Source organism: Mycolicibacter sinensis, assembly GCF_001673565.1.
In the GTDB taxonomy this organism is placed as follows: Bacteria; Actinomycetota; Actinomycetes; order Mycobacteriales; family Mycobacteriaceae; genus Mycobacterium; species Mycobacterium sinense_C.
In genome coordinates, this window is record NZ_LZMF01000136.1 from 1 (window position 1) to 56,391 (window position 56,391).

Consider the following 56,391-nt stretch of genomic DNA (forward strand, 5'->3'; position numbering starts at 1 on the left):
CGCGGCGGTGGCCGCCACCTCCGGCATGGTGCGCTACGCCGGAAGTGCTGCCGCGCAAGTGGTTTCGCACTGGCCCGAGGTGGTGGCCGCGCCCAGCCCGGCGGCGGCCGGCCGGGTGCAGGCCTGGGCCGTCGGGCCGGGGTTGGGCACCGACGAGGCCGGGGCGGCCGCACTGTGGTTCGCGCTCGGCACCGACCTGCCGGTGATCGTCGATGCCGACGCGCTGACCATCCTGGCCGCCCACCCCTCGCTGGTGGCCGATCGACAGGCCCCGACGGTGCTCACCCCGCACGCCGGCGAGTTCGCCCGGCTGGCCGGCCACCCGCCCGGGCCGGACCGGGTGGGTGCGGCCCGCGCCCTTGCCGAGAAGTTCGGGGCCACCGTGCTGCTCAAGGGCAACGTCACCGTCGTCGCCGACCCGTCCGGCCCGGTTTATCTCAACCCCGCCGGCGGGTCCTGGGCGGCCACCGCCGGCTCCGGCGACGTGCTGTCCGGGATGATCGCCGCCCTGCTGGCCTCCGGGCTGCCCGCCGGGAAAGCCGCTGCCGCAGCCGCGTTCGTGCATACCCGCGCTGCCGCGGCTTCGGCCGCCGATCCCGGACCCGGCGACACCCCGACGTCGGCGTCGCGCATCCTGGCCCACATCCGCACCGCCCTGGCCCAGCTATAGAGGAGATGCCGTGTCCCATTCCCACCCGTCGGTCCCCGCGCACACCGTCGCCCCCGCCTACACCGGGCGGCTGTTCACCGCCCCGGTCCCGGCGTTGCGGATGCCCGACGACCCGATGGACCCGCAGGCCGCCTACCGCTTCATCCACGACGAGCTGATGCTCGACGGCAGTTCCCGGCTGAATCTGGCCACCTTCGTCACCACTTGGATGGACCCCGAGGCGGCGACGCTGATGGCGGAGTCGTTCGACAAGAACATGATTGACAAGGACGAGTACCCGGCCACCGCGGCCATCGAGCAGCGCTGCGTGTCCATGGTCGCCGACCTGTTCCACGCCGAGAACCTGCGCGACGACGACCCGGCCAGCGCCATCGGGGTCTCCACCGTCGGGTCGTCCGAGGCGGTGATGCTGGGCGGGTTGGCGATGAAGTGGCGCTGGCGGGCCAGGGTCGGCGACTGGCAGGGGCGCACGCCCAATCTGGTGATGGGATCCAACGTCCAGGTGGTGTGGGAGAAGTTCTGCCGCTACTTCGACGTCGAGCCCCGCTACCTGCCGATGGCCGAGGGCCGCTACGTGATCACCCCCGAGCAGGTGATCGACGCCGTCGACGAGAACACCATCGGGGTGGTGGCGATCCTGGGCACCACCTACACCGGCGAGCTCGAGCCCGTCGAGGCGATCTGCGCGGCGCTGGACAAGGTGGCCACCGGGGGCGGCGTGGATGTGCCGGTGCATGTCGACGCGGCCAGTGGTGGGTTCGTGGTGCCTTTCCTGCACCCGGATCTCAAATGGGACTTCCGGCTGCCGCGGGTGGTGTCGATCAACGTCAGCGGCCACAAGTACGGGCTGACCTACCCCGGCATCGGCTTCGTGGTGTGGCGGGCCGCCGACTATCTGCCCGAGGAACTGGTGTTCCGGGTCAACTACCTGGGCGGGGACATGCCCACCTTCACGCTGAACTTCTCCCGGCCGGGCAACCAGGTCGTCGGCCAGTACTACAACTTCCTGCGGCTGGGCCGCAGCGGCTACACCGAGGTGATGCGGACCTTGTCCGACACCGCGCGCTGGCTCGCGCGTCAGCTGGCCGCCAGTGAGCACTTCGAGGTGATCAGCGACGGCTCGGCGATCCCGGTGGTGTCGTGCCGCCTCACCGGGAAGCGCGGCTACACCGAGTTCGACGTCTCCCACGAGCTGCGCACCTTCGGCTGGCAGGTGCCGGCCTACACCATGCCGGAGGGCGCCGAGGACGTCGCGGTGCTGCGGGTGGTGGTGCGCGAGGGCCTGTCCGCGGACCTGGCCCGGGCGTTGTTCGATGACATCGTGAAGTCGGTGACCGCCCTGGACCGGGTCAAGCCCGAGGGGCACTACGACGATGAGCAGCACTTCGCGCATTAGCTTCCTCGGCCTTCGGCCCCCTTCCTCGCCCTTCGGTCACCTCCCTCCGAGCCTTCGGCCCCCTCCCGCCGCCGAGTGTGTAACAGCTGCGATTTTTCGCCCGTTTTTTCGCAGTGGTTGCACACTCGGCGCGGGCGGCGGGGCATACGGGCGGTTCTGGGACAATTGACGGTGACATGACTGCCACATCCCGAACGGCCGGCCTGCTCGGTGAAGCGCTGGTGGACCTGGACGCCATAGCCCACAACGTGCGGGTGCTGTCCGACCAGGCCGGCGCCGCCGAACTGATGGCTGTGGTCAAGGCCGATGGCTACGGTCACGGCGCGGTCCAGGTGGCGCGCGCGGCGCTGGCGGCCGGTGCCGTCGAACTCGGGGTCGCCACCGTCGACGAGGCGCTGGCGTTGCGGGCGGCCGGCATCGCCGCCCCGGTGCTGGCGTGGCTGCATGGGCCCGACACCGACTTTGCGCCCGCCCTGGCCGCCGACGTGCAGATCGCGGTTGCCTCGGTGCGCCAGCTGAACGAGTTGCTCGACGCGGTGCGACGCACCGGCCGCACCGCGACGGTCACGGTCAAGGCCGACACCGGGATGAACCGCAACGGCGTCGGTGCCGCCGGCTACCCGGAGCTGCTGAGCGCGCTGCGCCGCGCCGTCGCCGACGACGCGATCCGGGTGCGGGGTCTGATGTCGCACCTGGCCTGCGCCGACGAGGCCGCCAGCCCGGTCAATGACCTTCAGGCCGGGCGGTTCTCCGACATGCTGAGCCTGGCTCACGATCAGGGCCTGAAATTCGAGGTGGCGCACCTGGCCAACTCGGCCGGGGTGATGAGCCGCCCCGACCTGGCCTTCGACATGGTGCGGCCGGGAATCGCCCTATACGGCCTGAGTCCGATTCCGGAGCGCGGCGACATGGGCCTCATCCCGGCCATGACGCTGAAATCCATTGTGGTATTGGTGCGCTCGTTGAAAGCGGGGGAGGGTGTCTCCTACGGGCACACCTGGATCGCCGAGGCCGACACCACCGTGGCGCTGGTGCCGATGGGGTACGCCGACGGGGTGTTCCGCCCGTTGAGTGGACGCTTCGAGGTGCTGATCAACGGCCGGCGCCGGCGCAGCGTCGGGCGGGTGTGCATGGACCAGTTCGTCGTCGACCTCGGTCCCGGGCCGGTCGACGTCACCGAGGGCGACGAGGTCGTGCTGTTCGGGCCCGGTGCGAGCGGCGAGCCGTTGGCCCAGGACTGGGCCGACGAGCTGGGAACCATCCATTACGAGGTGGTGAACTCACCACGCGGACGGGTGGCCAGGACGTATCGGGGTGCCGATGGCCGCTAGAAGACGAACCTGGCTGGCCGGGGCGGCCGGGCTGTCCGCCGTGGGCACCATTGCCGGGTCCGCCGTCGCGCGCTCGGTAACCCGGCGCACCACTGCCGAAGATCCCTACGCGGCCGAGGATTTCGAAATTCTGGCGCACGACCACAGTTCGGTGGTTGTCACCGACGACGGCGTCGAACTGGCGGTGCGCGACGTGGGACCCCGCAACGCGCCGCTGACCGTGGTGTTCGCGCACGGATTTTGTTTGCGGATGGGCTCTTTTCACTTTCAGCGGGCCCGGCTGACCGCCGAGTGGGGCAGGCAGGTGCGGATGGTCTTCTATGACCAGCGCGGCCACGGCGACTCGACCGTCGGCTCGCCCGCGAGTTACACCGTGCCGCGGCTCGGTCAGGACCTGGAGTTGGTGCTGCAGGTGGCGGCGCCGCGCGGTCCGGTGGTGCTGGTCGGGCATTCGATGGGCGGCATGACCGTGCTGTCGCACGCCCGCCAGTTTCCCCAGCACTACGGCAGCAAGATCGTCGGCGCAGCACTGATCTCCTCGGCGGCCAGAGGGGTTTCCCGATCGCCGCTCGGGGAGATTCTGCGCAACCCGGCCCTGGAGGCCGTCCAGTTCAGCGTGCGCTACGCACCCAAGCTGGTGCACCGCGGACGCGGCGCGGCCCGCCGGGTGATCTCCCCGATCCTGCGAGCGGCCTCCTACGGCACCGACGAGATCAGCCCGAGCGTGGTGGCGTTCTCCGAAGAGATGATGCACACCACCCCGGTCGCCACCATGGTGGGTTTCCTGCACGCGCTGGAGGTGCACGACGAGAGCGCCGCGCTGGCGACACTGGCCAAGATCCCGACCCTGGTCGCTTGCGGTGATCGCGATCTGCTTACCCCAGACGGCTATTCGCGGGCGATGGCGGCCGTGCTGTGGGATTGCGAGCTGGTGATCGTGCCCGGCGCCGGGCACCTGGTGCAGCTGGAGGAACCCGACGTCATCGATGACGCTCTGGTGCGCTTGGTCGAGCGCGCCACACCGCGCCGGGTGGAGCTGACCCGCCGGTTGCGCCGGAAGGCCGGGCGTGGCGGCTGAAACGCAGATCCTGGCGACCGCCGAAGACACCATCGCGCTGGGCGCGCGACTGGGTGCTCAGCTGCGCGCCGGCGACGTGGTGGTGCTGTCCGGTCCGCTCGGAGCCGGAAAAACGGTGCTGGCCAAGGGGATCGCCGCCGCTCTCGACGTCGACGGGCCGGTCACCTCGCCGACGTTCGTGCTGGCCCGTGAACACCGGCCCCGCCGTCCCGGCGCCCCGGCGATGATCCACGTCGATCTGTACCGGCTGCTCGACGAGTCGGGCCTGGACCTGCTGGCCGAGCTGGACTCGCTGGACCTGGACACCGAACTCGACGACGCCGTCGTCGTGGTCGAGTGGGGCGAAGGACTGGCCGAGCGACTCTCCGAGCGGCACCTGGACATTCGGTTGGACCGCGGCGCCGAATCCGAGGCGCGCACCGCGACGTGGCGGTGGCAGACGCCATGACCGGGACGATCCTGACCATTGACACCGCCACGCCTGCGGTTACCGCGGGCGTGGTGGCCCTAGACGAGACCGACCGGCGCACCGTATTGGCCGAGCGGGTGACGCTGGATGCCCGCGCGCACGCGGAGCGACTCACCCCCAATGTGCTTGCCGCCCTGGTCGATGCCGGCTTGAGCATGACCGATCTGGCCGCGGTGGTGGTGGGTTGCGGGCCGGGGCCGTTCACCGGTCTGCGGGTCGGGATGGCCAGTGCGGCCGCCTACGGGCACGCCCTGGGCATACCGGTGCTCGGAGTGTGCAGCCTGGACGCGATCGGGGTGTGCACCACCGGCGCCGCCTTGGTGGTCACCGACGCCCGGCGCCGCGAGGTCTACTGGGCGCGCTACCGGGACGGGATCCGGGTGGCCGGACCGGCGGTGAGCGCCCCGGCCGCAGTCGATCCCGGCGACGCCCTCGCGGTGGCCGGCTCGCAAGCGCACGCCGGACTGTTCGACCTGCCGACGCTCGACGTGTCCTACCCGACGCCGGCGGGACTGGTTGCCGCGGTGCGGGATTGGGACGCCGATCCGGCGCCGCTGGTGCCGCTGTATCTGCGCCGGCCCGACGCCAAGCCGGCGGCGTCCACCACGCCGCTGGTCACCCTCGGCCCGCTGGTCGAATCCGACGCGCCGCGCTGTGCCGAACTGGAGGCGAAGCTGTTCGGCGGCGACGACCCGTGGCCGGCCGCGGCTTTTCGCCGGGCGATCAGTGCCCGCGACCACCACTACGTCGCGGCCCGCATCGGCGACACACTCGTGGGCTACGCCGGGATCTCGCGGCTGGGGCGCACCCCGCCGTTCGAATTCGAGGTGCACACCATCGGAGTGGACCCGGGCCACCAGGGCCGCGGGATCGGCCGCACGCTGCTGGCCGACCTGCTGGCCTACGCCGACGGCGGCGTCGTACACCTGGAGGTCCGCACTGACAACGCCGCGGCGATTGCGCTCTACCGCGACGTCGGCTTCGTCGAGACGGGGCTGCGTCGGCGCTACTACCGCAATGGCGCGGACGCCTACATGATGCGGCGGGAGGCCTGTCCATGACGATCGTGCTTGCCATCGAATCCTCGTGCGACGAAACAGGTGTCGGCATCACCCGTCTGGAAGCCGACGGCACCCTGACGTTGCTGGCCGACGAGGTGGCCTCCAGCGTGGAGGAGCACACCCGGTTCGGTGGGGTGGTGCCCGAGGTCGCGTCGCGGGCGCACCTGGAGGCGCTGGGCCCGACCATGCGCCGGGCCTTGGCGACGGCGGGGGTGGACAAGCCCGACGCCGTGGCGGCCACCATCGGACCGGGTCTGGCCGGGGCGCTGCTGGTGGGCGCGGCCGCGGCCAAGGCCTACGCGGCGGCCTGGGGCGTGCCGTTCTACGCCGTCAACCACCTGGGCGGGCACCTGGCCGCCGACGTCTACGCGCACGGGCCGCTGCCCGAATGCGTGGGGCTGCTGGTCTCCGGCGGCCACACCCACCTGCTGCACGTGCGGTCGCTGGGGGAGCCGATCGTCGAGCTGGGCAGCACTGTCGACGACGCCGCGGGGGAGGCCTACGACAAGGTGGCCCGGCTGCTCGGGCTGGGCTATCCGGGTGGGCGGGTGCTCGACGAGCTGGCCCGCACCGGCGACCGCGAGGCGATCACGTTCCCGCGCGGGATGACCGGCCCGCGCGATGACCCCTATGCGTTCAGCTTCTCCGGCCTGAAGACCGCGGTGGCCCGCTATGTGGAGCGCAACCCCGACTTCGTCCCTGCCGACGTGGCGGCCGGCTTCCAGGAGTCGGTCGCCGACGTGCTGACCGCCAAGGCGGTTCGTGCCGCCACCGACCTCGGGGTCGACACGCTGCTGATCGCCGGCGGGGTGGCCGCTAATTCCCGGTTGCGTGAGCTGGCCGAGCAGCGCTGCCAGGCAGCCGGGTTGACACTGCGGATCCCGCCGCTGCGATTGTGCACCGACAATGGGGCGATGATCGCGTCGTTCGCGGCGCACCTGATCGCCGCCGGGGTGGCACCGTCGCCGCTGGATGTGGCCACCAACCCGGGCCTGCCGGTGGTCCAGTGCCGGGTCGCCTGACCCACCCCGGCGAACGTGCGTGTTTGCACCGCGACACGCCGTTGCGGGCGTACCAATGTGCACCTTCGCGCAGAAGTTGCGGTTCGCACCGGGTCGACCTTGAGTGCTAGCACTCTCATGTATAGAGTGCTAGGTGGCAATCGGACGATTCCTTGCTCGGCACCCGCGACGACGACGCGAGGACGCGCACGAATGCCGAACACCTTAAGTAAGTACGTTCCGATGGGCCCGGTGAGCCGGGTCGCATCCAGACAATGTGGAGGGCTCCAATCGTGGCGAGCGTGAACATCAAGCCACTCGAGGACAAGATCCTCGTTCAGGCCAACGAGGCCGAGACCACGACCGCTTCCGGTCTGGTCATTCCGGACACTGCCAAGGAGAAGCCGCAGGAAGGCACCGTCGTCGCCGTCGGCCCCGGCCGGTGGGACGAGGATGGCGACAAGCGGATCCCGCTGGACGTCAAGGAAGGCGACGTCGTCATCTACAGCAAGTACGGCGGCACCGAGATCAAGTACGCCGGCGAGGAGTACCTGATCCTGTCGGCGCGCGACGTGCTGGCCATCGTCGGCAAGTAGCCACAAGCAACCACCGTGCCCGCCCCGGAGATCCCCGTACCAATCTGGTTTAGGGGGGATCTCCGGGGCGGCACGCGTCAGAGAGAAGAGCCATGAGCAAGCAGATTGAGTTCAACGAGGCTGCCCGCCGGGCCATGGAGACCGGCGTCGACAAACTCGCCGACGCGGTCCGGGTCACCCTGGGCCCGCGCGGCCGCACCGTGGTGCTGGCCAAGTCGTTCGGCGGCCCGACGGTGACCATGGACGGCGTCGCCGTGGCCCGTGAGATCGACCTGGAAGACCCGTTCGAGAACCTCGGCGCCCAGCTGGTGAAGTCGGTGGCCACCAAGACCAACGACGTGGCCGGCGACGGCACCACCACCGCCACCGTGCTGGCCCAGGCCATCATCTCCGGCGGGCTGCGCAACGTCGCGGCCGGCGCCAACCCGATCGCGCTGGGCGCCGGTATCGCCAAGGCGGCCGACGCGGCGTCGGCGGCGTTGCTCGCCGCGGCCACCCCGGTCTCGGGCAAGGAGTCGATCGCGCAGGTGGCCAACGTGTCCTCACGCGACGAGGAGATCGGTGAGCTGGTCGGCGAGGCGATGACCAAGGTCGGCAGCGACGGAGTGGTCAGCGTGGAGGAGTCCTCGACGCTGTCCACCGAGCTGCAGATCACCGACGGTGTCGGCTTCGACAAGGGTTTCCTGTCGGCCTACTTCGTCACCGATTTCGACGCGCAGGAGGCCGTCCTGGAGGACGCGCTGATCCTGCTGCACCGGGACAAGATCAGCTCGCTGCCCGACCTGCTGCCGCTGCTGGAGAAGGTCGTCGAGGCGGGCAAGCCGCTGGTGATCATCGCCGAGGACGTCGAGGGCGAGCCGCTGTCGACGCTGGTGGTCAACGCGATCCGCAAGACCCTCAAGGCCGTCGCGGTCAAGGCGCCGTACTTCGGCGACCGGCGCAAGGCGTTCCTGGAGGATCTCGCGGTGGTCACCGGCGCCCAGGTGATCAACCCCGACGTCGGCCTGACGCTGCGCGAGGCCGGTCTCGACGTGCTCGGCTCCGCCCGCCGGGTGGTGGTGTCCAAGGACGACACCGTCATCGTCGATGGAGCCGGCGGGTCCGACCAGGTGGCCGCTCGGGTCAAGCAGCTGCGCGCCGAGATCGAGGCGACCGACTCCGACTGGGACCGCGAAAAGCTCGAGGAGCGGCTGGCGAAGCTGGCCGGCGGCGTGGCCGTGATCAAGGTCGGTGCGGCCACCGAGACCGCGCTCAAGGAGCGCAAGCACCGGGTCGAGGACGCGGTGGCGGCGGCCAAGGCCGCGGTCGAAGAGGGCATCGTCCCCGGCGGCGGCGCCGCTCTGGTGCAGGCCCGCGCGGCGCTGTCGGAGCTCGCGCTGAGCGGTGACGAGGCGCTGGGCGTCGAGGTGTTCGCCGCCGCGCTGAGTGCACCGCTGTACTGGATCGCCACCAACGCCGGCGTCGACGGTGCCGTGGTGACCAGCAAGGTGGCCGAACTGCCTGCCGGGCAGGGCTTCAACGCTGCGACGCTGACCTACGGTGACCTGGCCGCCGACGGGATCGTCGACCCGGTCAAGGTGACCCGGTCGGCGGTGCTCAACGCCGCCTCGGTGGCGCGGATGGTGCTGACCACCGAGACCGCCGTGGTGGAGAAGCCGGCCGAGGAGGCCGCCGACGCCCACGGGCATCACGGGCACGCGCACTAGCCCGGCGCGACAAGACGCGAAAGCCCCCATTTCGGCAACGGAATGGGGGCTTTCGCGTCTTCTCGGCGGCCTGGATGCGGCGGTTTGTAACCGCGCAAAACGGGTATTGATTCATCGCGTCGTCGATCAGGACGGTGTATTGAAGGCGCTGTAAAGGAGATCACGATGGACCCAGTGGCGGCTACTGAATTCCTGGCCCGCTCTAGCACGTTGACCAGTGTCGGATGGATCGGTTACATCATTATCGGAGCCATTGCCGGCTGGATCGCAGGCATGATCATGAAGACCAAGTACGGCCTGCTTACCGATGTCGTCGTCGGCGTTGTCGGCGCTTTGATCGGCGGTTTTCTGCTCAGCTTCGTCGTCGACACGGCAAGCGGGGGCTGGTGGTTCACCTTGTTCACCGCAATTCTGGGCGCGGTCATCCTGCTCTGGCTGCTGCGTCTGTTCGGGCGCGAGGCGTAAGGGGCGAGCGATGATGATGAAATACGTTGCGGTTGGGGCCATGAGCCTGGGTGTGCTGCTGTCCAGCGGGTGCTCGGCATCGAAGGTGATCAACACCGGTGGCGACACCAGGTGCAAGGACTTCGTCGAACAGGACGAGAAAAAGCAGGACGACGAAATCAGCAAGATGCTCAAAGACAAGAGCGGCGCGGACCCCTCCAATTTGGAGATTTCTGCGACCCGACTGTCAGTGTCGACTTACTGCAAGACGGTGGGAACTCCGGACAGCAAGATATCCGAGGCCCCGCACGGCTGATTGGAATTGCGCTGGCCCCAACACGATTCGTTCCAGGCTGTGCACGGCTCAGAAGAAGTTGCTGAAAAGCAGGTTCATCGAGTCGAACAGGGCCTGGAACGGATCGCTGGTGGCGACCCCGTGCCAGAGTAAGGCGCTGAGCCAGGCGTCGAAGCCGTTGATGTCGCTGTCGTCGATATTGACGTAGGTCAGGGCACCGTCGACCGTGGTGGTGGCGTCGGCGATCTGGTCCGGCGTCAACCCCAGGTACTCGACGTGGGCACCGAAGATGCCCAGCAACGCGCCCCACAGGCCGTCGGCGGCGTAGACGTCGGCGAAGTTGGAGACCGGATCATCGGGCAGGCCGTAGATGGTGGCCGCGTACAGATCGTTGGGCGTCAGGTTCCCGAGGACTTCGGTCATGCCGAGAAGATTCAGCAGATAGTGCGTCAGGCTGGGCCCGATCGTCGCCTCCATCGCCGCTTCCAGGTACTGCCAGACGCCGTCCGGCGCGGAGGGGTTGCCGATGAACACGAAATGCAGCGAGTCCAGCGGGATGCCCGATTCGGCGAGCCGGGTCATGGCGATCGACTCGGCGGTGGCGCTTTGGGAGTAGCCGAAGATCGTCAGCGGGTGTTCGGCATCGTAGGCGCCCGGGTTGGCGGCGAAGGCGTTCTGGACCGCGAGCACGATGAGCCCCGCGCCGGTGAGGCTACTGGGGCCCTGCTGGAACAGTTCCGGGGTGGTCAGCACCTGCAGTGGGGCGCTGCACGGGTCGGTGCCGTCCATGTAGCAGACCGTCGAGTCGGTCGAGCCGCCATTGAAACCGAGCGGGTTGAGGTAGAGATTCTCGGCGGATCGCGCGAATTCGGGTGAAGGCGTCGGCTGGCCGGTTCCGCCGAGGATGAGCGCCGTCTGGCTGCCCGCCAGCGGACCGGTGGACGCCAGCAGCGTGGCCGCGGCGCTGACGGTCTGACTGACCCCCACGCCGGCCGCGGCCGCCAGCATTCCGGCGACCGCGAGTTGGGCGACCGCCTTGTACGCATTCCCAACCTGGACCTGAGTCATCGCACCCTCCCCGCTGTGTGTTGGATGAGATTATCCCGTTCTCATATTTGAGTCTAGGGTTCTCACTGTCGTTCTCGACGGGGCGCAACTCCGCCGACAGCATCGCCACAAGGAGAACCATGGACCAACCGACCTACGAGCGGGGCCGCGAAATCCGCAAGGCCGTGCTGGGCGACGCCTATGTCGCCAAGGCCGAGACCGGTGACGACTTCTCGAAGCCGTTCCAGGACTTGGTCACGGAGTACTGCTGGGGCGCGGTGTGGGGACGCGACGGCCTGTCGCGCAAGACCCGCAGCATGCTCAACCTGGCGATGATCGCGGTGCTCAACCGGCCCCATGAGCTGCGCACTCACGTCAAAGGGGCGCTCACCAACGGCGTCACCCGCGAGGAGATCCGAGAGGTTTTCATGCAGGTGGCGATCTACGCCGGCGTTCCCGCCGCGGTGGACAGCTTCCGGATCGCCCGCGAAGCGTTCGCCGAATACGAGAGCGCGCGATGATCGGCTTCATCGGGTTGGGCAACATGGGATTTCCCATGGCCAACCGGCTGGCGGCCGCGGGCCGCGAACTGGTCGTCTATGACCCACGCGTCGAAGTAGTGCAGCAGGCAGCGGCTTTCGGCGCCCATGGTGCGTCCTCTTCCCGCGCGGTGGCCGACCGGGCGGAGATCGTGTTGGCCAGCCTGCCGTCGTTGCAGGCGTCGGCGGCGGTAGCCGCGGAGGTGACCAATGGCGCCAAGGTCGCGGTGTTCGTCGACCTGTCGACCGTAGGAAGTGCTGCGGCGCAACGCAACCACGCCACCCTGGCCGCCGGCGGAATCGCGGCGCTGGACGCTCCGGTCAGCGGCGGCGTGGGCGGGGCGCAGCAGGGCGGCCTGGCCATCATGGTCTCCGGGCCGCGCGCGGCGTTCGACACCGCCAAGGCGCTGCTGGAGGAACTGGGCCGCCCGATCTTCGTCGACGAGAAACCCGGCGCCGCCCAGACCATGAAACTGGTCAACAACCTGATGGCGGCCACCACACTGGCCGCCACCGCCGAAGTCATGGTGATGGGAGTCAAGGCCGGCCTCGACCCGCAGGTGATGATCGAGGTGCTCAACGCCGGCTCGGGCGGAACCCACGCCAGCCGCGACAAGTTTCCCAAGGCGGTGTTGCCGCGCACCTTCGACTACGGATTCGCGACCGGCCTGATGGTCAAGGACGTGCGGCTCTACCTCGACGAAGCGCAGACGCTGGGCCTGCCGAGGCCGATCGCCGACGCGGTGGCCGGCCTGTGGGAGTCGACGCTGCGCGAGCAGGGCCCCGAGTCTGATTTCACCTCGGTCGTCAAGGTGTTGGAGGAGGCCGCCGGGGTCACCGTCGGCGCGATCAGAAGAAGTCGTTGAACAGCAGTTGCAAAGAGTCCCAGAGGCTCTCGAAGATGCCGCTGTTGGCTGCTCCGCCGACGAAGACGGCATTGAGCCAGGCATCGAGGCCGTTGATGTCGCTGTCGTCGATGTTGACGTAGGTCAGGTCGCCGTCGACCGTGGTGGTGGCGTCGGCGACCTGCTCGGGTGTCAGGCCCAGGTACCACACGTGCGGCCAGAGGATGTCCAGCAGCGCGCCGAACAGACCTTTATCCGCATAGACGTCGGTGAAGTTGGCGACCGGGTCGCCCGGCAGGCCGTAAATCGTTGTGGCGTAGAGGTCATTGGGGGTGAGGTTGCCCAGGACTTCGGTCATGCCGAACAGATTGAGCAGATAGTTCGTCAGGCTGGGCCCGAGCGTCGCCTCCATGGCCGCTTCCACGTGTTGCCAGATGCCATCTGGAGTCGACGGGTCGCCGATGAACACGAAATGCAATGAATCGCTGGGAATTCCGAGCTCGGCCAGCCGGGTCATGGCGATCGACTCGGCGGTGGCGCTTTGGGAGTAGCCGAAGATCGTCAGCGGGTGTTCGGCGTCGAACGCGCCCGGGTTGGCGTTGAATTCGTTCTGAACGGCGAGCACGATGGCCGACGCGCCCGTGAGACTGCTCGGGCCCTGCTGGATCAGTTCGGGTGTCGTGAGCACCTGCAGCGGGGCGCTGCACGGGTCGGTGCCGTCCATGTAACAGACCGTCGAGTCGGTTGATCCGCCGTTGAATCCCAATGGGTTCAGAAACAGGTTCTCGGCGGATCGCGCGAATTGCGGTGACGGCGTCGGCTCGGTGGTGCCGCCCAGGATGAGCGCCGTGACGCTGCCGGCCAGTGGACCGGTGGAGGCCAACAGCGTGGCCGCGGCGCTGACGGTTTGGCTGATCCCCACGCCGGCCGCGGCCACGATCATGCCGGAGACGGCAACGTGGGCAACCGATGTTTTTACTGCTGCTCCCCGCGTTCTCATCGCATGTGCTTATCACACGCTGATATTGAGCTCACGGGTTTTGCGATCGTTGTAATTGACACGCCCGTCAGACTGGCCGGGTGTTTTCGCTGTCCCGGGACGGTCAGAGCGTGTCCGGGCACAGATTGTGCTGCGCGGCGTTCAGCAGCATGCGGCCCTTGTCGAGGTCGTTCGGGTTCAGCTGCGCCAGCGTCTGTTCGGGCTTCTCGCCCAGGTGCAGCCGGTTGCAGGCCATCCAGCCGTTGGCCACCACCACCCCGTCGGGCATCTGGGCGTCTCCGATGCTCAGGCCCGGGAAGCCGTTGGCCCGCAGTTCATTGAGGAACCCTTGCTCATCGGCGCTGGCCAGGGGTGCGCCGGCCACACCGATGGCGAATCCTGCCGCGACGGTTCCGAACAGAAGCTGCTTGCGCACGTTGTTCCCCTCGCTCTCGACGGCCCGCACCGTGGGGAAGCGTAACGGTGGCGCCGGCGGCGATGCCGGATAACTGCGCAATCTCACCCCAACGGCGACAATCCCTGGTTGGGCCGTAGTCCACCGGGCGCATAGGGGCCGGTCACCAGCGAGGGGCAGGCGCCGAACGCGCCTACCACCGCGCCGGTGTCGGGGCAGTAGTAGACGTCGCTCAGATCGCCGCAGAGCCGCTGGTCGAAGCAGCCGGCCGGATCGGCGTGGGCCGGCGCTGCTACGCCGAGGCCGAAGGAGGCGACAACTACTGCCAGGAATGCACGCATGCCCGTGATCCAACCCGACCGGTCCGACAATCCCCGGGACGAGAACAGCCCCCGAATCGCCGGGGGCTGTTCGCTACGGCCGTCGGTCCGGCGGGGTCAGCCGCTGGCCCGCAGGTTGCAGCGGAGCGCGGCGTGCCGCTCGGCCTCGGACATGCCGCCCCAGATGCCGTAGGGCTCGCCGACGGCGAGTGCGTGCTGACGGCATTGCTCCAACACCGGGCAGTTGCGGCACCACTTCTTGGCGTTCTGCTCCCGCTGCGCTCGGGCCCGGCCGCGCTCCCCGTCGGGTGGGAAGAACACCGATGAGTCGACCCCCCGGCAGGCTCCTTGGAGTTGCCAATCCCAGACGTCCGCGTTGCGGCCGGGCAGTTGCTCAACCAGTGGCATGGGAACCCCTCTCAAACGCTGGTCGGCCGGAACGGTTGCGGCCGTTGAGGTCTCTGGCGGTGCGCGTAAAACAGCGCCGGCGGCATCCGGCGCTGTGGGGACCGTAGCCAAAGCGTCTGAAGTTAGGCCTACGTAACGGTTAAGAAAGGCTGGCCTAAGCCGGTGGACATTCCCTGGGATTTTTTCCGGACGTACGGACGGAGGGGCGAGCGGGCGGACGTCGAGGCGCTGGTCGGGCCCGCGTAACGTCGCTCAGCGATGACCGAGGACTCAGACGCGACGTTGGCTGCCGCCGCGTTCGGCGATGCACCGGGCCGCTGGCCGTTGGCCGCCGCGACCACGCCCCGCCAGCGCTGGCTGCGTGCCGTCGCCGCCGGCGGTCAGGGCCGGTACGCCGCCGCCACCGCAGACCTGGCGGTACTGCTACGTGACGCGCCCAACGGGCCGCTCGCCTCGCTGGCCCACAGCACCCGGGCGTCGTTCCTGCGCCAACTCGGTGGGCACGATCTCGCCCGGGGCCTTGACGGCCGGGCACTGGCCCTGGCCGGCGAGGACCCGGAGGCCACCGCCGACGCTCTGGTGGGCCTGGCCGCCGACGCCCTGGGGACCGGGCGCTTCGCGGCGTCGGCGGCCCTGCTGGCCCGCGCCCGGCAGGTTCCCGAACCGCCGTTCCCGGCGCGCCTGGCGGTGCGCCGGAACTGGGTGACGGCCGAGCTGGCGATGGTCACCGGGGACGGCGCCACCGCGGTGCGGCACGCCGAACGGGCCCTGGAGCTGGTCTCGGACGCCGGGGAAGGCATGGTGCGCCACCGGGTGAAAAGCCAGGTGGTGCTGGCCGGCGCGCTGTGCTGCGCGGGAAGTGTCGACCGCGCGCGCGGCGTGGCCGAGGCCGCACTGCAGGACACCGAGCGGCTGGGGCTGATTCCGTTGCGCTGGGCGCTGGCGTGCCTGTTGGCCGACGTGAGCGACGCTGCCGGCGCGGCCTATTCCGTTGCGGAGCTACGCGATCTGCGTGACCAGACCGCAGCGCTGGTGCGCCACCGTGGGGGAAGCTGGCAGGGCGCCTAACCAGGCTGTGACAAAGGGGACGGCTCAGCGGTAGCCGTCGGCCTCCGAGGTCGCCCCGTTGAGGGAGGCGTCGGCGTAACCGCGGCAATAATCCCAGGTCACGTAGCTGTCCGGCTCCGGGTCGTAGGCCGGCTCGTGCGGGCGGACGGTGCCGTCGATGAGCAGCTGCAGCAAGTTGGCGCGCAGCATGTCCCAGTCGTGGTAGTGGTCCTGTTGACAGTCGTCGCAACACACCACCAGGCCGCGGATACCTCGGTGCGCCAATAGTGCTTCGTAGACCGCGAGGTCAGCGAGGTCGGCTTCGACCGCGGTCCGCTCCTGCGGATCCAGTGGCTGGCCCGGTTCGACGGCGTCCAGCGCAGCGGACGGGTCGTGGGGATCGTCGGCGAACGGGTCGGGCGGCAAACCGGGTGGCAGGTGGTCACGCACGCCCATAGGGTACGCAGACCCCAGGACAGAACGCCAGCGGCCGTTCTGCGGCCCGCATAATCGCAGCCAAGGTGGTGGGGAACGAAAGCCGCTGTACGCCGCGATTAGGATGGACCTCTATCCCCCCGGCTGCGTAGTGGAGGCTCCCGATGTCCGTTGGTGATGCCAGCGCCCCGACGATTTCCCATGCCGCCATGGGCCCGCACGATGATCTGCCGACCGGCGGCCCGTCCGGCGGGCACCCGGCCAAGATCGCCATGCTGGGCCTGACCTTCGACGACGTTCTGCTGCTTCCGGCGGCCTCCGACGTGGTGCCGGCCACCGCCGACACCTCCAGTCGGCTGACCCGCAAGATCCGGCTCCAGGTGCCGCTGGTCAGCTCCGCCATGGACACCGTCACCGAGGCCCGGATGGCGATCGCGATGGCCCGGGCCGGCGGGATGGGCGTGCTGCACCGCAACCTGCCGGTCACCGAGCAGGCCGGCCAGGTCGAGACCGTGAAGCGCTCCGAGGCCGGGATGGTCACCGACCCGGTCACCTGCACCCCGGAGAACACCCTGGCCGAAGTGGACGCCCTGTGCGCGCGGTTCCGGATCTCCGGGCTGCCGGTCGTCGATAAGAACGGCTCACTCGTTGGGATCATCACCAACCGGGACATGCGCTTCGAGGTCGACCAGAACAAGCCGGTCGCCGAGGTGATGACCAAGGCGCCGCTGATCACCGCGCAGGAGGGGGTCTCCGCCGACGCCGCGCTGGGCCTGCTGCGCCGGCACAAGATCGAGAAGCTGCCGATCGTCGACGGTCGCGGCAAGCTGACCGGGCTGATCACCGTCAAGGACTTCGTCAAGACCGAACAGCACCCCAACGCCACCAAGGACAGCGACGGCCGGCTGCTGGTCGGCGCCGCGGTCGGTGTCGGCGCCGACGCCTGGGTGCGGGCGATGACGCTGGCCGACGCCGGCGTCGACGTGCTCATCGTGGACACCGCGCACGCCCACAACCGGGGAGTGCTCGACATGGTCGGCAAGCTCAAGGCCGAAGTGGGGGAGCGGGTCGACGTGGTCGGCGGCAACGTGGCCACCCGGTCCGGCGCTGCCGCGCTGGTCGAGGCCGGCGCCGACGCGGTGAAGGTCGGCGTGGGCCCGGGCTCCATCTGCACCACCCGGGTGGTCGCCGGGGTGGGTGCCCCGCAGATCACCGCGATCATGGAGGCCGTTGCGGTCTGCGCGCCCGCCGGGGTGCCGGTGATCGCCGACGGCGGGCTGCAGTACTCCGGGGACATCGCCAAGGCGCTGGCCGCCGGTGCCTCGACGGCCATGCTCGGCTCGCTGCTAGCCGGCACCGCCGAATCGCCCGGCGAGCTGATCTTCGTCAACGGCAAGCAGTTCAAGAGCTACCGCGGCATGGGCTCGCTGGGGGCCATGCAGGGCCGCGGCGGAGCCAAGTCCTACTCCAAGGACCGCTACTTCCAAGACGACGCGCTCTCCGAGGACAAGCTGGTGCCCGAGGGCATCGAGGGCCGGGTGCCGTTCCGCGGCCCCCTGACCACCGTCATCCACCAGCTCACCGGCGGGCTGCGGGCGGCGATGGGCTACACCGGGTCGGCGACCATCGAAGCGCTGCAGCAGGCGCAGTTCGTGCGGATCACCGCCGCGGGCCTGAAGGAAAGCCACCCGCACGACATCACCATGACCGTCGAAGCGCCGAACTACTACGTGCGCTGAGCAGACGTCCGTCCCAGCACATTCTCGCGTAGCGAAAACAGAAACGAGGCTGACCCGTCATGCGTGACATGGTTGAGATCGGCATGGGCCGCACCGCCCGTCGCACCTACGAGCTCGACGACATCAACATCGTGCCGTCCCGGCGCACCCGCTCCTCCAAGGACGTGTCCACGGCCTGGCAGCTGGATGCCTACCGCTTCGAGATCCCGGTGCTGGCCCACCCCACCGACGCGCTGGTGTCGCCGGAGTTCGCGGTCGAGCTGGGCCGCCTCGGCGGTCTGGGGGTGCTCAACGGCGAAGGGCTGATCGGCCGGCACGCCGACATCGAGGCCAAGGTCGCCCAGGTCGTCGAGGTGGCGGCCAAGGAGCCGGAGCCGGAGGCGGCGATCCGGCTGCTGCAGCAGCTGCACGCCGCGCCGCTGGACCCTGAGCTGCTCGGTGCCGCGGTGGCGCGGATCAGCGCGGCCGGGGTGACCACCGCGGTGCGGGTGAGCCCGCAGAACGCCGCGGCGCTGACCCCGGTTCTGGTGGCCGCCGGTGTCGACCTGTTGGTCATCCAGGGCACCATCATCTCCGCCGAGCGGGTCGCCAACGACGGGGAGCCGCTGAACCTCAAGACCTTCATCTCCGAGCTCGACATCCCGGTGGTGGCCGGCGGCGTGATCGACCACCGCACCGCGCTGCACTTGATGCGCACCGGCGCGGCCGGGGTGATCGTCGGCTACGGGTCCACCTCGGGGGTGACCACTTCCGATGAGGTGCTGGGCATCTCGGTGCCGATGGCCACCGCGATCGCCGATGCGGCCGCCGCGCGCCGCGAATACCTCGACGAGACCGGCGGGCGGTACGTGCACGTGCTGGCCGACGGCGACATCCACACGTCCGGGGACCTGGCCAAAGCGATCGCCTGCGGCGCCGATGCGGTGGTGCTGGGCACGCCGTTGGCGGCGGCGGCCGAAGCGCAGGGCGACGGCTGGTACTGGCCGTCGGCGGCCGCGCACCCGTCGCTGCCGCGCGGCGCGCTGATGCAGGTCGCCTATGGCGAACGTCCGGGCTTGGCGCAGGTGCTCGACGGCCCCTCCGATGACCCGTTCGGTTCGCTGAACCTGGTCGGCGGGCTGCGCCGGTCGATGGCCAAGGCGGGCTACTGCGACCTCAAGGAGTTCCAGAAGGTCGGGCTGACCGTCGGGAGCTGACGTCCAGGTAAGGGCAGCCTATCTAGCGAGTTACCGGCGGGTAGCCCATACTTGCTGGCTATGGAGCGGGATTACCAACCTGACTACGACGTCCTGATCATCGGCTCGGGTTTCGGTGGCAGCGTCAGCGCCCTGCGACTGACCGAGAAGGGTTATCGCGTCGGCGTTTTGGAGGCGGGACGCCGCTACGCCGACCCCGACTTCGCCAAGAACTCGTGGCACCTGCGCGACTTCCTGTGGGCGCCGAAGCTGGGTTGCTACGGCATCCAGCGCATCCACCTGCTCAACAACGTCATGGTGCTGGCCGGTGCCGGGGTGGGCGGGGGCTCGCTGAACTACGCCAACACCCTCTACGTGCCGCCGGAGCCGTTCTTCGCCGACAAGCAGTGGGCGCACATCACCGACTGGCGTGCCGAGCTCATGCCGCACTACGACCAGGCGCAGCGGATGCTCGGCGTGGTCAAGAACCCGACGTTCACCGACGCCGACCGCATCGTCAAGCAGGTCGCCGACGACATGGGCGTCGGCGACACCTTCGTGGCCACGCCGGTCGGGGTGTTCTTCGGTGAAGGCGGCGAGAAGACCCCGGGCAAGACGGTGCCCGACCCGTACTTCGGCGGCGCCGGCCCGCAGCGCACCGGCTGCCTCGAGTGCGGCGAGTGCATGACCGGTTGCCGCTGGGGCGCCAAGAACACCCTGGTGAAGAACTACCTGTATTTGGCCGAATCGGCTGGCGCACAGGTGCATCCGATGACGACGGTGACCGGGTTCGAGCCGGGCGACGACGGCCTGTGGCAGGTGCGCACGGTGCGCACCGGCCTGCGGGCACGCCGGCATCGCAAGACCTTCACCGCGCGGCATCTGATCTTGGCCGCCGGCACCTACAACACCCAGCGGCTGCTGTTCAAGATGCGCGACAAGAACAAGCTGCCCAAGCTCTCCGACAAACTCGGCGTGTTGACCCGCACCAACTCCGAATCCATCGTCGGCGCAGCCACTTTGGACGTCAAGGCGGGCCTGGATCTGACCCACGGCGTGGCGATCACCTCCTCGATCCACCCCACCGCCGACACCCACGTCGAACCGGTCCGCTACGGCAAGGGCTCCAACGCGATGGGTCTGTTGCAGACCCTGATGACCGACGGCGCGGGTCCGCAAGGCACCGATGTCCCGCGCTGGCGGCAGCTGCTGGATCAGGCCCGCGAAGATCCCCGCCACATCCTGCGGCTGCTCAACCCGAAGCAGTGGAGCGAGCGCACCGTGATCGCGCTGGTGATGCAGCACCTGGACAATTCCATCACCACCTTCACCAAACGCGGCAGGCTGGGCTTCCGCCGCTACACCAGCAAGCAGGGCCACGGTGAGCCGAACCCGAGCTGGATCCCGGTCGGCAACGAGGTCACCCGCCGCATCGCCGACAAGATCGACGGCGTGGCCGGGGGTACCTGGGGCGAGCTGTTCAACATCCCGCTCACCGCGCACTTCTTGGGCGGGGCGGCGATCGGCGACAGCCCCGAACACGGTGTCATCGACCCCTACCAGCGGGTGTACGGCTACCCGACGCTGGCGGTGATGGACGGCGCGGCGGTCTCGGCCAACCTCGGCGTCAACCCGTCACTGTCGATCACCGCCCAGGCCGAGCGGGCCGCGTCGCTGTGGCCGAACAAGGGCGAGACCGACCAGCGGCCGGCCCAGGGCGAGCCCTACCGGCGGCTGGAGCCGATCGCGCCGAAGAACCCGGCGGTACCCGATCAGGCCGTCGGCGCGCTGCGCTGGGCCTCGGGGATCGCCTGAGCCTCATCTCGCGATGTGGTGCCGGTGGCGGGGTGCGCGCCCGGGCGGCTGCTGCGGTGTCGACAGCAGTGGTTCGCGCCGGCAGGCGGGCACCGTCGTGGGTGACTGGGTGGACAGTTCGAGTTCCTTGCCGTCATGGTGGATCGTCAGCCGGCCCTCGGGGCCGTCGCGCAGGGTGTAGGTGACCTCGTCGTCGGTGGCGCTGACCGTGACGCGGAACCCGCCCCAGCGCAACCGGAACCGTAGGCGTGAGATCCCGTCGGGCAGTGCGGGATTCAGCGCCAGCACGCCTCCGTCGTCACGCAGACCGCCGAACCCGGCCACCAGCGCGAGCCAGGTCCCGGCCAGCGCCGCCAGGTGCAATCCCTCGCGGGTGTTGTCGTGCAGATCGCGCAGGTCGACGAGCGCCGTCTCGTAGGTGTAGTCATGGGCCAGTTCCAAATGTCCCACCTCGGCGCACATCACCGCCTGGGTGCAGGCCGACAGTGAGGAGTCCCGCACCGTGCGCCGCTCGTAGTAGTCGACGTTGCGGGCCTTCTCTTCGGGGCTGAACGCGTGGCTGCGCCAGTGCATGGCCAGCAGGACGTCGGCCTGCTTGACCACCTGGGCCGGGTACAGCCGCACATAGGGCTCGTTGAGCAGCAGCGGATAGGTGGTCCGGGTGTCGAAGTCCCACTCCGCGGCGGAGGTGAAGCCTTCGCACTGCGGATGCACGCCGAGCTCCTCGTCGTAGGGGATGTGCGCGGCCTCGGCGGCATCGCGCCAGCTGGCCATCTCCTCGGTGGTGACCCCCAGCTCGTGGGCGGCATCGGGGTGGCGGGCGCACGCCTCGGCTGCGGTGCGCAGATTGTGCGCAGCCATCAAATTGGTGAACACGTTGTCCCGCACGATCGCGGTGTACTCGTCGGGGCCGGTCACCCCCGACAGGTGCCACACCCCGTGCCGGTCGTGGTGTCCCAGCGACCGCCACAGCCGCGCGGTCTCGACCAGCACCGCCAGCCCGCACTCGGCCTCCAGGGAGCCGTCCCCGGTGACGACCCGGTACTGCTCGAACGCCGCCGCGATGTCGGCGTTGATGTGCCAGGCGGCCGTGCCGGCCGGCCAGTACCCGGAGCACTCCTGGCCGCGGATCGTCCGCCACGGGAACGACGCCCCGGCCAGCCCGAGTTCGGTGGCCCGGTCGCGGGCCAGATCAAGTGTCGACGACCGCCAGCGCAGCGCGTCGGCCGCCGCGTGCGGAGCGGTGTAGGTCAGCACCGGGATGATGAAACTCTCACTGTCCCAGAAGGTATGGCCGTCATATCCGGTACCGGTCAGGCCCTTGCTGGGGATCGCCCGCCGCTCGGCGCGCGCGCTGGCCTGCAGCAGGTGGAACAGTGCGAAGCGGACCGCCTGCTGGCACTCCGGGTCGCCGTCGACCTCGACATCGGCGCCGTCCCAGAACTCGTCGAGGTACTTCCGCTGGGAGTCGAGCAGGCCCTGCCAGCCGCTGTAGAGGGCACCGGTCAGCGCGGCGACGGCCTGGTCGCGCAGCGCGGGCCGGGACCGTTCGCTGGACCAGCCGTAGGCCAGGTACTTGACGATCCGCAGTTTCTGCCCCGGGCGCAGCCCGCACACCACGGTCGTGGCCGCCACGTCGGGAATCGCGATCGTGTTGACCTGGACTCGGCCGGGCACCTCGATCTCGTGATTCATGGCCGCGGCCATCATCAGTTCACTGGCCCGAGTGCGGTGCACCAGCACCGCCCCGCGGTCGGTGTTCTCCCGCTCCACGGCCTCCAGCGGGTTGTCCAGGATCGCCGCGACTCGCGGGTCGCCGGAGGTCGGCGGTTGGTCTTCGTTGGCGACCAGCTCGGATTGCACTGTCACCCGGACGAATTCGTCGATCGCCTCGACGACGTATTCGATCGCCGCGACGCTGCGCTGGGCCAGTGACACCAGCCGGGTCGAGTGCACGTTGACCTGTTTGCCGGCCGGGGAGCGCCAGTGCACGTGGCGGGTCAGGGTGCCCGCCCGCAGGTCGAGGATGCGCTCGTGGTCGATCAGCTCGCCGTAGCGGACGTCGAACGGCTCGTCGTCGACCATCAGCCGGATGATCTTGCCATTGGTCACGTCGACGACGGTCTGCCCGGCCTGCGGATAGCCGAACCCGGCTTCGGCGTAGGGCAGTGGCCGCACCTCATAGAACGAGTTCAGGTAGGTGCCGGGCAGGCCGTAGGGCTCGCCCTCGTCGAGGTTGCCGCGCAACCCGACGTGCCCGTTGGACAGCGTGAACAGGGATTCGGTCTGCCCGAGCAGATCCAGGTCGAGGCGGGTCTCGCGGATCTGCCACGGTTCGATCGGAAAATAGTCCTCAGGGATCATCGGCCTGCCTTCACAGAAGTTCCTCCAGATCGGTGACGACGACGTCGGCGCCATGGCTGCGCAGGTCGTCGGCCTGACCGACCCGATCGACGCCCACCACGAAACCGAACCCGCCGGCCCGCCCGGCCGCCACCCCCGACAGCGCGTCTTCGAACACCGCGGCGGCGGCGGGGGCGATATCAAGCAGCTGCGCCGCCCGCAGGAACGAGTCCGGGGCCGGCTTGCCCGCGATGTGTTCGGTGCGCAGGGTGACGCCGTCGACGCGCTGCTGGATGAATGTGTCCAGGCCGGTGATCGCCAGCACTTCGCCGGCGTTGGCGCTGGCCGACACCACCGCGGTGGCCAGGCCCGCCGCGGTGGCCGCCGCCAGGTAGCGCCGGGACCCCTCGAACACGTCCACCCCGTCGGCCTGCAGCGTTACCTGAAACGCCGCGTTCTTGCGGTTGCCCAGGCCGTGCACGGTTTCGGCGTCGGGCGGGTCGTCGTCGGCGCCGTCAGGCAGCACGATGTCGCGGCTGGCCAGGAAGGTGCGCACCCCGTCGTCGCGTTTGCGGCCGTCGACGAATCGCAGATAGTCGTTCACCGGGTCGAACGGCACGAACGGCGCACCGGTGCGCTCGGCGCGCGCCGACAGATACCCGTCGAACATGGCCTTCCAGGCCCGGGTGTGCACGCTGGCGGTGTCGGTGAGCACGCCGTCGAGGTCGAACAGGCAGGCGCGCACCGTTTCGGGCAGTCCCAGCGCCATGGCGCCCCCTTCCGGCTCGGGCTGATGTCCACTCCACCATGCCCGCCGTCGGATCGGCTGAGTTTTGCGGCCACTAAACTCTCTGCGGTGTCGTCCCCATCGTCTCGCCCCGTGTTGGTCATCGACTTCGGTGCGCAGTATGCCCAGCTGATCGCCCGCCGAGTCCGCGAGGCGCGGGTGTTCTCCGAAGTCGTCCCGCACACCGCGACCGTCGAGGAGATCGCCGCGCGCAACCCGCGGGCGATCGTGCTGTCCGGCGGGCCGGCCAGTGTCTACGCCGAAGGCGCTCCCTGGCTCGATCCGGCGCTGTTCGACCTCGAGGTGCCGGTGTTCGGCATCTGCTACGGCTTCCAGGCCATGGCGGCCGCACTCGGCGGCACCGTCGAGCGCACCGGAACCAGTGAATACGGCCGTACCGAGCTGAAAGTGACCGGTGGCGAACTGCATTCGGGCCTTCCGGGCACCCAGCCGGTGTGGATGAGCCACGGCGATGCGGTGACCGACGCGCCGGATGGGTTCGCGGTGGTGGCCGCCAGCGCCGGCGCCCCGGTCGCCGCCTTCGAGAACCGGGCCCGCCGGCTGGCCGGGGTGCAATACCACCCGGAGGTGATCCACACCCCCTACGGGCAACGGGTGCTCAGCCGGTTCCTGCACGAGTTCGCCGGTATCGACGCGGCCTGGACGCCCGCCAACATCGCCGACGCGCTGATCGAGCAGGTGCGTTCGGAGATCGGTGACGGCCACGCCATCTGCGGGCTGTCCGGGGGAGTGGATTCCGCGGTGGCCGCGGCGCTGGTGCAGCGTGCCATCGGTGACCGGCTGACGTGTGTGTTCGTCGATCACGGGCTGTTGCGCGCCGGGGAGCGCGAGCAGGTGCAGGAGGACTTCGTCGCCGCCACCGGGGCACGGCTGGTCACCGTCGACGCCGCGGAGGTGTTCCTCGACGCGCTGGCGGGAGTGTCTGACCCCGAGGGCAAGCGAAAGATCATCGGCCGGCAGTTCATTCGAGCCTTCGAGGGCGCGGTGCGTGATCTGGCCGCCGAGGAACCGATCGATTTTCTGGTGCAGGGCACGCTGTATCCGGACGTGGTGGAATCCGGCGGGGGTGCCGGCACCGCGAACATCAAGAGCCACCACAATGTCGGCGGGCTGCCGGACGACTTGAAGTTCACTCTCGTCGAGCCGCTGCGGCTGCTGTTCAAGGACGAAGTGCGTGCGGTCGGGCGCGAATTGGGGCTGCCGGAGGAGATCGTTGAGCGCCAACCGTTCCCGGGCCCGGGGTTGGGGATCCGGATCGTCGGCGAGGTCACTTCTGAGCGGCTGGCGACGCTGCGTCAGGCCGACGCGATCGCCCGCGAGGAGTTGACCAGCGCGGGTCTGGACCACCAGATCTGGCAGTGCCCGGTGGTGCTGCTGGCCGACATCCGCTCGGTCGGGGTGCAGGGCGACGGCCGCACCTACGGACATCCGATCGTGCTGCGGCCGGTGTCCAGTGAGGACGCCATGACCGCCGACTGGACCCGGGTGCCCTACGAGGTGCTGGAGCGCATCTCCACCCGGATCACCAACGAGGTGGCCGAGGTCAACCGGGTGGTGCTGGACGTCACCAGCAAACCGCCGGGGACCATCGAGTGGGAGTGATTTCCAGGCCGCGCTTGCCCCGGACCCGCGAGTAACAGCCGTCACTTGCGCACCCGCGGAGTTGGGGTGTGATGAGTTCGAATCGGATTGCGCCGGCGATATCACCAGTCTCCGGTGGGTGACCGAGACCAACGGAGGTGCGAGCAGTGCGCGTGTTCGTCACGGGTGGCACCGGCGCAATCGGTAGCCACACGGTGCCCGCGTTGATCGCCGCTGGGCACGAGGTCACGGCAATGGCCAGAAGTGACGCCAAAGCGTCGGTTCTAGTCAGTCAGGGCGCCAGGCCAATTCGGGTGTCATTGTTCGACCGCGACGCACTTGCCAAAGCCTTCCATGGCCACGACGCGGTGGTGAATATGGCCTCCGCGCTCCCTTCTCCGCAGCGGTTCATTCTCCCATCCGCCTGGGCCGCATGCCAACGGATACGTACCGAGGGGTCGGCGACGGTCGTCGACGCAGCGCTGGCCGCAGCAGTCCCGCGAGTGGTGCAGGAGTCGGTGGCGATGATTTATCACGACGGCGGGGACCGCTGGCTCGACGAGGACTCGGCTGTGGACCACTACCCGATTGCATCGGGGAACCACGCCGCAGAATCCAGCGCCCGGCGATTCGCTGAAACCGGCGGTGACGCAGTGGTTCTGCGCTTCGGCCTGTTCTATGGGCCGGGCGCGGCCCACAGCGAACAGATCATGGGCCTGGCCCGTCACCACATCGCTTTCCAGGCCGGCCGCCGCGCGTCCTACCTGTCATCGATATATCTCCCTGATGCGGCCAGCGCCGTGATCGCCGCTCTGACATGCCGCGCCGGTACCTACAACGTCGTCGACGACGAGCCCGTCACCAAGAAGCAGCACACCCAAGCGCTGGCCGCGGCCGTCGGCGCCAAACCGCGGATCACCGGGCCGGGCCGGTTGGCCCTTTTGCTCGGGGATCGCAGCACATCGATGACCAGATCACTACGTGTCAGCAACGCGCGTTTCCGCGCGGTCGCGGGCTGGGCGCCCCGGTACCCGAGCGTGCGAGAAGGGTATCGGGCGATGGCCGCCGGCACCCCTTCGCGATAGCGCATGCGCTAGCTGTTTCGGAAAGATCTCACACCTCCTGACGCGGTGCGGATGTGACTCCCGGGGTCGGTGATACCCCCTGAGGTGGCCCGGCTTGACGGTTGTCGGTGGGGAAGTGTTCACTCGGGCCTATCGAACACAGTTTCGAACTGAGGCGAGTTTTCCCGGAGGCGATCATGACGGCGGCGGTGGACTTGGGGCAACGTCCCAGCAGCCCTGAAAATCGAGCTGACCAGCTGGAACAGCTGCGCCGGCAGATGGCGGCGGTAGCCGGGAAAGTAGGCGCCGGGCGGCGGGGAGTGGTCTCGGCTGCTCCGGCTGCCCAGGCTTTCGAGGCCGCGCTGCCGGTCCCGCCGCTGCTGGCCGGGGTGCTGCCCGCGGGATTGCCGCGGGGCACGGTGGCGGTGCTGTCGGGAGCCCGCTCGTTGACGCTGGGCATGGTGGCCGCGGTGACGGCGGCCGGCGGTAACGCGGCCATCGTCGGCCAGCCGGACACCGGCCTGCTGGCCGCAGCGGAGATGGGCGCCGACCTGAGCCGGCTCGCGGTGATCCCCGACCCCGGCAACGATCCGGTGGAGGTGGCCACGGTGCTGATGGACGGCATGGATCTGGTGGCGCTCGGCCTGGGCGGCCGCTGCGTACCGCCGGCGCGCACCCGGGTGGTGCTGGCCCGGGCCCGCCACCGGGGCTGCGCCCTGCTGATCTCCGGCGGTGACTGGCAGGGTGCGGCGCTTCGGCTGGACGCCCGGGTGAGCGGCTACGAGGTGATAAGCGGGGGCTGTGCGGCACGCCCAGGCTTCGGGCGGATCGGTGCGGTGCGGCTCGAGGTGCAGGCCCGCGGGGGCGCGGCCGGGCGAACCAGGGCCGGGTAGCGGGTCTTCTCATGGCTGACTCCCGAGTGCTGGCGCTCTGGTGCATGGACTGGCCCGCCGTTGCCGCGGCAGTCGCGGCGGGCCTGCCGGCCACCGCACCGATCGCGGTCACCCTGGCCAACCGGGTGATCGCCTGCTCGGCGGGTGCCCGCGCGGCCGGGGTGCGGCGCGGGCTGCGGCGCCGCGAGGCGGCGGCCCGCTGCCCGCCGCTGCATGTGGTGGCCGCCGACACCGACCGCGACGCCCGGCTGTTCGAGCCGGTCCTGGCCGCGGTCGACGAACTGGTGCCGGCCGCCGAGGTGTTGCGGCCCGGGCTGCTGGTGGTGTCGGTGCGCGGGGCGGTCCGGGCGTTCGGCTCCGAGGAACAAGCCGCCGAACGCCTCGTCGACGCGGTGGCCGCCGCCGATGTCGAATGCCAGGTGGGGATCGCCGATGGGCTCTCCGCCGCGGTGCTCGCCGCGCGCGCCGGCGCTGTGGTGCCGCCCAGGGGAGACGCCCGATTCCTGTCGGCGTTGTCGATCCGGCAACTGGCCGCCGAGCCCAGCCTGTCCGGGCCCGGGCGCGACAGCCTCGTCGATCTGTTGTGGCGCTTGGGTATTCGTAGCATCGGGCAATTCGCCGCGCTACCGCGCCCGGACGTGACATCGCGGTTCGGTCCCGATGCACTCATCGCGCACCGGTTCGCCCGCGGCGAGCCGGAACGCGGGCCGTCCGGGCGGGAGCCGACACCGGATCTCGATGCCGTGCTGCACTGCGATCCGCCGATCGGCCGGGTCGACGCCGCGGCGTTCGCGGGCCGCTCGCTGGCCGGTGTGCTGCACCGGACGCTGATGGCCGCCGGCGTCGGCTGCACCCGGCTGGCCATTCACGCCGTCACCGACACCGGGGAAGAGCTGACCCGGGTGTGGCGCTGCGCCGAGCCGTTGACCGAGGACGCCACCGCCGACCGGGTGCGCTGGCAGCTGGACGGCTGGTTGAACAGCCGGGTCAGCAGGGACCGGCCCACCGGTCCGATCACGCTGCTGCGGCTGCAGCCGGTGGAGGTGCTCTCGGCGACCGAGGCGCTGCAGCTGCCGCTGTGGGGAGGGCTCGGCGAGGAGGATCGGCTGCGTGCCCGCCGGGCGCTGGTGCGGGTACAGGGCCTGCTCGGCCCGGAGGCGGTGCGGGTGCCGGTGCTGTCCGGTGGCCGTGGCCCGGCGGAGCGCATCACCTTGACCCCGCTGGGCGATGAGCCGGTGCCGCTGGCCGACCCGCGCCAGCCGTGGCCCGGCCGGCTCCCCGAGCCGTCGCCGTCGGTGCTGCTCGATGACCCGGTGGAACTGCTTGACGCCGAACGTAATCCGATCCGGGTGACCGGCCGGGGGCTGTTCTCCGCCGACCCGGTATGGCTGGTCACCCGGGGTCGTGACGACCGGCTGCGCTGGTGGGCCGGGCCCTGGCCGGTCGACGAGCGGTGGTGGGACCCGCAGCGGGAAGGCCCGGGATCGGGGCGCACCGCCCGGGTCCAGGCGCTGCTGGAGGCGTCGCCGGATGACGGCGCGCCCGGCGCGGCACTGCTGCTGTGCTACCGGCTGCGGCGCTGGTACCTGGAGGGCAGCTATGAGTGAGGAGGCACCTCAGCCCAGCCGGCGGGCCAATGCGCCGACTCGGCCGTCCCATCTTTCTTCGCCCAACGTGTAACCACTGCGAAAAACTGCGCCTCAAATCGCAGTGGTTACACGCTCGGCGGGATGGGGTTGGGGATGAGTGAGGAGGCACTCAGCCCAGCCGGCGGGCCAATGCGCCGACTCGCTGCACGAACCGGTCGAAGAACGCGACCGGGTCGACACCGACACCGATCAGCGCGTTGGGCTGCGCGGCGTCCCAGTCGGGAATCGTCCGCCCGCGCACCGCCGCGGGTTCGACCTCAACGTGTACTGCGGCCGGGCGGGTGGTCACCAGTTCGGGCTCCAGCGCGATCGCCGCGGCCAGCGGATCGTGCAGATACGCCAGGTATCCGTGGCCGCGGGCGTCGTGCGCCTCGAAATAGAACCGCAGCGCGTCATCGAGCAACCGGGCCACCCGATTGCCCGCCGGTGCCGGTAGCTGACCCAGGATCGCCGGCGTGATCGCGATCTGACGGGTCAGATCCAGCCCGCACACGATCGGAAGTCGTTGCGGTGCAACAGCTGCCCAGGCCGTGAACACCTCGGCGGCCGCCTCGGGATCGAACCCGATGTTGAACTCGGACCGACCGGCCCGCTCGCCGGAGAACGCGCCGCCCATGATCACCAGCCGGCGCAGCAGCGTGGGCAGTGCGGGTTCGGCCCGCAGCGCCAGGGCCAGGTTGGTCAGCGGGCCGGTGGCCAGCCCGATCAGCTGCCCCGGATGTGCCCGTGCGGCAGCGACCCACGCTGTGGCGGCGTCGTATCCGGTGAGCCGGCCGCTGCCGGTCGGCAACTCGGCGTATCCGAGGCCCTGCGGCCCGTGGATGTTCTCCGCGGTATGGACCGGACCGTTCAGCGGTGCGTCGGCGCCCCGCGACACCGGAACCCCGGTTGCCTCACACAGTTCCAGCAGGGCCAGGTTGTTGCGGCAGACTTGGTGCACCGCAACGTTTCCGCCGGTGCAGGCCAGACCGACGAGTTCGGTATCCGGGCTGGCCAGCAGATACACCAGTGCGACCGCGTCGTCGACGCCGGTGTCGACGTCGGCGAAGACCGAAAGGCTCACATCACCAGTGCACGCCGGGCAGCGACCGCACCGCCCGCTTGACCGGGCGGGGCATGCGCACCCGGGCGATCGCCCGGGCCGGCCGCTTCGGGTGACGTCGTACCGGTTGTGCCGCAACGGACGCAATGGTTTCAGTGGGCGCCACCCCGCGTGCGGCGGCCGAGTCCGGGTAGCCCAGGTAGAGCTGGTGCAGCAGCCGGCGCGCCAGCCGGGGAGTGAGGTAGTTGCCGGCGTCGGCCAAAGTGCCCAGCGGGGTGTCGATCCGGTCCGGCTTCTCGATCAGACCTCGTACCACCATGGCCGCCGCGTGCTCGGCGCTGATCGCCCCCATCGGAACCAGTTTTCCGGTCGGCGCAATCATCGGGGTGGCCACCAGCGGCATGTGGATGGTGGTGAACGTGATGTGATCCGACAGCGTCTCGGTCGACACCACGTCGGCGAACGCGTCCAGCGCGGCCTTGGTGGGCACATACGCGCTGTATTTCGGGCTGTGGGCCAGCACTCCTTCGCTGGAGACGTTGACGACGTGGCCGAACCGGCGTTCCCGCCAGTGCGGCAGCAGCGCCAGCACCATCCGCACCGCACCGAAGTAGTTGACCGCCATGGTGCGCTCGTAGTCGTGCAGCCGGTCGGTGGAATTGACCACCGAGCGGCGGATCGACCGGCCGGCGTTGTTCACCAGGTAGTCGACATGCCCGAACCGGCCCAGGATGTCCTTGACGGTGTGCTCCACCGACGCCGAGTCGGTGACATCGCAGGTGAACGCATGGGCCTGCCCGCCTGCGGCCCGGATCCCGGCCACCAGCTCGTCGAGCGCCTCGCCGCTGCGGGCCAGCGCGAAGACGACACCGCCGCGCTCGGCGACGGCGATCGCCGAAGCCCGGCCGATGCCGCTGGAGGCTCCGGTGATGACGACGTGCCGCCCGACCAGCGGGCCGGCCGGATCGTCGCGGCGGGCGCGGTCGGGATCCAGGTGCGCCGCCCAGTACCGCCACAGCCTCGGTGCGTAGTCGGCGAACTCGGGCAGCCGGACGGCGCCGTTCAGCGCCGCGTGGGTGGCGTCGGCGACGAACGTCGGCCGCAGGTTCACCAGGTCGAGGACCTCGCCGGGAAGGCCCACCTGGGTGGCCAGCATGTTGCGCCACACCCGCGCTCGCCCGCCGACGTTGAGCACCGGGGCCGCCACCGCGCCGGGCAGCGTGGCGCGCAGCGGGGGCAGCCCGGCCTCTCGGGCGACGGCCCGGTAGATCTCGGGCAGCCCAATGGATTTCGGCGCCGTCAGGTGGAAGGTACGCCCGTCGTATCCGTCGGCGTGCATCAGCACGATCAGCGCATCAACGACGTAGTCGACCGGAACGACGTTGGTGCGTCCGGTGTGAGGCACCGCCATCGGGGTGAGCCGGGGCAGCGCCGCCAGCTTGGCCAGCAGCGGAAAGAAGTAGTACGGCCCGTCGACCTTGTCCATCTCGCCGGTGTGCGAATCGCCCACCACCACCGCCGGTCGGTACACCCGGTAGCGCAGTCCCGGCGTCGAGCGCACCAGCTGTTCGGCCTCGAACTTGGTTTGGTGATAGGGGGTCGGTAACTGTTGGCCGATGTCGAAGTCGGCCTCGGTGAACTCGCCGGCGTAGTCGCCGGCCACCGCGATCGAGGACACGTGCGCCAAGGTGGCGTCGAGCCGTTTCGCCAGCCCGATCACCGCGCGAGTGCCGTCGACATTGGCTGCCTGCTGTTCGGCCGCGCCGGCGGTGATGTCGTAGATGGCCGCACAGTGCAGCACGTGATCGATGCCGCCGAGTTCGGCGATCACCGTGTCGGTCAGCCCGAGGTTCTCCGCAGTCAGGTCGCCGACCAGGGGTTTCACCCGCTCGCCCCAGTCGGCTGCGAGCCGCTCGAAGCGGCTCAGCGAGGCGCGGCGCACCAGCACCCACACCTGCGCATCGGGACTGTGCTCCAGGATTCGGGCCACCGCCCGCCGCCCAATAAACCCGGTACCGCCGGTAACGACATAACGCATGCGGCCATGGTGGTCGCTTCGATCGGCTACGTCAATGGTGAGTTGAGTCTCGCCGGCCCATCCCCGGGACAGTGACCGCATAGAAAGCCGGCATCACGACGAACACCGCCAGCGCGATCAGCGGCGACCACACGACACCGATCACGCCTGCCGCCAGGTAGGCGATGATCCCGACTATCGCCCGAAACCGTTGAGCCGCAAACCCTCGCGGATCCACATCGTCCTCGGCCAACCGGCCGGGGCGGCGGCTGACCTGGTCGAACAGCAGCAGCCAACTCGCGCACATCGCCGCCAGGATTCCGGCGTACAGCGCCACCGCGGTGCGGGCGTCGCCGCTGTCGGCGCCGTCGATGAACGCGCGGGAGAGCACCGCGGTGGGAAACGGGATGAGCGCGGTGGTGAACAGCAGGGCGATGTTGGCCAGATGTACGCCCTTGTCGACGTGTTTGATCGCGCTGAACGCCTGGTGGTGGTTGAGCCAGATCACCGCGACATAGCCGAACGACGCGACATAGCCGAGGTAGGCCGGCCACTGCCGGATCAGCCCGTCCAGCAGCGCCCCGGGGCCGTGCGCCGGTTCCTTGAGGTCGAGCACCAGCAGAGTCACCGCGATCGCGAAGACGCCATCGCTGAACGCCTCCACCCGGCCGGTGTCGGTCAGGCGATCATCGGAGTCATCGGCCGCACTCATCAGCGCCCTGAACTCAGAACGCGCGAATGCCGTCCCAGTCCACCAGCTTCCAGCCGGTGCCCGGGCTGCCCTTGAGCACCACCCGGCCGAGGTTGGGCAGCGGGTGGTCGGTCATCAGCTCGTCACGCGGATTCTTGACGTTCATCAGGGTCCAGGTCATGATCGACGCCGCGTGCGAGATCGCCACCGGATTGGCATCGCCGCTGTCGTAGATCTGTTGCACCGCGGCGCTGAACTCTTCGTTGAACTGGTTGCCGTCGATCGAACCGGGAATGGCTGCGGTCCGCTGACCGTGAACCCAGGCTTGTGGGGCCAGCAGGTACGGCGCCTGGGCCACCGAGCCGGGTTTGTCGCCGAACCAGCCGGCACTGATCTCGCGCAGGCCGGGCAGGATCTGCACCTGCCGGCCCAACTCGCGCGCCAGCGGGGCGGCGGTCTGCTGACTGCGCGCCATCGAGGAGGCGTAGACGCCGTCGTAGTGGTTGCGCGAGAGCTGACCGGCGAACTCCTGGGCGTCGGCGCGGCCCTTCTCGGTCAGGCCCGGACCGGGCACCGCGGTGTCGACGATCCCGGCGGCGTTTGCTTCGGATTCCGCGTGCCGGATCAAGGTCAGGGTGATGGTGCGCGTATGCGGTGTCCCCGAACAGCCTCCGAGCACCAGGGCCGCGGCGAGCGCGGCCGCCACCATCGCGAACAACTTACTGCTGCGGTTCCCCATGCGCGTCCCCATGGCGACAGCCTGCCGTGTCGACGGCGCCGAGGAGGCCGGTTCTGCTGAAATGGTGAGGGCGAATCGCCTCCGACAACCGCCGTAAGGAGAACCCATGGCACTGGACCCGACAGCCATCGGCGTGACCACCGATCCGGTGCTGGTCGAATGGACCGATCGCGACACCATGCTCTATGCGCTCGGAGTCGGCGCCGGCACCGCCGACCTGGCGTTCACCACCGAGAACAGCCACGACATTGCCCAGCAGGTGCTGCCCACCTATGCCGTCATCTGCTGTCTGGGTTTTGCGGCCGCCGGCAAGATCGGCACCTTCAACCCGGCGTTGCTGCTGCACGGCTCCCAGGAGGTACGCCTGTTCGCGCCGCTGCCCGCCGCCGGAAGCCTGCAGGTGGTCGCCGAGGTCGCCGACATCCAGGACAAGGGGGAGGGCAAGAACGCCGTCGTGATGCTGCGGGCACGCGGCACCGACCCCAGGACCTCCGAGCCGATCGCCGAGACGCTGACCACCGTGGTCATCCGCAAGGCCGGTGGTTTCGGCGGGGAGCCGGGGCAGCGGCCGGTCGCCCCGCAGATCCCGGACTCCGAGCCCGATGCCCGCATCGCGTATCCGACCCGGGAGGATCAGGCGCTGCTGTATCGGCTCTCCGGCGACCGCAACCCGCTGCACAGCGACCCCTGGTTCGCCACCACGCTGGCCGGTTTCCCCAAGCCGATCCTGCACGGGCTGTGCACCTACGGCTTCGCCGGCCGTGCGCTGGTCGCCGAACTCGGCGGCGGTGACGCCCGGCGGGTCAGCGCGATCGCGGCGCGCTTCACCGACCCGGTATTTCCGGGGGAGACGCTGACCACCTCGATCTGGCGGACCGAGCCGGGTAAGGCGGTGTTCCGCACCGAGGCCGCCGGCCCCGACGGTGGCAATGCGCGGGTGGTGCTCGACGACGGGGCAGCCGAATACCGGGACTGATTGCTCGGTCCGTTTGTCACTGTATTCGCTGCGACGGGCCCTAAGCCTCCTCGCCGGCGAGCCGCTGCGCCAATCGGGCGGTGAACTCGGCAACGCTGGCCGGGCTGTCCAGTGCGAACCGGGCGGCCGTGGCGCGGTCGCCGTCGTCGCTGTGCCGCACCACGATCCCGGCACCCGACAGCTCGGCCACCGCGTCGAACGCGTCTTCGTCAGTGATGTCGTCGCCGAGAAACAGCGGCGTCACCGGCTCCAACTGCTCCAGAATCCAGTGCAGCGTGCGGCCCTTGTCCCAGTCGATCTCCGGGCGCAGCTCGATCACCTCGCGCCCGGTCGTCACCCGCAGCCCACGCCGCCGGCCGGCCTCGCGCACCGTCGCCAGCACCTCTCCGACCCGATCCCGGGCGGCGTTGCGGTAGTGCACGGCGACCGCGAAACGCTTGTGCTCCACCATGACTCCTGGGATTTCGCCGAGCTGACCGTGAAGTGAACCGGCCGCCGCCGACAGCAGGAACACCGCGCCCGTGGCGGCATCGTTCTGGTGATGGGCACCGTCGGGTCCGGTCATCTCGAAGCCGTGACTGCCGGCATACCAGATCCCGTCCAGTCCGACCCGTTCGCGCACGTCGGCCAGATCGCGGCCGGACAGCACCGCGACGGGGCAGTGGGCGGCCAACGCGGCCAACGCATCCAGCGCGCCGGCAACCGGCCGGGCCGCGTCGGGATCGTCGACGATCTCCGACAACGTGCCGTCGAAGTCGAAGAACACCGCCGGGCGAGTGAGCTCGCCCAGCTCCGGGGCGCTCATCGCGTCGGGCAACGCTGACATCGGCCGGTCGCCGGTGCGCACCGCGACCTGGTCCGGGTCGGCCACCGCCGCGTCGGCGCCGTCGAACCCGACGCCGATCACCAGGGCGAAACCCGCACTGCGAGCCGTGTTTACGTCCGATTCCGAGTCGGTGAGCACCACGCACCGGCCCGGCCGCACCCGCAATTCGGCGGCCGCGGACACCAGCTCGGCGCTCGATGCCACCGGCTGCGCCCGCACCCCGGCCTGCTGCAGCCGCGCGGTCAGCGCCGCAGCGCCGTCGTCGAGGCGCAGCAGCACCGCGTCGTGCCGGCGTGGATCGATCGTGATGGACAACGTGCGGACCGCCTTCCTTGAGTTCAACGGTGGCTAGGCACCACGGTGTCACACCGCTTAGCGTGGAGGGGTGAACCCTGGAATCCTCGTCGGTGTCGACGGATCGCCGTCGTCGAACGCTGCGGTCGAGTGGGCGGCCCGCGATGCCGTCCTGCACAACCTGCCGCTGTCCCTGGTCCATGTGCTGGCTCCGCCGGTGGTGATGACGTTCCCCGAGACGCCGATGCCGCCCGGCTACACCGAGTGGCAGCACGAACAGGGCGAACGCCACCTGCGCGAAGCCGTCGCGATCGCCGCGACCCAGGGCGCGGATCTGCCGGTGGACGCCGAGATCGTGGTCGGCTCGACGGTTCCGGTGCTGGTGGACCTGAGTCGCGGCGCCGCCCGGCTGGTGGTCGGGTCTCGCGGGCACGGGCTGCTGCGTCGCAGCCTGCTCGGCTCGGTCAGCTCGTCACTGGTCCGGCATGCGCACTGCCCGGTCGTGGTCCTGCACGAGGAGCAAGAGCGCTCCGACACCGCACCGGTGGTGATCGGCATCGACGGGTCCCCGGTCTCAGAGGCCGCGACGGCGGTGGCGTTCGAGGAGGCGTCGCTGCGCGGGGTGGAGCTGGTGGCGGTGTACGCCTGGCACGACACCGGCGTGCTCGATTTCCCCGGGATCGACGCGGCCGCAATGGAATCCGACGGTGAACTGGCCCTGGCCGAGCGGCTGGCCGGCTGGCGGGAGCGCTACCCCGACGTCACGGTGCGCCGCGTGGTGGTCTGCGACCGGCCGGCCGACCAACTGGTCGAGCAGTCGCAGCAGGCGCAGCTGGTCGTGGTGGGCAGCCACGGCCGCGGCGGCTTCACCGGCATGCTGCTGGGCTCGGTCAGCCTGGCGGTGGTGCAGTCGGCGCATGCGCCGGTGCTGGTGGTGCGCCCGGAGTCCTAGCCGCCGGGCTCAGACCCGGTCGATGGACACCGGGCTGGTGGGTGCGGTCGGCGAGACCTGCTGTGCCACCGGACTCGGCCGCGACCACACTCGCTGCGGCCACCAGAACCAGCGGCCCAGCAGCGCGGCGATCGACGGCGTCATGAACGAGCGGATCACCAGCGTGTCGATGATCAGGCCCAGCCCGATGGTCGAGCCCACCTGGCCGATCACCTTCAGGTCGGAGACCAGCATCGACATCATGGTGAAGGCGAACACCAGACCCGCCGAGGTCACCACGGAGCCACTGCCACCCATGGCGCGGATGATGCCCGTCTTGAGCCCGCCGTGCATCTCCTCCTTCATTCGGGAGACCAGCAGCAGGTTGTAGTCCGAGCCGACCGCCAACAAGATGATCACACTCATCGCCAGCACCATCCAGTGCAGATGCAACCCGATGATGTGTTGCCAGACCAGCACCGAGATCCCGAATGAGGTGCCCAGGGAGAGCAGCACGGTGCCGACGATCACGGCCGAGGCCACCACCGCCCGGGTGATCAGCAGCATGATGATGAAGATCAGGCACAGCGAGGCGATGCCCGCGATCATCAGGTCCCAGGCCGACCCGTCCTTCATGTCCTTGAACATGGCCGCGGTGCCGCCGAGATAGACCCGGGAGCCCTCCAGCGGGGTGCCCTTGAGCGCCTCGTGCACGGCGTGCTTGATCGGCTCGATGTGGCTGACGCCCTCCGGGGACATCGGGTCGCCCTCGTGAGAGATGATGAACCGCACCGCATGTCCGTCCGGCGACAGGAACATCTTCATCCCGCGCTTGAAGTCGGGGTTGTCGAACGCTTCGGGCGGCAAATAGAACGAGTCGTCGTTCTTGGAGTCGTCGAACGCCTTGCCCATGGCGTTCTGGCCCTCCATCATCTTCTCCATCTGCAGCTGCAGGCCCTCCATGGTGGACTGCATCTTCAGCTGGGTGGTCCGCATGTTTTCCATGGTCTCGATCATCGGCGGCATGATCTCGAGCATCCGGGGCATCAGCCGATCGAGGTTGTCGATGTCGGGCAGCACCTTTTCGAAATCCTCGGTCATCGCATCGATGCCGTCCATCATGTCGAAGATGGACCGGATCGACCAGCAGATCGGGATGTCGAAACAGTGTGGCTCCCAATAGAAGTAGCTACGCATCGGGCGCCACATGTCGTCGAAGTCGGCCATCTCGTCGCGCAGCTTCTGGATGTCGCCGAGCATGATGTGCATCTTTTGGGCCATGCTGTGGGTGGTCGCCGACATCTCGCGGGTCACCTCGAGCATCGCCTTCATGCTCTCGACGGAGACCCGCATGTCCTCACCCATTTTCAGCATGTTCCGCATGCTGTCGAGCTGGTACTTCATGTTCAGCTGCTGGGTGGTGCCCTGCATGCTGATCGCGAACGGGATCGTGGTGTGTTCGATCGGCGTGCCCAGCGGCCGGGTGATGGTCTGCACCCGTCCGACACCCGATACCTCGAACACCCGCTTGGCGATCCGGTTGATGACCAGGAAGTCGGCCGGGTTGCGCAGGTCGTGGTCGGACTCGATCATCAGCAGTTCCGGATTCATCCGGGCCTGGGAGAAATGCCGGTCGGCGGCGGCGTAGCCGATGTTGGCCGGCACGTAGTCCGGCATGTACTCGCGGTCGTTGTAGTTGGTCTCATACCCCGGCAGGGTGAGCAGCCCGACCAGGCAGACCGCGGTGGTGGCCACCAGCACCGGCCCCGGCCAGCGCACGATCATCGCGCCGAGCCGCCGCCAGGCGCGGATCCGCATCGCCCGCTTGGGCTCGAGCATCCCGAAGCGGCTGGCCACCGCCACCACCGCGGCACCGAAGGTCAGGGCCGCGAGCGTCACCACCACCATGCCGATGGCCAGTGGGACACCCAGTGACTTGAAGTAGGGCAATCGGGTGAACGACAGGCAGAAGGTCGCGCCGGCGATGGTCAGGCCCGAGCCCAGGATCACGTGCGCGGTGCCGTGATACATGGTGTGGAAGGCCGACTCCTTGTCCTCGCCGAGCGACCGCGCCTCCTGATAGCGGCCGAGCAGGAAGATCGCGTAGTCCGTCGAGGCGGCGATGGCCAGTGTCACCAGCAGGTTCACCGCGAACGTCGACAAGCCGATGATGTTGTAGAAGCCGAGCACGGCCACCACGCCGCGGGCCGCTGCCAATTCGAACACCACCATGCCCAGCACCAGCAGCACGGTGCCGATCGACCGGTAGAAGTTCAGCAGCATCACGATGATCACCACGAACGTCAGCGAGGTGATGACCTTCAGGCTCTTGTCGCCGGCGATGTGTTGATCGGCGTTGAGGGCGGCGCCGCCGGTGACGTAGGCGTGTACGCCGGGCGGTGCCGGGGTGTCGGCGATGATCTTCTGGACGGACTTGACCGAGTCGTTGGCCAGGGTCTCGCCCATGTTGCCGGCCAGGTACACCTGCACGTAGGCGGCCTTGCCGTCCGGGCTCTGGGACCCCGCCGCGGTCAGCGGGTCACTCCAGAAGTCCTGGATGTGCTCGACGTGCTCGGTGTCGGCCTCCATTTTGGCGACCAGCTCGTCGTAGTACTTGTGCGCGTCGTCGCCGAGCGGCTCGTCGCCTTCGAGCACCACCATCGCCGAGCTGTCGGACTTGAACTCTTCGAAGGTCTTGCCGATGCGCATCATCGAGATCATCGACGGGGCGTCTTTGGGGGCCATCGACACCGCGCGCATCGCCCCGACCTCGTCGAGTTGCGGCACGATCACGTTCACCAACACGGTGATCGCCAACCAGGCCAGGATGAGCGGTACCGCCAGCCGGCGGACCCATGTCGCTATGGCGCCGCGGTGGGGCGGCTGCGCTGCCGGCAGCGTCTCGGTCGGGGTGTCGTCGTTGAGGTGTTTGCTCATCCTGATTTCACAATGCAAAAGGTCTGGGCGCTCACGGGGCTGCTGGAGATTCGTTCGTCTTTGAGCTCGCCGTCGATGGTGACCCGACAGCCGATGGTGCTGCCGTCACCCTGCGCGACGATGTTGGGGCTCACCGCCGGGTTGGTGGTCGACAGGGTGAGGGTCCACGGCAGGGCGGCGCCGTCGACCCGCTGCGGGAGAGCTTCCAAGTCGAGATAGTTGATGTCGGCGTAGGTCCCGTCCGGACTGAAGATGTCGTAGACCACGACCTTGGGGTGAAACGGCTTGGTGTCCTCGAACGGGGCGGCGCTGTTGCCGCTGTCATCACCGCCGAAATAGCCGCGAATGCGATGCACGACGAACCCCCCCACCACGAGAACCAACACGATGAGCAGCGGTAACCACGCGCGTCTGACAACGCCGAACATCAAGAATTGCCTTTCGGGTGGTGCCGGAATCTGACACAGATTAGTGCATCAAAGTTCTTTCCAACACCCACGGGTACGCGAATCGCACACACGTTCGATATCGTGGTGGGTGTGAGCTGGGGCAGTGGGCCGCCGAGCTGGGCGGAAATGGAGCGAGTGCTCAATGGTAAGCCTCGTCACACCGATCAGCCGGCCGGTGTGTCGGCCGATCGCGGCCGGTCGACGCCGCGACCCGAGCGGCCCAGGCCGGCCGGCCCGACGGTCCCTTATGCCGAGCTGCACGCGCACTCGGCCTACAGCTTCCTCGACGGGGCCAGCACTCCGCAGGAGCTGGTCGCCGAGGCCGCCCGGCTGGGCCTGCGGGCGATCGCGCTGACCGACCACAACGGTTTGTACGGGGTGGTGCGGTTCGCCGAGGCGGCCGCCGAACTGACCGCCGCGGGACACCAGATCGCCACCGTCTTCGGCGCCGAGCTGTCGCTGGGGGACAAGGCCCGCACCGACGACCCGGACCCGCCCGGCCCGCACCTGCTGGTGCTGGCCCGCGGCCCGGAGGGCTACCGGCGGTTGTCGCGGCAGATCGCCGCCGCACACCTGGCCGGCGAAAAAGACAGGCCGCGTTTCGATCTGGACACGCTGACCGGCGCGGCGGGCGGGCACTGGCACATCCTGACCGGATGCCGCAAGGGGCACGTCCGCCAGGCGCTGGCCGCCGGTGGTCCGGACGCGGCGGCGACGGCGCTGGCCGATCTGGTCGACCGGTTCGGGGCCGAGCGGGTCAGTGTCGAGCTGACCCGGCACGGCGATCCCTGCGACGACGAGCGCAACGCGGTTCTGGCGGCGCTGGCGCCCCGGTTCGGGGTTTCGCTGGTGGCCACCACCGCAGCGCATTTCGCCGGGCCGGACCGGGGACGGCTGGCGATGGCGATGGGGGCGATCCGGGCCCGGCAGTCGCTGGATGCCGCCGCCGGCCGACTGGCCCCGCTGGGCGGCTCGCATCTGCGCTCCGGCGCGGAGATGGCCCGGCTGTTCGCGGCACACCCGTCGGCGGTGCCGGCCGCGGCCGAACTCGGCGAGCAGTGCGCGTTCTCGCTGGCGCTGATCGCCCCGCAGCTGCCGCCGTTTGCCGTCCCGGACGGCCACACCGAGGACAGCTGGCTGCGTCAGCTGACCCTGGCCGGCGCCGCGGACCGCTACGGCCCGCCCGGGCGCGGGCCATGCGCTCGAAAAGCGTATGCCCAGATCGATCGCGAACTGGAAGTCATTGCGCAGCTGGGGTTTCCGGGGTATTTCCTGGTCGTGCACGACATCACCCGGTTCTGCCGGGACAGCGACATCCTGTGCCAGGGCAGGGGATCGGCGGCCAACTCCGCGGTCTGCTATGCCCTGGGTATCACGGCGGTCGACCCGGTGGCCAATGGGTTGCTGTTCGAGCGGTTTTTGTCCCCGGCCCGCGACGGCCCGCCCGACATCGACATCGACATCGAGTCGGATCGCCGGGAAGAGGTGATCCAGTACGTCTACGACAAATACGGCCGCGACCACGCCGCCCAGGTCGCCAACGTCATCACCTACCGGAGTCGCAGCGCGGTGCGGGACATGGCCCGCGCGCTGGGCTACTCGCCGGGCCAGCAGGACGCCTGGAGCAAGCAGCTGGGCCGGTGGGGCGCATTGAGCCGCGCCGACGACGCCGATACCCAAGGCATACCCGAGCAGGTGATCGACTTGGCCACCCAGATCGCCGACCTGCCAAGGCATCTGGGCATCCACTCCGGCGGCATGGTGATCTGTGACCGCCCGATCGCCGACGTGTGCCCGGTGGAATGGGCGCGGATGCCCGGTCGCAGTGTGCTGCAGTGGGACAAAGACGACTGTGCGGCAATCGGTCTGGTGAAGTTCGACCTGCTGGGGCTGGGCATGCTCTCCGCGCTGCACTACGCGATCGACCTGGTGGCCGAGCACAAGGGCATCGAGGTGGACCTGGCCGCAATCGATCTGTCCGAGCCGGCGGTGTATGAGATGTTGTCCCGCGCCGACTCGGTCGGGGTGTTCCAGGTGGAGTCGCGCGCGCAGATGGCCACCCTGCCGCGACTGCGTCCCCGGGTGTTCTACGACCTGGTGGTGCAAGTGGCGCTGATCCGGCCCGGGCCGATCCAGGGCGGGTCGGTGCATCCCTACATTCGCCGCCGCAACGGCATCGACCCGGTGGCCTACGAGCATCCCTGCATGGAGCGGGCGCTGCAGAAAACCCTGGGAATCCCACTGTTTCAGGAGCAGCTGATGACGCTGGCGGTGGACTGCGCCGGATTCACCGCGGGCGAAGCCGACCAGCTGCGCCGCGCGATGGGCTCCAAGCGGTCCCCGGAGCGGATGCGCCGGTTGCGGGACCGGTTCTACAGCGGCATGGCCGAGTGTCATGGCATCACCGGTGCGGTGGCCGACCGGATCTACGAAAAGCTGGAAGCCTTCGCCAACTACGGGTTTCCGGAGAGCCACGCGATGAGCTTCGCGTCACTGGTGTTCTACTCGTCCTGGTTCAAGCTGCACCACCCGGCCGCGTTCTGTGCCGCACTGCTGCGGGCGCAACCGATGGGCTTCTATTCGCCGCAGTCGCTGGTCGCCGACGCCCGCCGGCACGGGGTCGTGGTGCACGGCCCGTGCGTCAACGCCAGCCTGGCGCACGCCACGCTGGAGCGCGACGGCACCCAGGTCCGGCTCGGGTTGGGTGCGGTCCGCGGCATCGGTGACGATCTCGCCGAGCGGCTGGTGGCCGACCGCGAGGCCCGTGGCCCGTTCGCCTCGATGCTGGATCTGACCGCCCGGGTGCAGCTTTCGGGCCCGCAGGCCGAGGCGCTGGCGACCGCCGGCGCGTTCGGTTGCTTCGGCACGTCGCGGCGCGAGGCGTTGTGGGCGGCCGGGGCAGCGGCGGGCCAGCGGCCGGACCGGTTGCCCGGGGTGGGGGTGTCGTCGCACACGCCGGCGCTGCCCGGGATGAGCGAGATCGAACTGTCCGCCGCCGACGTGTGGGCCACCGGGGTGTCGCCGGACAGCTTCCCGACCCAGTTCCTGCGCGCCGACCTCGACGCGGCCGGGGTCATCCCAGCCGGGCAGCTCACCGCCGTCCCGGACGGCAGCCGGGTGCTGGTGGCCGGCGCGGTGACGCACCGGCAGCGGCCGGCGACCGCCCGCGGGGTGACGTTCGTCAACCTCGAGGACGAGACCGGGATGGTCAACGTGCTGTGCACGCCGGGGGTGTGGACGCGGCATCGCCGGTTGGCGCAGACCGCGACGGCACTGCTGATCCGCGGGCGGGTGCAGAACGCCAGCGGCGCGGTCACCGTGCTGGCCGAGCGACTGGGCGCACTCGAGCTGGTGGTGGGGTCGCGCTCCCGCGACTTCCGGTGACACCGGACCCGCCCCGAAACCCATCGCGGGCCGATTAAGCTCTGCAGAGTATGGGCGAGGTCGGTCGAATCACCGGCATTTGGCGCTACCCGGTGAAATCCATGGCCGGACAGCGCGTCACCACCGCCGGGGTCGGCAAACTGGGCCTGCATGCGGACCGGACATGGGCGGTCCGCGACCTGGAGAAGAATGCGACCACCAGCGCCAAGCGCCTGGCGGGGCTGTTGTTGTGCACAGCGCGCTATGCGCTGCCGCCGCCACCGGAAGCCGGTCCCGGCCACGCACCGGAGGTGGTCATCGAATTCCCCGACGGCAGCGAGATCTCCAGTTCCGACCCGCACGTCCACGCCGCGCTCTCGTCGTATCTCGACCGAGACGTCGAACTGCGGCCGCTGCCACCGATCGAGGACCGCGACCAGTATCGCGGGTCCATGGCGAGCGCTGCCGATCTGCACCAGTACTTCGGTCTCGACGAGGACGAACCCCTGCCGGATCTGTCGATGTTTCCGGTCAAGAAGCTCGCCGAGCTGAGCCGCTACATCACGCCGGTCGGCAGCTACGTCGACGCCTATCCGGTGCACGTGGTCACCGAGCAGACCCTGCGCACAATGGCCGGGCTGACCCCGGGCTCCGACTTCGACGTTCGGCGCTTTCGCCCCACCATCCTGGTAGATGCGGCTAGCACTTCCGGGGCTTCCGGCCATCCCGAGACCGACTGGTGCGGAGGCACATTGCAGGCGCCGCTGGCCGCCGTCAAACCGCTGCTGCCCACCGTCCGCTGCGTGATGCCGTCGCACCCCCAGCCTGAGTTGAGTCGCGACCGGCAGATCACCCGCAGCATCGCCGCCCACACCAATCACTGCCTCGGTGTCTACGGCACGGTGGTCCGCAATGGGGAACTGCGCGAAGGTGATCCGCTTGAATTCGTCCCGTCGGACCGGTCGATCCTGGCCTCCACCGCGGGAGCGGGCGCCATGCGAGTCAAACGCCTGCTGATGAAGGCCGGCACCACGGCGATATCGCGCGGTGTGAAACTTCGGCAGAATTAGCAGTTAGCCTGCACAGGTGAACCTCAACTTGTCCGCAGACGAAGTCCTGACCACCACCCGATCGGTCCGCAAGCGACTCGACCTCGACAAGCCGGTTCCGCGCGAGGTGCTGATGGAGTGCCTCGAGATCGCGCTGCAGGCCCCCACCGGCTCCAACGCCCAGGGCTGGCAGTGGATGTTCATCACCGACCCGGTCAAGAAGCAGGCGATCGCCGACATCTACCGCACCAACGCCCTGCCGTATCTGGACCGGCTGCGGCCCGACTACGGCGAGGGCGACGTCCGCAGTGAGCGGATGGACCTGGTCAGCGGCTCGGCCAAATACCTGGCCGAGCACCTACACGAGGTGCCGGTGATGCTGATCCCGTGTCTGGAGGGACGGCCGGAGAAGGCGTCGCTGGGCATCAGCGCGTCGTTCTGGGCGTCGCTGTTCCCGGCCGCCTGGAGCTACTGCCTGGCGTTGCGCTCCCGCGGGTTGGGCTCCTGCTGGACGACGCTGCACCTGCTCGAGGACGGCGAGAAGCAGACCGCCGAGGTGCTCGGCATCCCCTACGAGGAGTACAGCCAGGGCGGGCTGTTCCCGATCGCCTACACCCAGGGCACCGACTTCAAGCCGGCCAAGCGACTGCCGGCCGAGCAGGTGGCGCACTGGGACACGTGGTGAAACCGCGTCACATTCCGCCGGCGAACCCGTGCTGGCGCCAGGCCTCATAAGCCGCGACCGCGGCGGCATTCGACAGGTTCAGTGAGCGCCGGCCGGGCAGCATCGGGATACGCACCTGCGCGGTGATGTGCGGATCGGCCAGCGTTGCCGCATCCAGGCCCTCGGGCTCCGGGCCGAACATCAGCACGTCGCCGGCTTGGTAGCGCACCTGCGCGAACGAGGCTTGCGCATGGGCGGTGAAGGCGAACACCCGGGCCGGCATCAGGGCGGCCCAGGCATCCGGCAAGGACGGGTGCACGGTGACCGCGGCCAGGTCGTGATAGTCCAGCCCGGCGCGGCGCAGTTTGGGCTCGGACAGGTCGAAGCCCAGCGGCTCCACCAGATGCAGCTCGGCGCCGGTGGCCGCGACCATCCGGATCGCGTTGCCGGTATTGGGCGGGATGCGCGGCGAATAGAACAGCACCCGAAACACGCAGCTGAGGTTACGGCCTGAGGCTCAGCCCGGGGGAGCGGCCACCGGACACGAAACCATCTCAGGAGCTGTGCCTTTTCGGTAAAGGCTATGGTGGTGGCACGCGCGGACTGTCATACTCGTCGAATTGCCGACGTAGGGACGGCCTAGATCAAGGCGGGTCTCACACCGCTCAGGGTTCAGCGGGTGCGATACGCCGGAAGCTCCGATGAAGAAGGCGCAAACGGTGAATTTCAGCCGAGCGGTCGGCGATCCGGCCGCCGAGCGGTGACGCTCTTCGACCACCCGGACGGGGTGGATTCAGCATTCGAGGACTACGCGGAAGAGCCGGACGCGCTGGCGGTGAAACGCCCGTCGCGGTGGTCGGTGCGCAACTGGCCGGTGCGGTGGAAGGTGCTGGCGATCGCCCTGCTGCCGATGCTGCTGGCCGCGGTCTTCGGCGGGCTCCGGGTCTCCAGCGCGCTGTCGGAGGCCAACCAGCTCCAACTGGTCGCCGACCGCGCCGAGATGGTCCCGGCGATCACCAATTACATGTCGGCGCTGGGCGATGCGCTGGTGGCCGTCTCCTCCGACGGGGACGCCGAGGGTGCCAGGAAGAACTTCGAGAACCGCAAGTACGAGCTGGCCTCGCGGCTGTCGCACACCGACGTCGCCACCGACGTGCGCTCCGGGGTGGGCACGCTCATCGAGCGTGGCGCGGGGCTGCTGGATCGGGTGTCGACCATCGGCATCGGTCTGCGCGACGAGGTGACCGGCTACGCGCCGATCCTGCTGACCGCCGAGGACGCCATCAACGGGTCGGTGCGTCTGGACAGTGAACGGATCCGGTCGCAGACCGAGGGCCTGAGCCGCGCCGTCGGCGCCCGCGGTCAGATGATGATGCAGGAACTGCTGGTCAACCGGGGCGGGGAGCTTCCCGACCCGGAACTGCGCACCTCGATGATGACGTTGGCGGGCACCGAGCCGTCCACGCTGTTCGGGATGAGCGAGGTACTCGGCGTCGACTCCCCGGAGGCCAAGAGCCTGCAGCAGCAGCTGGTCACCCGGATGGCGATCATGTCCGACCCCGAGCAGGTGCTGCCCAACAACCCGGTGCTGCGCGACTCCATCCGCACCACCGACCAGATCGCCGCGCGGCTGATCGCCGAGAACACCGGGGCGGTGACCAAGGCGGTGGAGGACCGCGCCGCCGACCGGCGCGCCGCCGCCATCCGCGACATCGCGCTGGTGCTGGCCGCCATCGTCGCCACGCTGCTGGCGGTGTATTTGGTGGCGCGTTCGCTGGTGCGGCCGCTGCGCACGCTGCGCGACAGCGCGCTGCAGGTCGCGCATGCCGACCTCGAACACGAGATCGCCCGGGTGCGCGCCGGTGACGAACGCGAGCCTGCGCCGCTGCCGGTCTACACCACCGAGGAGGTCGGTCAGGTCGCCCACGCTGTCGACGAGCTGCACGCGCAGGCGCTGTTGTTGGCCGGTGACGAGGCCCGGCTGCGGCGCCTGGTCAACGAGATGTTCGAGACGATGTCGCGGCGCAACCGGTCCCTGGTCGACCAACAGTTGGCGCTCATCGACCGGTTGGAGCGCAACGAGGACGACCCGGACCGCCTCGAGAGCCTGTTCCGGCTGGACCACCTCGCCGCCCGGATGCGGCGCAACGGCGCGAACCTGCTGGTACTGGCCGGTGCCCGGGTGCCGCACGAGCGGGGCCGGCCGATCTCGCTGGCCACGCTGATCAGTGCCGCCGCCTCGGAGGTGGAGGGCTACCACCGGGTGCAGACGGTGCTGGTGCCCGACATCACGGTGATCGGCGCCGCGGCGGCGGACGGCGTGCACCTGCTCGCGGAGTTGATCGACAACGCCTTGCGCTACTCGGCGCCGACGGAGCCGGTGCGGGTGGTCGCCGGCTTCGAGAACGACGGCGGGGTGGTGGTCGAGGTGGTCGACGCCGGGTTGGGGATGACCGACGCCGACCTGCGGATGGCCAACATGCGGCTGGCGTCCGGCGGCGAGTTCAGTCCGGAGAACGCCCGCCACATGGGTCTGTTCGTGATCTCCCGGCTGGCGCACCGGCACGGGATCGAGGTCCGGCTGTTCCCCGCCTCGCAGGGCTCGCGCGGCATCACCGCCGAGGTGTACCTGCCGGCGCACCTGCTGACCCACCGGCCCGCCGACGAGCCGGCCCGGCCGCAGTATCCGGCACCCCCCGCCCCGCCGGCGGTGCCGTCCTACCCGCCCGAACCCCAGGACTACCAGGACTACCAGGACTACCCGGTCGACGAGCCCGAGCCATATGCGCCACCCGAGGACGTCGAGCCCGGGCCCGTCGTCTCGCTGCTGCCGCGCCGCACGCCGGGCTCCAGCGGCATCACCGGCGTGCCGACCGAGCAGTCGGTGCACGAGGCGGCCGACGCCGGCCGGGTCCGCCGCGAACTGCCGCAGCCCTGGTGGGAGGCCTCCGAAGAACCTGCAGCAGAACCTGCAGCAGAACCCGCAGCGGAACCCGCAGAACCGGCCGAAGAGGACGATCGCGAGCCCGAGCCGGTGGTGGAAAAGACCTCGCCGGCAGACACGTCGGCCTACTTCGCGGCGCGGGCCCGGGTCGAGCGCACCGAGGATGACCCCGACACCGACACGATCTATCAGCGGATGCTCTCCGAAGCGTTGGGTGCCGATCCCAATGACCCCAGTCTGCGCGCCGACCTGGACTGGCAGTCGGTGTGGGACCGCGGCTGGTCGGTGGCCGCCGAAGTGGAGAACATCCCCGTCGCCGCCCACACCGAGCACGGCCTGCCGGTCCGCGAACCCGGCGCCCGACTGGTGCCCGGCTCGGCCGAAGCCGAGACGCCGCCGCAGGGGCCGGACGTTCCGGGCGGCACCGACGAGCCGGTAGCATCCAACGGCGTGCCGCGCGGGCCCGCCCACGAGGCGCCGGAGCGGGATCCCGCGGCGATCCGCGCCTCGATCAGCAGCCACTTCAGCGGGGTGCGCGCCGCGAGGTCGCACGCCCGGGACACCGGCCTCGAGACTGGCCTCGACACCGACCAGGGACATAATCAGCAATGACTTTCCCCACCGAACCCAGTGACCAGCGGCGCGCCCCCGAAGGCTCGTTGGACTGGCTGGTGACCACCTTCGCCCGCGAGGTGCCGGGGGTGTCGCACGCTGTGCTGGTGTCGGTCGACGGACTGACGGTCGCGGCCAGCGAGCACCTGCCCAAGGAGCGGGCCGACCAGCTCGGCGCGGTGGCGTCCGGATTGGCCAGCCTGGCCGGTGGAGCGGCTCAGTTGTTCGAGGGCGGGCGGGTGCTGCAGTCGGTGGTGGAGATGGAGCACGGCTACCTGCTGCTGATGCGAGTCGGCGACGGTTCGCACCTGGCGACGCTGGCGAGCTCCTCCTGCGACATCGGTCAGATCGGCTACGAGATGGCTGTCCTGGTGGAACGGGTCGGCGCGGTGGTGCAGTCGGCGCGCCGGAATGCGTCGTCGGCACCGGGCCGGCGCTCGTAAGGACCCGGTGAAATGGACAGTCCTGAGCGCGCCGACAGCCCGGAGGCCGAAGCGCATCTGGTACGCCCGTATACGCTGACCGCCGGTAGGACCCACACCGACGTCAGGCTTCCGCTGGAAGCCCCGGTGCAGACCTTGCGGCCGGCGGAACCCAACCAGTGGCCGGCCAGCGACCCACGCGGCCGGATCGTCGAACTGTGTCGGACGGGCCCGTCGGTCGCCGAGATCTCGGCTCGGCTGGACCTGCCGTTGGGTGTTGCGCGCGTCCTGGTGGGGGATCTGATCACCTCGGGCTACCTTCGGGTGCGTCGCACGCTGAACGAGGCGTCCACCCGGGACGAACGCCGAGAACTGATAGGAAGGACGCTGCGTGGCCTACGAGCGCTCGGATAGCCCGCGCCGCGAGCAGGACTCAGCCTCGACGAAGATCGTCATCGCGGGCGGGTTCGGGGTCGGCAAGACCACGTTCGTCGGCACGGTCTCCGAGATCATGCCGTTGCGCACCGAGGCGCTGGTCACCGACGCCTCGGCGGCCGTCGACACCCTGGAGCCCACCCCGGACAAGCGGACCACCACGGTGGCGATGGACTTCGGCCGCATCACGCTCGCCGATGACCTGGTGCTGTACCTGTTCGGGACGCCCGGTCAGCGCCGGTTCTGGTTCATGTGGGACGACCTGGTGCGCGGCGCGATCGGTGCGATCATCCTGGCCGACTGCCGGCGGTTGCAGGACAGCTTCGCCGCGGTCGACTTCTTCGAACACCGCAACCTGCCGTTCTTGATCGCGGTCAACGAGTTCGAGGGCGCCCCGCGCTACCCGGTCGCCGCCGTGCGCAAGGCGCTCGCCCTGCCGGACCACATCCCGGTGATCGCCGTCGACGCGCGCGACCAGCGGTCCGCCCGCGACGCGCTGATCGCCATCAGCGAGTACGCGCTGGCCAGCCTGGTCTCCAACGGTTGAGCGAGGCGCCGCTGTGGTCCGGGCGTGAATTCGCGGGCCACGACTTTCGCGACGAGGACCTCTCGCGACTGCGCACCGAGCGGGTGGTGTTCGACGGCTGCGATTTCAGCGGCGCCAATTTCGCCGAGTCGCAGCACCGCGGTTCGGCGTTCCGCAACTGCCGATTCGAGCGGACCTCGTTGTGGCACAGCGAGTTCTCCCAGTGCAGCATGCTGGGCTCGTCATTCGTGCAGTGCCGGATGCGGCCGGTAGTGCTCGAGGATGTGGACTTCACCTTGGCCGGGCTTGGTGGCAGCGACCTACGCGGCGTGGACCTCAGCGGCTGCCGGCTGCGCGAAGCCAATCTGGTGGAGGCCGACCTGCGTAAAGCGGTGCTGCGCGGGGCCGATCTGACCGGCGCCCGTACCAGCAGCACCCGGCTGGACGAGGCGGACCTGCGCGGGGCGCGGGTCGACGCGACGCTGTGGACCACCGCGTCGCTGACCGGCGCGCGCATCGATATCGGCCAGGCGATGGCGTATGCGCTCGCCCACGGTCTGCGCTTGGACAGCGAGCCCGACCAGCGCTGAGCTCAGCGCTTGAGCCGGATCTTCCACCACACCACCACGGTGTAGAACACCGACAGCAGGGCCAACATCCCCATGTCGAGCAAGAAGATGCCCTTGGTGTGGTCCCACAGATGGTCCTTGGGGATCTGCGGCACGTTGACCAGCTTGTTGAAGTCGATCGCGGACGCGCCCGCGGCGTAGCCCCACCGGCCCGGCGTCACCCAGGCGGCCTGGGCGAGCCCGATCCGTCCGGTCACCGGGATCATGCCACCGGCCAGCACCAGCTGCGACATGATCGACACCACCAGCATCGGCATGATCTGCTCGTTGGACTGCGCGAACGACGACAGCGCCAGTCCGAGAATCGCTGAGGCGACGCAGGTTCCGGCGACCGCGAGGAACAAGTCGAAATTCGCGCTGCCGAACATCACCGCGCCCTGCGTCGGCCCACCTTTGCCCAGAATCACGATCATGGTGGCAATCGCGCCCTGTGCGGTGGCGAACGCGCAGAACACCCCGACCTTGGCCAGCAGATAGGCGACCGTCGACAGGCCGACCGCCTGTTCTCGTTTGAAGATCGGACGCTCCCCGATCAGATCTCGAATGGTCAGCGCGGTGCCCATAAAGACCGCGCCGATGATGAGGAGCACCATGATGTACTGCGGCTCGGTCGGCGCGTCGGGCCCCGGCATGCCCAGCCCGCCTTTGCCTTTCACCGTCAGCGACAGTGCACCCACGATGAAGGGCAACACCCCCAGGAAGATCGAATAGCCCCGGTCGGAGACGATCAGCCGGACCTGGCGGCGCGCGATCGTCGACAGCTGTTTTCGCAGGCTCTCCGGTGGCGGGCTGCCCAAATCGGTCGGCGGCGTCGCGGGCACCGGGGCGGCGGTGCCCTGGTGGCCGCCTTCGCGCTCCAAAAACCGCCGGTTGGCTTCGTCGGGGTCGGCGCCGACGTTGGCGAAGATGTCGGCGTAGTTGTCGGCGCCCATCGCCGGGAAGACCTCTTTGGGCGGGCCGCAGTACGCGGTCTTGCCGCCGGGTGCCATCAGCAGAATCTGGTCGCAGACGTCCAGGTAGGACACCGAGTGGGTGACCACCAGCACCACGCGACCGGCGTCGGCGAGCCCGCGCAGCATCAGCATCACCTGGCGGTCCAGTGCCGGGTCCAGGCCCGAGGTCGGCTCGTCGAGGATCAGCAGCGACGGCCCGGTCAGCAACTCCAGGGCCACCGACGCGCGTTTGCGCTGGCCGCCGGAGAGCTTGTCGACCCGGGTGTCGGCGTGCTTGGTCAACTCGAGTTCCTCGAGGACCTGGGCCACCGCCCGGTCCCGGTCGGCTTTGGTGCTGTCCGGGGGCAGCCGCAGCTCGGCGGCGTAGCCCAGCGCCTGGTTGACGGTGAGCTGCCGGTGCACCACGTCGTCCTGCGGCACCATCCCGATCCGGCTGCGCAGTGAGGCGTATTCGGTGTGGATGTTGTGGCCCTCGAAGGTGACCGAACCCGCGGTCGGCTTGGTGTAGCCGGCGATCAGCCGCGACAGCGTCGTCTTGCCGGCGCCCGAGCCGCCGATGAGCGCGGTCAGGGTGCCCGGCCGGGCCGTCATCGTGACGTTGTTGATCAGTCGCTTGCCGCCCTCGACGTCGAAGCAGACGTCCCGGACCTCAAGCCCGCCAGACTTCGAGGCGGCCTCGGTGCGGCGCAGCAGGCTGCCGCCGGCGAATTCCAGGTCGACGTTGCCGATCGTGACCACGTCGCCCTCGGACAGGATCGCCGAGCCGATCCGGACGCCGTTGACGAACGTTCCGTTGATGCTGCGGCTGTCGCGGATCTCGGTGCCCAGCGGGGTCGAGATCAGCATCGCGTGGTGCCGGGAGGCCAGCACGTCGGAGATGACGACATCGTTGTCGGTGGCCCGGCCGATGGTCATCGCACCGGCCGGTGCCTCCGGCGGTGCGGCAGAACCGGGCCGCAGGATGTCGATCATCCGGGTGGCGAGATTGCCCATTTCCGGGGGCTTGGCCGCCACCGGCGCCATCCGGGTGGACGGCTGCCGCAGTGGAAACACCTCGGCCGGCGACGACGGCGGCGCGGGTGGTTGGACGGGAGGCTGATAGCCGGGCCGCAACGCGGCCTCGCCCGCCGGGCCGCCCGGGCCGGCCAGGCTGCCGGGGTAGGCCGGCTGCCAGTGAGTGGGAGGCGCCGGCTGCTGCTGCGGCGGCGGCGGGGCGGGCCGGTACGGCTGCTGCACGCCGGGCTGCCCGGCCGAACGCGGATCCGGGTAGAGCACCGGGTCGGGATGCGATGGGCGGCCCTGCGGCTGCAGCGGCCGGCCCGGGCGGGCGATTCCGGGTTGGCCCGGCGGCGGCAGCTGGATCGAGACGGTCTGCGGCGGACGGCCGGCCTGACCCTGGTGCCGCCCGACCTCGAAGGACACCCGCGGCCCGTCCGGGTTGCCGAGATTGACGGCCTGACCGTCGCGGACCTCGACGACCGGCACCCGCTGGCCGTTGACGTAGATGCCGTTCAGTGAGCCGTTGTCGACTCCCAGCCATCTGCCCTGCTCGAAGCGCAGCAGCAGATGCGCGCGCGAAACCAGGGGATGGGGGATGCGGATGTCGGCGCGCAGGTCACGCCCGATGACCACATCGTGGCCTGCGGAGAACGTGCCTTGCGACCCGTCGTAGCGCACGGTCAGCACCGGCGGAACAGGGTGACTCATCGGATCAACTGTATCGGGCGGAGGGAAGAGGTGGTTTGTCCACCGCGCCGTGAGTCGAGATCGTCAGCGGATCGAGTCCGGCGCGCCGGTGACCACGCAGTGGGTGCGCTGATAGATCGTGGGCATGCACTGGTTGCAGTGGATGCATTCCGACAAAGTCGCCGGCTCGGCGGCGATCCGGTTGATCAGGTCCGGTTCGGCCAGCAGCGCGCGGGCCATCGCGACGAATTCGAAGCCCTCGGCCATCGCCTGATCCATGGTCTCGCGGTTGGTGATGCCGCCCAGCAGGATCAGCGGCAGCGACAGCTCGGCGCGGAACAGCCGGGCGTCGTTCAGCAGGTAGGCGTCTTGGTAGGGGTATTCGCGCAGGAACTTGTTGCCGGTCATGCGCATGCCCCAGCGCAGCGGCGGCGGGAAGACGCCGGCGAATTCCTTGACCGGGGCATGCCCGCGGAACAGGTACATCGGGTTGACCAGCGAGCTGCCGGCGGTCAGTTCCAGCGCGTCCAGGCCGCCGTCGTCCTGCAGCCACTTCGCGGTGGTCAGCGACTCGTCCAGGCTGATGCCGCCGCGCACGCCGTCGGACATGTTCAGCTTGGCCGTCACCGCGATCTGACCGCCCACCGCCTTGTGGACCGCCTGCACGATCCCGCGGGCCACCTTGGCGCGGTTGGCCAATGAGCCGCCGAACTCGTCGGAGCGACGGTTGATCAGCGGAGAAAGAAACGAGCTGGCCAGATAGTTGTGGCCGAGGTGGATCTCGACGGCGTCGAAGCCGGCGTCGAGGGCGTAGCGGGCGGCGTCGGCGTGCTGCTTGGTGACTTCGTCGATGTCGTCGCGGCTGGCCTTCTTGGCGAACCGCATGCCGATCGGGTTGAAGAACCGCACCGGGGCCAGGGCGCGGGCCTTGTTGGAGCGGGCGTCGGCGACCGGGCCGGCGTGGCCGATCTGGGCGCTGACGGCCGCGCCCTCGGCGTGCACGGCGTCGGTGAGCCGGCGCAGCCCGGGAACGGCCTCCGGACGCATCCACAGCCCGTCGTCGGAGGTGCGGCCGCCTTGGGAGACCGCGCAGTAGGCGACCGTGGTCATGCCCACCCCGCCGGCTGCCGGCAGCCGGTGGTATTCGATCAGGTCCTCGGAGGCCAGCGCACCGGGTGTGCGGTTCTCGAAGGTGGCCGCCTTGATGACTCGGTTGCGCAGCGTGATCGGGCCGAGCTTGGCGGGGCTGAAGACGTCGGGGGCGGGCATATCGGGAGAGTACGCGGGTGGTCATGCCAGACTGTCCGCGTGGGTGCGATCACGTTGGACGGCAAGGCGACGCGCGACGAGATCTTCGTCGACCTCCAAGCCCGGGTGGCCACGCTGGCCGCCGCGGGCCGTACGCCCGGGCTGGGCACCATCCTGGTCGGCGACGACCCCGGCTCACATGCCTACGTGCGCGGCAAGCACGCCGACTGCGCCAAGGTCGGCATCACCTCGATCCGCCGCGACCTGCCCGCCGACGCCAGCACGGCGCAGCTCAACGACACCATCGACGAGTTGAACGCCAACCCGGACTGCACCGGCTACATCGTGCAGCTGCCGCTGCCCAAGCAGCTCGACGAGAACGCCGCGCTGGAGCGCGTCGACCCGGCCAAGGACGCCGACGGACTGCATCCGACCAACCTGGGCCGGCTGGTGCTGGGCACGCCGGCGGCACTGCCGTGCACGCCGCGCGGCATCGTGCACCTGCTCCGCCGCTATGACGTGCCGATCGCCGGCGCTCATGTCGTGGTGGTCGGGCGCGGCGTGACCGTCGGCCGCCCGCTGGGACTGCTGCTGACCCGCCGCTCGGAAAATGCCACCGTGACGTTGTGCCACACCGCAACCCGCGACCTGCCGGCACTGACCCGGCAGGCCGACATCATCGTCGCCGCGGTCGGGGTGCCGCACATGCTGACCGCCGACATGGTGCGTCCGGGGGCGGCCATCGTCGACGTCGGTGTCAGCCGCACCGACGCCGGGCTGGTCGGCGACGTGCACCCCGACGTGTGGGAGGTGGCCGGGAACGTCTCGCCGAACCCCGGCGGCGTGGGCCCGCTGACCCGGGCATTCCTGCTGACCAACGTCGTCGAACGGGTCGAGAGCACACTGTGACGCACGTGCGCCGGGTGCTCGCCGCCCAGTGGCCGATCGTGGTGGTCAGCCTGATCTTCTTCGCGGCGTTCGTGCTGGCCGGGGCCAACTTCTGGCGCCGCGGCGCGCTGCTGATCGGGATCGGCACCGGAGTGGCCGCCGCGCTGCGGCTGGTGCTGTCGCCGGATCGGGCCGGGCTGCTGGTGCTGCGCGACCGGGGTCTGGACTTCGCGACCATGGCCGCCATGTCGACGGTGATGCTCTACATCGCCGCGACCATCGACCCGCTGGGCACCAGCTGATCCTGCGCTTGCGCTACTTCGCCAGGGTGAACTGGTTGACGTCGAAGCGGCCCTCCCGGAACTCCCGGGCGCAGCCGGTGAGGTAACGCATGTAGCGCTCGTAGACCTCTTCGGACTGCAGCTCGATCGCCTCGCACTCGTGCTCCTCCAACGCCTCCGCCCAGTGATCGAGGGTCATCGCGTAGTGCTGCTGCAGTGACTGGATGCGGTTCGGGGTGAAGCCCATCTTGACGGCATGTTCTTTGATCAGACCGACCGAGGGAAGCTCACCGCCGGGGAAGATCTCGGTCATCAGGAAGATCTGAAACTCGGCCAGCTCGGGCGTCAGCGCCATATTGTGTTCGACGATTTCCTGTGGGGACAAGCCGCAGATGGTGTGCAGCATCATCACCCCGTCGTCGGGCAGCGCCTTGTGGGCCATCTTGAAGAAGTCGTCGTAGCGGTCGTAGCCGAAGTGCTCGAACGCCCCGATGGACACGATCCGGTCGACCGGCTCGTCGAACTCCTCCCAACCGGCCAGCAGCACTCGTCTGCTGCACGAGGTGTCCATCGCGGCGAAGGTCGACTCCACATGGACGGCCTGGTTCTTGCTCAGCGTCAGGCCGATCACGTTCACGTT

The 56,391-nt window shown here is 69.5% G+C and carries 52 protein-coding genes; 33 read left to right on the forward strand and 19 right to left on the reverse strand.

Annotated features, from left to right (window positions below):
• The 11 genes from A5648_RS19350 to A5648_RS19400 form a co-directional block, all read left to right on the forward strand.
• Positions 1-670: ADP-dependent NAD(P)H-hydrate dehydratase (locus tag A5648_RS19350; RefSeq protein ID WP_207511774.1), on the forward strand; the 670-nt coding region annotated here is incomplete at its 5' end.
• A 10-nt stretch (positions 671-680) separates the two neighbouring features.
• Positions 681-2,066: a glutamate decarboxylase gene (locus tag A5648_RS19355; protein WP_065026104.1), complete on the forward strand. Its 1,386-nt coding sequence runs from the start codon at positions 681-683 to the stop codon at positions 2,064-2,066.
• Positions 2,067-2,242: 176 nt separating this feature from the next.
• Positions 2,243-3,397 carry an alanine racemase gene (alr, locus tag A5648_RS19360; RefSeq protein ID WP_065026105.1) on the forward strand — a complete coding sequence of 385 codons (1,155 nt, stop codon included), beginning with the start codon at positions 2,243-2,245 and terminating at the stop codon, positions 3,395-3,397.
• A complete protein-coding gene (locus A5648_RS19365) occupies positions 3,387-4,475 on the forward strand; it encodes an alpha/beta fold hydrolase (protein ID WP_065026146.1) in 1,089 nt (362 codons plus the stop codon). The genes alr and A5648_RS19365 overlap by 11 nt, the downstream gene beginning before the upstream one ends.
• A complete protein-coding gene (gene tsaE / locus A5648_RS19370; RefSeq protein WP_065026106.1) occupies positions 4,465-4,923 on the forward strand; it encodes a tRNA (adenosine(37)-N6)-threonylcarbamoyltransferase complex ATPase subunit type 1 TsaE in 459 nt (152 codons plus the stop codon). The genes A5648_RS19365 and tsaE overlap by 11 nt, the downstream gene beginning before the upstream one ends.
• Positions 4,920-6,005, forward strand: a complete 1,086-nt coding sequence (locus tag A5648_RS19375) for a bifunctional tRNA (adenosine(37)-N6)-threonylcarbamoyltransferase complex dimerization subunit type 1 TsaB/ribosomal protein alanine acetyltransferase RimI (RefSeq protein WP_065026145.1) — start codon at positions 4,920-4,922, stop codon at positions 6,003-6,005. Before tsaE ends, A5648_RS19375 begins: the two co-directional genes overlap by 4 nt.
• A complete protein-coding gene (gene tsaD, locus A5648_RS19380) occupies positions 6,002-7,027 on the forward strand; it encodes a tRNA (adenosine(37)-N6)-threonylcarbamoyltransferase complex transferase subunit TsaD (protein WP_065026107.1) in 1,026 nt (341 codons plus the stop codon). The genes A5648_RS19375 and tsaD overlap by 4 nt, the downstream gene beginning before the upstream one ends.
• A 272-nt stretch (positions 7,028-7,299) precedes the next feature.
• Positions 7,300-7,602, forward strand: coding sequence for a co-chaperone GroES (gene groES / locus A5648_RS19385; RefSeq protein WP_019736720.1), 303 nt, complete (start codon positions 7,300-7,302; stop codon positions 7,600-7,602).
• Positions 7,603-7,694: 92 nt separating this feature from the next.
• Positions 7,695-9,308 carry a chaperonin GroEL gene (gene groL / locus A5648_RS19390; RefSeq protein ID WP_065026108.1) on the forward strand — a complete coding sequence of 538 codons (1,614 nt, stop codon included), beginning with the start codon at positions 7,695-7,697 and terminating at the stop codon, positions 9,306-9,308.
• A gap of 165 nt (positions 9,309-9,473) precedes the next feature.
• Positions 9,474-9,773 (forward strand): GlsB/YeaQ/YmgE family stress response membrane protein, encoded by a 300-nt coding sequence (locus A5648_RS19395; protein WP_065026109.1) that lies wholly within the window; start codon positions 9,474-9,476, stop codon positions 9,771-9,773.
• A gap of 13 nt (positions 9,774-9,786) precedes the next feature.
• On the forward strand, positions 9,787-10,068 hold the full coding sequence (locus A5648_RS19400; RefSeq protein WP_065026147.1) for a hypothetical protein: 282 nt from the start codon (positions 9,787-9,789) through the stop codon (positions 10,066-10,068).
• A 48-nt stretch (positions 10,069-10,116) separates the two neighbouring features.
• Here the strand turns inward: A5648_RS19400 and A5648_RS19405 are convergent, their stop codons facing one another.
• Positions 10,117-11,115, reverse strand: a complete 999-nt coding sequence (locus A5648_RS19405; protein WP_234787484.1) for a PE-PPE domain-containing protein — start codon at positions 11,113-11,115, stop codon at positions 10,117-10,119.
• 119 nt (positions 11,116-11,234) lie between these two features.
• On the opposite strand from A5648_RS19405, the gene A5648_RS19410 reads away from it, so the two are divergent.
• Positions 11,235-11,615 (forward strand): carboxymuconolactone decarboxylase family protein, encoded by a 381-nt coding sequence (locus A5648_RS19410; RefSeq protein ID WP_065026110.1) that lies wholly within the window; start codon positions 11,235-11,237, stop codon positions 11,613-11,615.
• Positions 11,612-12,499: an NAD(P)-dependent oxidoreductase gene (locus tag A5648_RS19415; protein ID WP_065026111.1), complete on the forward strand. Its 888-nt coding sequence runs from the start codon at positions 11,612-11,614 to the stop codon at positions 12,497-12,499. The genes A5648_RS19410 and A5648_RS19415 overlap by 4 nt, the downstream gene beginning before the upstream one ends.
• Here the strand turns inward: A5648_RS19415 and A5648_RS19420 are convergent.
• From A5648_RS19420 to A5648_RS19435, 4 genes are all read right to left on the reverse strand, one after another.
• The gene (locus A5648_RS19420; RefSeq protein ID WP_065026112.1) at positions 12,483-13,421 is read right to left on the reverse strand and encodes a PE-PPE domain-containing protein; all 939 of its coding nucleotides are present in this window, start codon (positions 13,419-13,421) and stop codon (positions 12,483-12,485) included. The genes A5648_RS19415 and A5648_RS19420 overlap by 17 nt on opposite strands.
• A gap of 160 nt (positions 13,422-13,581) precedes the next feature.
• Positions 13,582-13,893: a DUF732 domain-containing protein gene (locus tag A5648_RS19425; RefSeq protein WP_065026149.1), complete on the reverse strand. Its 312-nt coding sequence runs from the start codon at positions 13,891-13,893 to the stop codon at positions 13,582-13,584.
• An 83-nt stretch (positions 13,894-13,976) separates the two neighbouring features.
• Positions 13,977-14,213: a hypothetical protein gene (locus A5648_RS19430; protein ID WP_065026113.1), complete on the reverse strand. Its 237-nt coding sequence runs from the start codon at positions 14,211-14,213 to the stop codon at positions 13,977-13,979.
• Positions 14,214-14,309: 96 nt separating this feature from the next.
• Entirely contained in the window at positions 14,310-14,600 is a 291-nt protein-coding gene (locus A5648_RS19435; protein ID WP_064853543.1) for a WhiB family transcriptional regulator, read from the reverse strand.
• A 258-nt stretch (positions 14,601-14,858) separates the two neighbouring features.
• Here A5648_RS19435 and A5648_RS19440 point away from each other — a divergent pair, with 258 nt between their 5' ends.
• Entirely contained in the window at positions 14,859-15,668 is an 810-nt protein-coding gene (locus A5648_RS19440) for a hypothetical protein (RefSeq protein ID WP_065026114.1), read from the forward strand.
• A 24-nt stretch (positions 15,669-15,692) separates the two neighbouring features.
• On the opposite strand, the gene A5648_RS19445 is transcribed toward A5648_RS19440, so the two are convergent.
• Positions 15,693-16,097: a DUF5319 domain-containing protein gene (locus A5648_RS19445; RefSeq protein ID WP_024440345.1), complete on the reverse strand. Its 405-nt coding sequence runs from the start codon at positions 16,095-16,097 to the stop codon at positions 15,693-15,695.
• A 149-nt stretch (positions 16,098-16,246) separates the two neighbouring features.
• Here A5648_RS19445 and guaB point away from each other — a divergent pair, with 149 nt between their 5' ends.
• From guaB to A5648_RS19460, 3 genes are all read left to right on the forward strand, one after another.
• A complete protein-coding gene (gene guaB / locus A5648_RS19450) occupies positions 16,247-17,821 on the forward strand; it encodes an IMP dehydrogenase (protein WP_065026115.1) in 1,575 nt (524 codons plus the stop codon).
• 68 nt (positions 17,822-17,889) lie between these two features.
• Positions 17,890-19,017: a GuaB3 family IMP dehydrogenase-related protein gene (locus tag A5648_RS19455; protein ID WP_207511778.1), complete on the forward strand. Its 1,128-nt coding sequence runs from the start codon at positions 17,890-17,892 to the stop codon at positions 19,015-19,017.
• 60 nt (positions 19,018-19,077) lie between these two features.
• Positions 19,078-20,811 carry a GMC oxidoreductase gene (locus tag A5648_RS19460; RefSeq protein ID WP_065026117.1) on the forward strand — a complete coding sequence of 578 codons (1,734 nt, stop codon included), beginning with the start codon at positions 19,078-19,080 and terminating at the stop codon, positions 20,809-20,811.
• A gap of 3 nt (positions 20,812-20,814) precedes the next feature.
• On the opposite strand, the gene A5648_RS19465 is transcribed toward A5648_RS19460, so the two are convergent.
• Positions 20,815-23,175 carry a glycoside hydrolase family 65 protein gene (locus tag A5648_RS19465; RefSeq protein ID WP_065026118.1) on the reverse strand — a complete coding sequence of 787 codons (2,361 nt, stop codon included), beginning with the start codon at positions 23,173-23,175 and terminating at the stop codon, positions 20,815-20,817.
• 10 nt (positions 23,176-23,185) lie between these two features.
• Positions 23,186-23,923 carry a beta-phosphoglucomutase family hydrolase gene (locus A5648_RS19470; RefSeq protein WP_065026119.1) on the reverse strand — a complete coding sequence of 246 codons (738 nt, stop codon included), beginning with the start codon at positions 23,921-23,923 and terminating at the stop codon, positions 23,186-23,188.
• Positions 23,924-24,034: 111 nt separating this feature from the next.
• Between A5648_RS19470 and guaA the strand changes: the two genes are divergently transcribed.
• From guaA to A5648_RS19490, 4 genes are all read left to right on the forward strand, one after another.
• A complete protein-coding gene (gene guaA / locus A5648_RS19475) occupies positions 24,035-25,564 on the forward strand; it encodes a glutamine-hydrolyzing GMP synthase (protein ID WP_428844358.1) in 1,530 nt (509 codons plus the stop codon).
• A 146-nt stretch (positions 25,565-25,710) separates the two neighbouring features.
• A complete protein-coding gene (locus tag A5648_RS22950; protein ID WP_082966598.1) occupies positions 25,711-26,628 on the forward strand; it encodes an NAD-dependent epimerase/dehydratase family protein in 918 nt (305 codons plus the stop codon).
• Between the two features lie 176 nt (positions 26,629-26,804).
• On the forward strand, positions 26,805-27,500 hold the full coding sequence (locus A5648_RS19485) for a hypothetical protein (protein ID WP_065026122.1): 696 nt from the start codon (positions 26,805-26,807) through the stop codon (positions 27,498-27,500).
• 11 nt (positions 27,501-27,511) lie between these two features.
• Positions 27,512-29,107 carry a DNA polymerase Y family protein gene (locus tag A5648_RS19490; protein WP_082966599.1) on the forward strand — a complete coding sequence of 532 codons (1,596 nt, stop codon included), beginning with the start codon at positions 27,512-27,514 and terminating at the stop codon, positions 29,105-29,107.
• A gap of 151 nt (positions 29,108-29,258) precedes the next feature.
• Here the strand turns inward: A5648_RS19490 and A5648_RS19495 are convergent, their stop codons facing one another.
• Genes A5648_RS19495 through A5648_RS19510 form a run of 4 tightly spaced genes read right to left on the reverse strand, consistent with a single transcriptional unit; the run spans position 29,259 to position 33,638 of the window.
• Positions 29,259-30,212: a nucleoside hydrolase gene (locus tag A5648_RS19495; RefSeq protein WP_065026124.1), complete on the reverse strand. Its 954-nt coding sequence runs from the start codon at positions 30,210-30,212 to the stop codon at positions 29,259-29,261.
• A 1-nt stretch (position 30,213) separates the two neighbouring features.
• A complete protein-coding gene (locus A5648_RS19500; protein ID WP_065026125.1) occupies positions 30,214-32,229 on the reverse strand; it encodes an SDR family oxidoreductase in 2,016 nt (671 codons plus the stop codon).
• Between the two features lie 31 nt (positions 32,230-32,260).
• Entirely contained in the window at positions 32,261-32,920 is a 660-nt protein-coding gene (locus A5648_RS19505; protein ID WP_065026126.1) for a TMEM175 family protein, read from the reverse strand.
• A gap of 13 nt (positions 32,921-32,933) precedes the next feature.
• Entirely contained in the window at positions 32,934-33,638 is a 705-nt protein-coding gene (locus A5648_RS19510; protein WP_065026127.1) for a histidine phosphatase family protein, read from the reverse strand.
• Between the two features lie 106 nt (positions 33,639-33,744).
• On the opposite strand from A5648_RS19510, the gene A5648_RS19515 reads away from it, so the two are divergent.
• Complete coding sequence (locus A5648_RS19515) at positions 33,745-34,614, forward strand: MaoC/PaaZ C-terminal domain-containing protein (RefSeq protein ID WP_065026128.1); 870 nt, start codon at positions 33,745-33,747, stop codon at positions 34,612-34,614.
• 40 nt (positions 34,615-34,654) lie between these two features.
• Here A5648_RS19515 and otsB read toward each other — a convergent pair whose 3' ends face one another.
• On the reverse strand, positions 34,655-35,755 hold the full coding sequence (gene otsB, locus A5648_RS19520) for a trehalose-phosphatase (protein WP_065026129.1): 1,101 nt from the start codon (positions 35,753-35,755) through the stop codon (positions 34,655-34,657).
• 70 nt (positions 35,756-35,825) lie between these two features.
• Here otsB and A5648_RS19525 point away from each other — a divergent pair, with 70 nt between their 5' ends.
• Positions 35,826-36,686 (forward strand): universal stress protein, encoded by an 861-nt coding sequence (locus A5648_RS19525; RefSeq protein ID WP_065026130.1) that lies wholly within the window; start codon positions 35,826-35,828, stop codon positions 36,684-36,686.
• A 9-nt stretch (positions 36,687-36,695) separates the two neighbouring features.
• On the opposite strand, the gene A5648_RS19530 is transcribed toward A5648_RS19525, so the two are convergent.
• Together A5648_RS19530 and A5648_RS19535 are read right to left on the reverse strand one after the other, a co-directional pair.
• Positions 36,696-39,602 carry an RND family transporter gene (locus A5648_RS19530; RefSeq protein WP_065026131.1) on the reverse strand — a complete coding sequence of 969 codons (2,907 nt, stop codon included), beginning with the start codon at positions 39,600-39,602 and terminating at the stop codon, positions 36,696-36,698.
• Entirely contained in the window at positions 39,599-40,030 is a 432-nt protein-coding gene (locus A5648_RS19535) for an MmpS family transport accessory protein (protein ID WP_065026132.1), read from the reverse strand. Before A5648_RS19535 ends, A5648_RS19530 begins: the two co-directional genes overlap by 4 nt.
• A gap of 111 nt (positions 40,031-40,141) precedes the next feature.
• Between A5648_RS19535 and A5648_RS19540 the strand changes: the two genes are divergently transcribed.
• From A5648_RS19540 to A5648_RS19550, 3 genes are read left to right on the forward strand one after another with little or no spacing between them, the layout of a single operon-like run.
• On the forward strand, positions 40,142-43,435 hold the full coding sequence (locus A5648_RS19540) for an error-prone DNA polymerase (protein WP_065026150.1): 3,294 nt from the start codon (positions 40,142-40,144) through the stop codon (positions 43,433-43,435).
• A 50-nt stretch (positions 43,436-43,485) separates the two neighbouring features.
• Positions 43,486-44,484: an MOSC domain-containing protein gene (locus tag A5648_RS19545; RefSeq protein WP_065026133.1), complete on the forward strand. Its 999-nt coding sequence runs from the start codon at positions 43,486-43,488 to the stop codon at positions 44,482-44,484.
• A gap of 16 nt (positions 44,485-44,500) precedes the next feature.
• Positions 44,501-45,148 carry a nitroreductase family protein gene (locus A5648_RS19550; RefSeq protein ID WP_065026134.1) on the forward strand — a complete coding sequence of 216 codons (648 nt, stop codon included), beginning with the start codon at positions 44,501-44,503 and terminating at the stop codon, positions 45,146-45,148.
• A gap of 7 nt (positions 45,149-45,155) precedes the next feature.
• On the opposite strand, the gene A5648_RS19555 is transcribed toward A5648_RS19550, so the two are convergent.
• A complete protein-coding gene (locus A5648_RS19555) occupies positions 45,156-45,620 on the reverse strand; it encodes a tRNA (cytidine(34)-2'-O)-methyltransferase (protein WP_065026135.1) in 465 nt (154 codons plus the stop codon).
• Positions 45,621-45,887: 267 nt separating this feature from the next.
• On the opposite strand from A5648_RS19555, the gene A5648_RS19560 reads away from it, so the two are divergent.
• Genes A5648_RS19560 through A5648_RS19580 form a run of 5 tightly spaced genes read left to right on the forward strand, consistent with a single transcriptional unit; the run spans position 45,888 to position 50,656 of the window.
• Positions 45,888-48,683, forward strand: coding sequence for a sensor histidine kinase (locus tag A5648_RS19560; protein ID WP_065026136.1), 2,796 nt, complete (start codon positions 45,888-45,890; stop codon positions 48,681-48,683).
• Positions 48,680-49,126 carry a roadblock/LC7 domain-containing protein gene (locus A5648_RS19565; protein WP_065026137.1) on the forward strand — a complete coding sequence of 149 codons (447 nt, stop codon included), beginning with the start codon at positions 48,680-48,682 and terminating at the stop codon, positions 49,124-49,126. The genes A5648_RS19560 and A5648_RS19565 overlap by 4 nt, the downstream gene beginning before the upstream one ends.
• Positions 49,127-49,138: 12 nt before the next feature.
• Positions 49,139-49,519 (forward strand): DUF742 domain-containing protein, encoded by a 381-nt coding sequence (locus tag A5648_RS19570; RefSeq protein ID WP_065026138.1) that lies wholly within the window; start codon positions 49,139-49,141, stop codon positions 49,517-49,519.
• Positions 49,497-50,087 (forward strand): GTP-binding protein, encoded by a 591-nt coding sequence (locus A5648_RS19575; RefSeq protein ID WP_065026139.1) that lies wholly within the window; start codon positions 49,497-49,499, stop codon positions 50,085-50,087. The genes A5648_RS19570 and A5648_RS19575 overlap by 23 nt, the downstream gene beginning before the upstream one ends.
• On the forward strand, positions 50,084-50,656 hold the full coding sequence (locus A5648_RS19580) for a pentapeptide repeat-containing protein (protein ID WP_065026140.1): 573 nt from the start codon (positions 50,084-50,086) through the stop codon (positions 50,654-50,656). Before A5648_RS19575 ends, A5648_RS19580 begins: the two co-directional genes overlap by 4 nt.
• A gap of 2 nt (positions 50,657-50,658) precedes the next feature.
• On the opposite strand, the gene A5648_RS19585 is transcribed toward A5648_RS19580, so the two are convergent.
• Together A5648_RS19585 and A5648_RS19590 are read right to left on the reverse strand one after the other, a co-directional pair.
• Entirely contained in the window at positions 50,659-53,355 is a 2,697-nt protein-coding gene (locus tag A5648_RS19585) for an ATP-binding cassette domain-containing protein (protein WP_065026141.1), read from the reverse strand.
• 63 nt (positions 53,356-53,418) lie between these two features.
• Positions 53,419-54,603, reverse strand: coding sequence for an NADH:flavin oxidoreductase (locus A5648_RS19590; RefSeq protein ID WP_065026142.1), 1,185 nt, complete (start codon positions 54,601-54,603; stop codon positions 53,419-53,421).
• Positions 54,604-54,642: 39 nt separating this feature from the next.
• Between A5648_RS19590 and A5648_RS19595 the strand changes: the two genes are divergently transcribed.
• Both A5648_RS19595 and A5648_RS19600 read left to right on the forward strand, forming a co-directional pair.
• Positions 54,643-55,491, forward strand: coding sequence for a bifunctional methylenetetrahydrofolate dehydrogenase/methenyltetrahydrofolate cyclohydrolase (locus A5648_RS19595; protein WP_065026143.1), 849 nt, complete (start codon positions 54,643-54,645; stop codon positions 55,489-55,491).
• Positions 55,488-55,772: a DUF3017 domain-containing protein gene (locus A5648_RS19600; protein ID WP_065026144.1), complete on the forward strand. Its 285-nt coding sequence runs from the start codon at positions 55,488-55,490 to the stop codon at positions 55,770-55,772. The genes A5648_RS19595 and A5648_RS19600 overlap by 4 nt, the downstream gene beginning before the upstream one ends.
• 13 nt (positions 55,773-55,785) lie before the next feature.
• Here the strand turns inward: A5648_RS19600 and A5648_RS19605 are convergent.
• A partial coding sequence (locus tag A5648_RS19605; protein WP_065026151.1) for a class I SAM-dependent methyltransferase occupies positions 55,786-56,391 on the reverse strand: 606 nt, incomplete at its 5' end.

Coding starts and splice junctions, on each gene's coding strand:
- A5648_RS19565 (WP_065026137.1), top strand. CDS start 48,680: ATGACTTTCCCCACCGAACCCAGTGACCAGCGGCGCGCCCCCGAAGGC.
- A5648_RS19460 (WP_065026117.1), top strand. CDS start 19,078: ATGGAGCGGGATTACCAACCTGACTACGACGTCCTGATCATCGGCTCG.
- A5648_RS19505 (WP_065026126.1), bottom strand. CDS start 32,920: ATGAGTGCGGCCGATGACTCCGATGATCGCCTGACCGACACCGGCCGG.
- A5648_RS19375 (WP_065026145.1), top strand. CDS start 4,920: ATGACCGGGACGATCCTGACCATTGACACCGCCACGCCTGCGGTTACC.
- A5648_RS19545 (WP_065026133.1), top strand. CDS start 43,486: ATGGGCGAGGTCGGTCGAATCACCGGCATTTGGCGCTACCCGGTGAAA.
- A5648_RS19410 (WP_065026110.1), top strand. CDS start 11,235: ATGGACCAACCGACCTACGAGCGGGGCCGCGAAATCCGCAAGGCCGTG.
- A5648_RS19395 (WP_065026109.1), top strand. CDS start 9,474: ATGGACCCAGTGGCGGCTACTGAATTCCTGGCCCGCTCTAGCACGTTG.
- A5648_RS19400 (WP_065026147.1), top strand. CDS start 9,787: ATGATGAAATACGTTGCGGTTGGGGCCATGAGCCTGGGTGTGCTGCTG.
- A5648_RS19535 (WP_065026132.1), bottom strand. CDS start 40,030: ATGTTCGGCGTTGTCAGACGCGCGTGGTTACCGCTGCTCATCGTGTTG.
- A5648_RS19530 (WP_065026131.1), bottom strand. CDS start 39,602: ATGAGCAAACACCTCAACGACGACACCCCGACCGAGACGCTGCCGGCA.
- A5648_RS19415 (WP_065026111.1), top strand. CDS start 11,612: ATGATCGGCTTCATCGGGTTGGGCAACATGGGATTTCCCATGGCCAAC.
- guaB (WP_065026115.1), top strand. CDS start 16,247: ATGTCCGTTGGTGATGCCAGCGCCCCGACGATTTCCCATGCCGCCATG.
- A5648_RS19365 (WP_065026146.1), top strand. CDS start 3,387: ATGGCCGCTAGAAGACGAACCTGGCTGGCCGGGGCGGCCGGGCTGTCC.
- A5648_RS19405 (WP_234787484.1), bottom strand. CDS start 11,115: ATGACTCAGGTCCAGGTTGGGAATGCGTACAAGGCGGTCGCCCAACTC.
- A5648_RS19510 (WP_065026127.1), bottom strand. CDS start 33,638: ATGGGGAACCGCAGCAGTAAGTTGTTCGCGATGGTGGCGGCCGCGCTC.
- A5648_RS19430 (WP_065026113.1), bottom strand. CDS start 14,213: ATGCGTGCATTCCTGGCAGTAGTTGTCGCCTCCTTCGGCCTCGGCGTA.
- tsaD (WP_065026107.1), top strand. CDS start 6,002: ATGACGATCGTGCTTGCCATCGAATCCTCGTGCGACGAAACAGGTGTC.
- alr (WP_065026105.1), top strand. CDS start 2,243: ATGACTGCCACATCCCGAACGGCCGGCCTGCTCGGTGAAGCGCTGGTG.
- A5648_RS19420 (WP_065026112.1), bottom strand. CDS start 13,421: ATGATCGTGGCCGCGGCCGGCGTGGGGATCAGCCAAACCGTCAGCGCC.
- A5648_RS19465 (WP_065026118.1), bottom strand. CDS start 23,175: ATGATCCCTGAGGACTATTTTCCGATCGAACCGTGGCAGATCCGCGAG.
- A5648_RS19435 (WP_064853543.1), bottom strand. CDS start 14,600: ATGCCACTGGTTGAGCAACTGCCCGGCCGCAACGCGGACGTCTGGGAT.
- A5648_RS19590 (WP_065026142.1), bottom strand. CDS start 54,603: ATGCCCGCCCCCGACGTCTTCAGCCCCGCCAAGCTCGGCCCGATCACG.
- A5648_RS19490 (WP_082966599.1), top strand. CDS start 27,512: ATGGCTGACTCCCGAGTGCTGGCGCTCTGGTGCATGGACTGGCCCGCC.
- A5648_RS19515 (WP_065026128.1), top strand. CDS start 33,745: ATGGCACTGGACCCGACAGCCATCGGCGTGACCACCGATCCGGTGCTG.
- A5648_RS19455 (WP_207511778.1), top strand. CDS start 17,890: ATGGTTGAGATCGGCATGGGCCGCACCGCCCGTCGCACCTACGAGCTC.
- A5648_RS19570 (WP_065026138.1), top strand. CDS start 49,139: ATGGACAGTCCTGAGCGCGCCGACAGCCCGGAGGCCGAAGCGCATCTG.
- A5648_RS19485 (WP_065026122.1), top strand. CDS start 26,805: ATGACGGCGGCGGTGGACTTGGGGCAACGTCCCAGCAGCCCTGAAAAT.
- groL (WP_065026108.1), top strand. CDS start 7,695: ATGAGCAAGCAGATTGAGTTCAACGAGGCTGCCCGCCGGGCCATGGAG.
- A5648_RS19500 (WP_065026125.1), bottom strand. CDS start 32,229: ATGCGTTATGTCGTTACCGGCGGTACCGGGTTTATTGGGCGGCGGGCG.
- A5648_RS19440 (WP_065026114.1), top strand. CDS start 14,859: ATGACCGAGGACTCAGACGCGACGTTGGCTGCCGCCGCGTTCGGCGAT.
- A5648_RS19470 (WP_065026119.1), bottom strand. CDS start 23,923: ATGGCGCTGGGACTGCCCGAAACGGTGCGCGCCTGCCTGTTCGACCTC.
- A5648_RS19585 (WP_065026141.1), bottom strand. CDS start 53,355: ATGAGTCACCCTGTTCCGCCGGTGCTGACCGTGCGCTACGACGGGTCG.